This is a genomic window from Pseudomonas sp. B14(2022) (assembly GCF_012030485.1).
Lineage (GTDB): Bacteria > Pseudomonadota > Gammaproteobacteria > Pseudomonadales > Pseudomonadaceae > Aquipseudomonas.
Genome location: NZ_JAAUVM010000022.1, coordinates 57672 through 114332, shown reverse-complemented (window position 1 = coordinate 114332; position 56661 = coordinate 57672). Strand labels below are relative to the sequence as shown.

The 56661-nt window shown below is 61.0% G+C and carries 52 protein-coding genes and 3 pseudogenes (2 of these 55 running past the window's edge); 30 read left to right on the top strand and 25 right to left on the bottom strand.

All coding sequences use genetic code 11. The features are described 5' to 3' along the window. The 6 genes and pseudogenes from HCF10_RS25395 to HCF10_RS25370 all read left to right on the top strand — a co-directional run. On the top strand, positions 1-1374 hold the 3' portion of the coding sequence (locus HCF10_RS25395; protein ID WP_167656652.1) for a GMC family oxidoreductase. The gene continues 273 nt to the left of window position 1, outside the view; the window shows 1374 of its 1647 coding nt (coding positions 274-1647); the start codon falls outside the window, past its left edge; the stop codon is at positions 1372-1374. 65 nt (positions 1375-1439) lie between these two features. Continuing rightward, positions 1440-3062 carry an MFS transporter gene (locus tag HCF10_RS25390; protein WP_131699987.1) on the top strand — a complete coding sequence of 541 codons (1623 nt, stop codon included), beginning with the start codon at positions 1440-1442 and terminating at the stop codon, positions 3060-3062. A gap of 229 nt (positions 3063-3291) precedes the next feature. Beyond that, positions 3292-5242 (top strand): annotated as a pseudogene (locus HCF10_RS25385) (DNA topoisomerase III). A 132-nt stretch (positions 5243-5374) separates the two neighbouring features. Next, complete coding sequence (locus tag HCF10_RS25380; RefSeq protein ID WP_131699988.1) at positions 5375-5815, top strand: CBS domain-containing protein; 441 nt, start codon at positions 5375-5377, stop codon at positions 5813-5815. A gap of 8 nt (positions 5816-5823) precedes the next feature. Then, a complete protein-coding gene (locus HCF10_RS25375; protein ID WP_167656650.1) occupies positions 5824-6687 on the top strand; it encodes an NAD-dependent protein deacetylase in 864 nt (287 codons plus the stop codon). Positions 6688-7151: 464 nt separating this feature from the next. Then, positions 7152-7481, top strand: a complete 330-nt coding sequence (locus HCF10_RS25370; RefSeq protein ID WP_025854475.1) for a hypothetical protein — start codon at positions 7152-7154, stop codon at positions 7479-7481. A gap of 62 nt (positions 7482-7543) precedes the next feature. On the opposite strand, the gene HCF10_RS25365 is transcribed toward HCF10_RS25370, so the two are convergent. Further along, positions 7544-8449, bottom strand: a complete 906-nt coding sequence (locus HCF10_RS25365) for a LysR family transcriptional regulator (RefSeq protein WP_065942135.1) — start codon at positions 8447-8449, stop codon at positions 7544-7546. A gap of 133 nt (positions 8450-8582) precedes the next feature. On the opposite strand from HCF10_RS25365, the gene HCF10_RS25360 reads away from it, so the two are divergent. The 3 genes from HCF10_RS25360 to HCF10_RS25350 are packed head-to-tail and all read left to right on the top strand — an operon-like array spanning position 8583 to position 11168. Next, positions 8583-9281, top strand: coding sequence for a CoA transferase subunit A (locus HCF10_RS25360; protein WP_131699992.1), 699 nt, complete (start codon positions 8583-8585; stop codon positions 9279-9281). A gap of 34 nt (positions 9282-9315) precedes the next feature. After that, positions 9316-9975 (top strand): CoA transferase subunit B, encoded by a 660-nt coding sequence (locus tag HCF10_RS25355; protein WP_027603173.1) that lies wholly within the window; start codon positions 9316-9318, stop codon positions 9973-9975. A gap of 11 nt (positions 9976-9986) precedes the next feature. Continuing rightward, on the top strand, positions 9987-11168 hold the full coding sequence (locus HCF10_RS25350; RefSeq protein WP_145337094.1) for an acetyl-CoA C-acetyltransferase: 1182 nt from the start codon (positions 9987-9989) through the stop codon (positions 11166-11168). Between the two features lie 102 nt (positions 11169-11270). On the opposite strand, the gene HCF10_RS25345 is transcribed toward HCF10_RS25350, so the two are convergent. Then, positions 11271-11690: a PaaI family thioesterase gene (locus tag HCF10_RS25345; RefSeq protein ID WP_167656649.1), complete on the bottom strand. Its 420-nt coding sequence runs from the start codon at positions 11688-11690 to the stop codon at positions 11271-11273. A gap of 157 nt (positions 11691-11847) precedes the next feature. Here HCF10_RS25345 and HCF10_RS25340 point away from each other — a divergent pair, with 157 nt between their 5' ends. Beyond that, on the top strand, positions 11848-12642 hold the full coding sequence (locus HCF10_RS25340) for a DUF4349 domain-containing protein (RefSeq protein WP_145337092.1): 795 nt from the start codon (positions 11848-11850) through the stop codon (positions 12640-12642). Here the strand turns inward: HCF10_RS25340 and HCF10_RS25335 are convergent, their stop codons facing one another. Then, complete coding sequence (locus HCF10_RS25335) at positions 12643-13728, bottom strand: DUF1615 domain-containing protein (RefSeq protein ID WP_131699996.1); 1086 nt, start codon at positions 13726-13728, stop codon at positions 12643-12645. 144 nt (positions 13729-13872) lie between these two features. Here HCF10_RS25335 and HCF10_RS25330 point away from each other — a divergent pair, with 144 nt between their 5' ends. The 3 genes from HCF10_RS25330 to HCF10_RS25320 all read left to right on the top strand — a co-directional run bounded on the left by HCF10_RS25330 (position 13873) and on the right by HCF10_RS25320 (position 19733). After that, on the top strand, positions 13873-14487 hold the full coding sequence (locus HCF10_RS25330) for a LysE family translocator (protein ID WP_131699997.1): 615 nt from the start codon (positions 13873-13875) through the stop codon (positions 14485-14487). Positions 14488-14686: 199 nt separating this feature from the next. Further along, positions 14687-19348, top strand: coding sequence for an RHS repeat-associated core domain-containing protein (locus HCF10_RS25325; protein ID WP_237683181.1), 4662 nt, complete (start codon positions 14687-14689; stop codon positions 19346-19348). Between the two features lies 1 nt (position 19349). After that, positions 19350-19733, top strand: a complete 384-nt coding sequence (locus HCF10_RS25320) for a hypothetical protein (protein ID WP_131699998.1) — start codon at positions 19350-19352, stop codon at positions 19731-19733. A 401-nt stretch (positions 19734-20134) separates the two neighbouring features. On the opposite strand, the gene hemB is transcribed toward HCF10_RS25320, so the two are convergent. From hemB to HCF10_RS25305, 3 genes are all read right to left on the bottom strand, one after another. Continuing rightward, entirely contained in the window at positions 20135-21109 is a 975-nt protein-coding gene (hemB, locus tag HCF10_RS25315) for a porphobilinogen synthase (protein WP_131699999.1), read from the bottom strand. A gap of 118 nt (positions 21110-21227) precedes the next feature. Continuing rightward, positions 21228-22070, bottom strand: a complete 843-nt coding sequence (locus HCF10_RS25310) for a PhzF family phenazine biosynthesis protein (RefSeq protein WP_131700000.1) — start codon at positions 22068-22070, stop codon at positions 21228-21230. A 3-nt stretch (positions 22071-22073) separates the two neighbouring features. After that, positions 22074-22772, bottom strand: a complete 699-nt coding sequence (locus HCF10_RS25305; RefSeq protein WP_167656648.1) for a glutathione S-transferase N-terminal domain-containing protein — start codon at positions 22770-22772, stop codon at positions 22074-22076. A 255-nt stretch (positions 22773-23027) separates the two neighbouring features. On the opposite strand from HCF10_RS25305, the gene HCF10_RS25300 reads away from it, so the two are divergent. Beyond that, entirely contained in the window at positions 23028-23729 is a 702-nt protein-coding gene (locus tag HCF10_RS25300) for a histidine phosphatase family protein (RefSeq protein ID WP_131700002.1), read from the top strand. Positions 23730-23774: 45 nt separating this feature from the next. Then, positions 23775-24830 (top strand): permease, encoded by a 1056-nt coding sequence (locus HCF10_RS25295; protein ID WP_092489737.1) that lies wholly within the window; start codon positions 23775-23777, stop codon positions 24828-24830. On the opposite strand, the gene mnmH is transcribed toward HCF10_RS25295, so the two are convergent. From mnmH to HCF10_RS25275, 4 genes are all read right to left on the bottom strand, one after another. Next, complete coding sequence (gene mnmH / locus HCF10_RS25290; RefSeq protein WP_145337088.1) at positions 24820-25920, bottom strand: tRNA 2-selenouridine(34) synthase MnmH; 1101 nt, start codon at positions 25918-25920, stop codon at positions 24820-24822. The two genes, HCF10_RS25295 and mnmH, sit on opposite strands and share 11 nt — an antisense overlap. Beyond that, entirely contained in the window at positions 25920-26954 is a 1035-nt protein-coding gene (selD, locus tag HCF10_RS25285; RefSeq protein ID WP_131700005.1) for a selenide, water dikinase SelD, read from the bottom strand. Before selD ends, mnmH begins: the two co-directional genes overlap by 1 nt. A gap of 94 nt (positions 26955-27048) precedes the next feature. Further along, complete coding sequence (locus HCF10_RS25280) at positions 27049-27798, bottom strand: TerC family protein (protein ID WP_065926954.1); 750 nt, start codon at positions 27796-27798, stop codon at positions 27049-27051. A 28-nt stretch (positions 27799-27826) separates the two neighbouring features. Then, complete coding sequence (locus HCF10_RS25275; RefSeq protein WP_131700006.1) at positions 27827-28078, bottom strand: hypothetical protein; 252 nt, start codon at positions 28076-28078, stop codon at positions 27827-27829. Positions 28079-28212: 134 nt separating this feature from the next. On the opposite strand from HCF10_RS25275, the gene nhaR reads away from it, so the two are divergent. After that, complete coding sequence (gene nhaR / locus HCF10_RS25270) at positions 28213-29115, top strand: transcriptional activator NhaR (RefSeq protein WP_131700007.1); 903 nt, start codon at positions 28213-28215, stop codon at positions 29113-29115. A 4-nt stretch (positions 29116-29119) separates the two neighbouring features. On the opposite strand, the gene HCF10_RS25265 is transcribed toward nhaR, so the two are convergent. After that, positions 29120-30277, bottom strand: a complete 1158-nt coding sequence (locus HCF10_RS25265) for an MFS transporter (RefSeq protein WP_145337086.1) — start codon at positions 30275-30277, stop codon at positions 29120-29122. 233 nt (positions 30278-30510) lie between these two features. Here HCF10_RS25265 and sstT point away from each other — a divergent pair, with 233 nt between their 5' ends. Further along, a complete protein-coding gene (gene sstT, locus HCF10_RS25260) occupies positions 30511-31731 on the top strand; it encodes a serine/threonine transporter SstT (protein ID WP_145337085.1) in 1221 nt (406 codons plus the stop codon). Between the two features lie 64 nt (positions 31732-31795). Here the strand turns inward: sstT and HCF10_RS25255 are convergent, their stop codons facing one another. Further along, positions 31796-32305, bottom strand: a complete 510-nt coding sequence (locus HCF10_RS25255; protein WP_071483466.1) for a DUF1993 domain-containing protein — start codon at positions 32303-32305, stop codon at positions 31796-31798. Positions 32306-32421: 116 nt separating this feature from the next. Here HCF10_RS25255 and HCF10_RS25250 point away from each other — a divergent pair, with 116 nt between their 5' ends. Next, complete coding sequence (locus tag HCF10_RS25250) at positions 32422-33072, top strand: YceH family protein (protein WP_065926946.1); 651 nt, start codon at positions 32422-32424, stop codon at positions 33070-33072. Positions 33073-33131: 59 nt separating this feature from the next. On the opposite strand, the gene HCF10_RS25245 is transcribed toward HCF10_RS25250, so the two are convergent. After that, entirely contained in the window at positions 33132-33950 is an 819-nt protein-coding gene (locus HCF10_RS25245) for a shikimate 5-dehydrogenase (RefSeq protein ID WP_167656647.1), read from the bottom strand. 156 nt (positions 33951-34106) lie between these two features. Here HCF10_RS25245 and HCF10_RS25240 point away from each other — a divergent pair, with 156 nt between their 5' ends. The 3 genes from HCF10_RS25240 to HCF10_RS25230 all read left to right on the top strand — a co-directional run bounded on the left by HCF10_RS25240 (position 34107) and on the right by HCF10_RS25230 (position 35162). Next, positions 34107-34460, top strand: coding sequence for a hypothetical protein (locus HCF10_RS25240; RefSeq protein ID WP_027603153.1), 354 nt, complete (start codon positions 34107-34109; stop codon positions 34458-34460). A 233-nt stretch (positions 34461-34693) separates the two neighbouring features. Then, entirely contained in the window at positions 34694-34888 is a 195-nt protein-coding gene (locus tag HCF10_RS25235) for a hypothetical protein (protein WP_003173044.1), read from the top strand. A gap of 91 nt (positions 34889-34979) precedes the next feature. After that, entirely contained in the window at positions 34980-35162 is a 183-nt protein-coding gene (locus HCF10_RS25230) for a hypothetical protein (RefSeq protein ID WP_145337083.1), read from the top strand. Positions 35163-35165: 3 nt separating this feature from the next. Here HCF10_RS25230 and HCF10_RS25225 read toward each other — a convergent pair whose 3' ends face one another. After that, on the bottom strand, positions 35166-36233 hold the full coding sequence (locus HCF10_RS25225) for an AI-2E family transporter (RefSeq protein WP_131700011.1): 1068 nt from the start codon (positions 36231-36233) through the stop codon (positions 35166-35168). Positions 36234-36394: 161 nt separating this feature from the next. On the opposite strand from HCF10_RS25225, the gene trhP reads away from it, so the two are divergent. Further along, positions 36395-37717, top strand: a complete 1323-nt coding sequence (gene trhP / locus HCF10_RS25220; protein WP_131700012.1) for a prephenate-dependent tRNA uridine(34) hydroxylase TrhP — start codon at positions 36395-36397, stop codon at positions 37715-37717. Between the two features lie 4 nt (positions 37718-37721). On the opposite strand, the gene HCF10_RS32170 is transcribed toward trhP, so the two are convergent. From HCF10_RS32170 to HCF10_RS25210, 3 genes and pseudogenes are all read right to left on the bottom strand, one after another. Next, positions 37722-38477 carry a methyl-accepting chemotaxis protein gene (locus HCF10_RS32170; RefSeq protein WP_443200919.1) on the bottom strand — a complete coding sequence of 252 codons (756 nt, stop codon included), beginning with the start codon at positions 38475-38477 and terminating at the stop codon, positions 37722-37724. A 102-nt stretch (positions 38478-38579) separates the two neighbouring features. Then, a pseudogene (locus tag HCF10_RS32165) lies at positions 38580-39401 on the bottom strand (cache domain-containing protein); the annotation flags it as partial. A gap of 61 nt (positions 39402-39462) precedes the next feature. After that, positions 39463-40782: a Na+/H+ antiporter family protein gene (locus HCF10_RS25210; protein ID WP_167656660.1), complete on the bottom strand. Its 1320-nt coding sequence runs from the start codon at positions 40780-40782 to the stop codon at positions 39463-39465. Positions 40783-40994: 212 nt separating this feature from the next. On the opposite strand from HCF10_RS25210, the pseudogene HCF10_RS32160 reads away from it, so the two are divergent. Together HCF10_RS32160 and HCF10_RS32155 are read left to right on the top strand one after the other, a co-directional pair. Continuing rightward, positions 40995-42311: pseudogene (locus HCF10_RS32160) on the top strand (HAMP domain-containing protein); the annotation flags it as partial. Between the two features lie 102 nt (positions 42312-42413). Continuing rightward, positions 42414-43169 (top strand): methyl-accepting chemotaxis protein, encoded by a 756-nt coding sequence (locus HCF10_RS32155; protein WP_371920978.1) that lies wholly within the window; start codon positions 42414-42416, stop codon positions 43167-43169. Between the two features lie 76 nt (positions 43170-43245). On the opposite strand, the gene HCF10_RS25200 is transcribed toward HCF10_RS32155, so the two are convergent. From HCF10_RS25200 to HCF10_RS25185, 4 genes are read right to left on the bottom strand one after another with little or no spacing between them, the layout of a single operon-like run. After that, positions 43246-44565 carry a sensor histidine kinase gene (locus tag HCF10_RS25200; protein WP_131700016.1) on the bottom strand — a complete coding sequence of 440 codons (1320 nt, stop codon included), beginning with the start codon at positions 44563-44565 and terminating at the stop codon, positions 43246-43248. Continuing rightward, the gene (locus HCF10_RS25195) at positions 44562-45230 is read right to left on the bottom strand and encodes a response regulator transcription factor (protein WP_027603141.1); all 669 of its coding nucleotides are present in this window, start codon (positions 45228-45230) and stop codon (positions 44562-44564) included. The genes HCF10_RS25200 and HCF10_RS25195 overlap by 4 nt, the downstream gene beginning before the upstream one ends. Continuing rightward, on the bottom strand, positions 45230-45541 hold the full coding sequence (locus HCF10_RS25190; RefSeq protein WP_131700017.1) for a PepSY domain-containing protein: 312 nt from the start codon (positions 45539-45541) through the stop codon (positions 45230-45232). Before HCF10_RS25190 ends, HCF10_RS25195 begins: the two co-directional genes overlap by 1 nt. Beyond that, complete coding sequence (locus tag HCF10_RS25185) at positions 45541-45843, bottom strand: PepSY domain-containing protein (RefSeq protein WP_131700018.1); 303 nt, start codon at positions 45841-45843, stop codon at positions 45541-45543. The genes HCF10_RS25190 and HCF10_RS25185 overlap by 1 nt, the downstream gene beginning before the upstream one ends. 193 nt (positions 45844-46036) lie before the next feature. On the opposite strand from HCF10_RS25185, the gene HCF10_RS25180 reads away from it, so the two are divergent. The 6 genes from HCF10_RS25180 (at position 46037) to codA (ending at position 52188) form a co-directional block, all read left to right on the top strand. Then, positions 46037-47116 carry a patatin-like phospholipase family protein gene (locus HCF10_RS25180; RefSeq protein ID WP_167656645.1) on the top strand — a complete coding sequence of 360 codons (1080 nt, stop codon included), beginning with the start codon at positions 46037-46039 and terminating at the stop codon, positions 47114-47116. Positions 47117-47193: 77 nt separating this feature from the next. Beyond that, the gene (queD, locus tag HCF10_RS25175; RefSeq protein ID WP_003237990.1) at positions 47194-47550 is read left to right on the top strand and encodes a 6-carboxytetrahydropterin synthase QueD; all 357 of its coding nucleotides are present in this window, start codon (positions 47194-47196) and stop codon (positions 47548-47550) included. A 96-nt stretch (positions 47551-47646) separates the two neighbouring features. Continuing rightward, positions 47647-48270: an NUDIX hydrolase gene (locus tag HCF10_RS25170; protein WP_167656644.1), complete on the top strand. Its 624-nt coding sequence runs from the start codon at positions 47647-47649 to the stop codon at positions 48268-48270. Between the two features lie 190 nt (positions 48271-48460). Then, positions 48461-49723, top strand: coding sequence for a cytosine permease (gene codB / locus HCF10_RS25165; protein WP_131700021.1), 1263 nt, complete (start codon positions 48461-48463; stop codon positions 49721-49723). Further along, on the top strand, positions 49720-50925 hold the full coding sequence (locus tag HCF10_RS25160) for a PucR family transcriptional regulator (protein WP_167656643.1): 1206 nt from the start codon (positions 49720-49722) through the stop codon (positions 50923-50925). Before codB ends, HCF10_RS25160 begins: the two co-directional genes overlap by 4 nt. 27 nt (positions 50926-50952) lie before the next feature. After that, positions 50953-52188 carry a cytosine deaminase gene (gene codA / locus HCF10_RS25155; RefSeq protein WP_131700023.1) on the top strand — a complete coding sequence of 412 codons (1236 nt, stop codon included), beginning with the start codon at positions 50953-50955 and terminating at the stop codon, positions 52186-52188. Between the two features lie 9 nt (positions 52189-52197). Here codA and HCF10_RS25150 read toward each other — a convergent pair whose 3' ends face one another. The 4 genes in view from HCF10_RS25150 to HCF10_RS25135 are tightly spaced (at most 12 nt apart) and all read right to left on the bottom strand, a layout consistent with a single transcriptional unit that may run on beyond the window. Continuing rightward, a complete protein-coding gene (locus HCF10_RS25150; protein ID WP_167656642.1) occupies positions 52198-54348 on the bottom strand; it encodes a lipase family protein in 2151 nt (716 codons plus the stop codon). A 12-nt stretch (positions 54349-54360) separates the two neighbouring features. Continuing rightward, entirely contained in the window at positions 54361-55143 is a 783-nt protein-coding gene (locus tag HCF10_RS25145; RefSeq protein ID WP_167656641.1) for a hypothetical protein, read from the bottom strand. Next, positions 55136-55972 (bottom strand): DUF4123 domain-containing protein, encoded by an 837-nt coding sequence (locus tag HCF10_RS25140; RefSeq protein WP_167656640.1) that lies wholly within the window; start codon positions 55970-55972, stop codon positions 55136-55138. The genes HCF10_RS25145 and HCF10_RS25140 overlap by 8 nt, the downstream gene beginning before the upstream one ends. Beyond that, positions 55972-56661, bottom strand: partial view of a type VI secretion system Vgr family protein gene (locus tag HCF10_RS25135; RefSeq protein ID WP_167656639.1) — the end only. Its footprint extends 1329 nt past the window's final position; the window shows 690 of its 2019 coding nt (coding positions 1330-2019); the start codon falls outside the window, past its right edge; its stop codon occupies positions 55972-55974. The genes HCF10_RS25140 and HCF10_RS25135 overlap by 1 nt, the downstream gene beginning before the upstream one ends.

The following is a 56661-nucleotide window of genomic DNA, read 5'->3' as shown; positions in this document are numbered from 1 at the left end:
TCCTCCATCAACGGCATGATCTACATGCGCGGCCAGGCCCAGGACTACGATGGCTGGGCGGCGGCAGGCAACGATGGCTGGGCCTGGAAAGACGTGCTGCCTCTGTTCAAGCAGAGCGAAAACCACTTTGCCGGCAGCTCGGAATTCCACAGTGACGGCGGCGAATGGCGAGTCGAGCAGCAGCGGCTGCATTGGCCGATCCTGGACGCCTTTCGGGACGCCGCAGCGCAAAGCGGCATTGCCACGATCAGCGACTTCAACCAGGGCGATAACGAAGGCTGCGGCTACTTCCAGGTCAACCAAAAGGCTGGAGTGCGCTGGAATGCAGCCAAGGCGTTTCTCAAACCGATCCGCCAGCGACCCAATCTCACCGTGCTGACCGAAGTCGAGGTGGACCGCGTGGTGCTGGAAAACGGCCGCGCCTCGGCCGTGATCGGGCGTCAAAACGGCCAGCAAGTGCGCTGGAAGGCGCGCAAGGAAATCGTGCTGTGCGCCGGCTCCGTGGGCTCGCCGGGCATCCTGCAACGCTCGGGGATCGGCCCGACCAGCGTGCTCAAGCCGTTGGGCATCGATGTGCTGCATGAACTGCCGGGCGTCGGCGGCAACCTGCAGGATCATCTGCAATTGCGGCTGATCTACAAGCTGGAAAACGCCCGCACCCTGAACCAGATCGCCGGCACCGTATGGGGCAAGATGGGCATGGGCCTGCGCTACCTGTACGACCGCAGCGGCCCGCTGTCGATGGCGCCCAGCCAGCTCGGCGCGTTTGCCCGCTCGGGCCCGGAACAGACCTCGGCCAACCTTGAATATCACGTGCAGCCGCTGTCCCTGGAGCGCTTTGGCGAACCGCTGCACGGGTTCCCGGCGTTTACCGCCTCGGTCTGCGACCTGCGCCCGCAAAGCCGTGGCCGCATCGATATCCGCTCGGCCAACCCGGCGGATGCGCCGCTGATCCGGCCCAATTACCTCAGCCATCCGGAAGACTTGCGGGTGGCCGCCGACGCTATTCGCCTGACCCGACGCATCGTCGCCGCACCGGCCCTGAGCCAGTTCAAACCGGTGGAATACCTGCCCGGCGACGCGCTGCAAACCGAAGAGCAACTGCATGAAGCCGCCGCGCGTATCGGCACGACGATCTTCCATCCGGTCGGCACCTGCCGCATGGGCAGCGATAAAGACGCGGTGGTCGACGCCCAGTTGTGCGTGCATGGCGTGCCCGGCCTGCGTATCGCCGATGCCTCGGTCATGCCGCGCATTACCTCCGGCAATACCTGTTCACCCACGCTGATGATCGCGGAAAAAGCCGCGCAGCTGATCCTTTCGCCGAACACAAGGAGTCTCGCCCCGGAGAAAGAACTGGTTCATGCAATCTGAATAGCGGCGCCAACCCTGGCGCCGACAGTGGAACAACAATAAATAATCACTGTGAGGGCTTCCCGATGTCAGAACATGCTCAACCCCTGGGCTCGGCGACCAACGCGAGCACCGGTAACGAATCAAGAAAAGTCATCTTCGCCTCGTCCCTGGGGACGGTGTTCGAGTGGTATGACTTTTTCCTCTACGGCGCCCTGGCGGCGGTGATCAGCAAACAGTTCTTTGCCGGGGTCAACGACACCACGGCGTTTATCTTTGCCTTGATGGCCTTTGCGGCCGGCTTTGTGGTGCGGCCCTTCGGCGCGCTGGTGTTCGGCCGCCTGGGCGACATGATCGGGCGCAAGTACACCTTTCTGGTGACCATCATTTTGATGGGCGTGGCGACCTTTTGCGTCGGCCTGTTGCCGACCTACGCCAGCATCGGTATCGCGGCACCGATCATCCTGATCGTACTGCGCATGCTGCAAGGCCTGGCCTTGGGTGGTGAATACGGCGGCGCAGCCACTTATGTGGCCGAGCATGCACCGGCCGGCAAACGCGGCCTCAACACCAGCTGGATTCAATCCACCGCGACCCTCGGTTTGCTGCTGTCGTTGCTGGTGGTGCTGGCATGCCGGTACTTTACCGGCGATCAGTTCGAAGTCTGGGGCTGGCGTATTCCGTTTCTGTTTTCCATTGTGCTGCTGGGTATTTCCACCTGGATCCGCATGAGCCTGCACGAGTCGCCGGCATTCCTGAAAATGAAAGAGGAAGGTAAGTCCAGCAAGGCGCCGATCCGTGAGTCCTTCGGTAAATGGGAAAACCTCAAGGTGGTGCTGATCGCGCTGTTCAGCATCAACGGTGGGCAAGCGGTGACGTTCTACGCGTCGCAGTTCTATGTGCTGTTTTTCCTCACGCAGTTCCTGAAGATGGACCCGGCCCTGGCCAATATGCTGCTGATCATCAGCGTGGTGATTGGCGCGCCGTTCTTCGTCTTCTTTGGCTGGCTGTCGGACAAGGTCGGGCGCAAACCGGTGCTGATGCTCGGCCTGCTGCTGGCCACCGCGCTGTACTTCCCGATCTTCAAGGGCCTGGCGCACTACACCAACCCGGCGATGGACCAGGCCAGCCGCCAGGCACCGATCACCGTGCTGGCCGACCCGGCCACCTGTACCTTCCAGTTCGATCCGGTAGGCAAGGCGAAATTTGACAGCCCGTGCGACAAGGTCAAGACCTTCCTGGTCAAGCAAGGCCTGCCGTACAGCAGCGCCGCCGCCCCGGCCGGCAGCCCGGTGCAGGTCAGCGTGGGTGAAGTGCGCATCGACGGCTTCGACGAGGCCGCGCTGCGCGGTGCAGTGACCCTGGCCGGCTACCCGACTTCTGCGGATGTGGCCCAGGTCAACAAGGTCATGGTGGTAGTGCTGATCGTGGTGCTGATCCTGATCGCCGCCATGTGCTACGGCCCGCTGGCGGCACTGATGGTGGAACTGTTTCCGACGCGTATTCGCTACACCTCGATGTCCCTGCCCTACCACATCGGTAACGGCTGGTTTGGCGGGTTCCTGCCGACCGTGTCGTTTGCGCTGGTGGTGTACACCGGGGATATCTTCTATGGCTTGTGGTACCCGGTGGTGGTGACGGGGGTGAGCCTGATTGTCGGATTGTTCTGCCTTAAAGAAACGCGGCATGTGGATCTCGACAACAATTAAACCGATCTCCTGAACACAGGAGATCCCTTGTGGGAGGGGGCTTGCTCCCGATAGCGGTGGTTCAGTCACAGCTGCGTTGACTGATATGGCGCTATCGGGAGCAATCCCCTTCCCACATTTATTCCGGCAACGCTTACACGAATTGCTGTACATCCATACAGATAACAGTTGCTCAAATCCCTCTGACTGAGCATCCTGCAAAGCATCAACCCGATCTGATGTGATGACCATGCGGCTGTACCTCTGTGAAAAACCCTCCCAGGCCAAGGACATTGCGGCCGTGCTCGGCGCCAGTCGCCGCGGCGACGGTTGCTGGTTGGGCAATGGGGTCACCGTCACCTGGTGCATCGGCCACCTGCTGGAAACCGCCCCGCCCGACGCCTACGACGCCAAATACAAACGCTGGGTACTGGCCGACCTGCCGATCGTCCCGGAAAAATGGAAGATGCTGGTCAAGCCCAAGACCGCCAGCCAGTTCAAGGCCGTCAAGCGCCTGCTGGGGGAAGCCCAGGAACTGGTGATTGCCACCGACGCCGACCGTGAGGGCGAGATGATCGCCCGCGAACTGGTCGAGCATTGTCGCTATCGCGGGCCGATCCAGCGGTTATGGCTGTCGGCACTGGACGATGCCTCCATCCGCAAGGCCCTGGCGGCACTCAAGCCAGGCGCCGAAACCTTCAGCCTGTACCACTCGGCCCTGGGCCGCTCCCGCGCCGACTGGCTGATCGGCATGAACATGAGTCGCCTGTTTACCCTGCTGGGGCGTCAGTCGGGGTATCAGGGCGTGCTGCCGGTAGGCCGGGTGCAAACACCGACCTTGCGCCTGGTGGTGGACCGCGACCGCAGCATCGCCGACTTCGTACCCGTGGCTTACTGGGCCATTGATGTGGACCTGCGCCACCCATCCATGACGTTTACCGCACAATGGCGCGCGACCGAGGATGCCTGTGACGACCAGGGCCGCTGCCTTGACCCGCAGTTGGCCCGGGACGCTGCCGACGCCATGACCAACGCCGCCAGCGCGCGGCTGATCAAGCTGCGCACCGAACGCATGCGCGAGGTGGCGCCCCTGCCCTTCGACCTCGGCACCCTGCAGGAAATCTGCTCGAAGAAGCTCGGCCTCGGTGCCCAGGAAACCCTGGATATCGCCCAGTCCCTGTACGAAACCCACAAGGTCATCACCTACCCGCGCAGTGACTGTGGCTACTTGCCGTTGAGCCAGCACAGTGAGGCGCCGAAGATCCTCGCCGCATTGGGCCGTGCGGATGCGGCAGTCAATGAGTTGATGCCGCATATCGATCCCCTGCGCCGCTCACGGGCCTGGAACGATGCCAAGGTCAGCGCGCACCACGGCATCATTCCCACCGGCGCCGGCAAGGACGTTGGCCAACTCACCGGCAAGCACCGTGCGGTCTACACCCTGATTCGCGCGCGCTACCTGGCGCAGTTCCTGCCCAACCATGAATACGATCGCACCCAGGCGGACTTCGACTGTGCGGGCCAGGCGTTGCGCGCGGTGGGCAAAGTGGTGCTCGAGCCGGGCTGGAAACGTGCCTTGCCCGAAGCCCTGGCACCGGCAAAGGGCCGCGAAGCACCGGCACCCCAGGCCTTGCCGACACTGGTGCAAGGCCAGGATTACGCGGTGGCCAAGGTCAACCTCAAGGACCTGTGGACCCAACCGCCCAAGCCCTTTACCGAAGGTGACCTGATCAAGGCGATGAAAAACGTCGCCAAGCTGGTGGAAGACCCGCTGCTCAAGCAAAAGCTCAAGGACACCACCGGCATCGGCACCGAGGCCACCCGCGCCGGGATTATCCAGGGCCTGCTCGACCGCGGTTACCTGGTGAAGAACGGCAAGGCGCTGTCGGCGACCCCGGCAGCCTTCAGCCTGATCGACGCGGTGCCCCGTGCCATCGCCGACCCTGGCACCACCGCGATCTGGGAGCAGGCGCTGGACATGGTGCAAAGCGGCGAGATGAGCCTGGAAGAATTCGTTGCCAAGCAGGCGGCGTGGATGAGCAAGCAAGTGGCGCGTTGCAACGGCATGCGCATGACCATCACCGGGCCGGCCAGCCCGGCGGGTCGAGGTGCTGCGCCGTGGAAAAAGAAACGCAAGGCCGCCCCCCCGCAAGGCAGCCGGCACGACCAAACGCGCCAAAAAGCCGGCGAATGCAGGATGAAAAGTGAAAAAATCCTGTGAATGACGTTTTTCGACGGGTTTAACGCCGCTTTGGTCCTTGCAGCGCCGCAGCCCGTCTAGGATTCTGTAGGGAACTTGCTGACTTCCTAACAACAACACCGGAGTGGCCGCCATGAAGACCGTTGCACAATTGCTCAAAGCCAAGGACCAGAAAAACCAGGACGTTCACACCATCCAATGGGACCACACTGTGTTTGAAGCGCTGGTCCGGATGTCGGAGAAAAACGTCGGGGCCTTGCCGGTGGTCAAGGAAGGCGCGGTCGTGGGGATCATCAGCGAACGCGATTACGCACGCAAAATCATGCTCAAGGGGCTGTCGTCGGTCACCACAAAGGTCCACGAGGTGATGAGTTCCCCTGTTATCACCGTCGATACCCACAAAAGTGTCGAAGAGTGCATGAACATCATGACCGACAGCCACCTGCGCCACCTGCCCGTGGTCGAAGACGGCAAGCTGCTTGGCCTGCTGTCCATCGGTGACCTGGTCAAGGAAGCCATTGCCGAACAGGCTGACCTGATCAGGCAGTTGGAGCAGTACATCCGCGGCGAATAGGAGACACCATGCTCGACACGCTGGAACATCAGGAAGATCACCTCGATACCCTGCACCGCGCCATGGCCGAACGGCGCTTCCTGGTGTTGACCGGTGCAGGCATCAGCACGTCGTCGGGGATCCCCGACTACCGCGACAGCGAAGGCGTGCGCCGGGGCAAGGCGCCGATGATGTATCAGGAATTCCTCGCCACCGCGCAGGCGCGGCGCCGCTATTGGGCACGGGCGATGCTGGGCTGGCCGAGGGTACGTATCGCGCAGCCGAACAATGCTCACCGGGCATTGGCGACCCTGCAACAGCGCCAGCACATCACCGGCCTGATCACGCAGAACGTCGACACCCTGCATGACCAGGCCGGCAGCCACGATGTGATCGAACTACACGGCAGCCTGCACCGGGTACTGTGCCTGGATTGCCAGCTGCACAGCACGCGCGATGTGATCCAGCGGCAGATGGAAGTCGATAACCCGTACCTGGCGCAAGTCCATGCGGTACAGGCACCTGATGGTGACACCTTGCTCGACCCCGCGTTTGAAGAGCGCTTCCAGGTCCCCCACTGCCCCCATTGCGAGGGTGAACGACTGAAGCCGGACGTGGTGTTTTTTGGCGAGAACGTCGCGCCAGCGACGGCGGCCAGGGCGATGGCGGCGGTAGCGCATGCCGATGGGTTGCTGGTGGTGGGTTCGTCGCTGATGGCTTACTCCGCATTTCGCCTGTGCAAGGAGATGGTCGAACAGGGCAAGCCGGTGATCGCCATCAACTTGGGCAAGACCCGGGGTGATGAGTTGTTGCAGGTAAAGATCGAAACCTCGTGCGAGCAGCTTCTGCCCTTGCTGGCAGAGCGCCTGCAGTCAACTCCTCCTCAGCCATAGCGACCGTCCAGCGCAAAAAATGACGCTCAAGTCACGCACCTGCCGTATCTCCCCATACCCACGGCGAATTATGTAGTGATCAAAAATAATCACTACATAACCGTTGACGTAACCTTTTTGTCCTTGCATGATCTAGACGTCTCCCGGATCGGGAGCGTTGGTAACAAGCGTTTTGAACAAGCTCGTCTGACCGCCGAGCTGTTTTTTCCGGATGTGCACTGCCCACAAGGCAGATTGATGAAGCTGACCGGCCCGCAAGGATCGGTACAAGGCGCTCAAACGCGACTTGTCTTCGTTATGAAACCATTGCGTAGCAGTTCATCAGCAAGACTACATGCATCAGGTTCAAGACCCTGCCCGTATTCGGCAGACCGTCACTGACGCCCGGTTTTCCAAGCCGGAGACAACTAAGCAGTTTTAACGGAATCAACTGATAGATCGCCAACTGGTCAAGGGGCTTACACATGAATCTGAACAACCAACCAACTATCGATGAATTGGCTGAGATGTTCGCAGCGCAGAAAGACACACTCGACGACCATATCCTGTGGATTGGCAAATCGGGCGAAGTGCAAATTGACTGCCTGGCGCCCCATACCGAAGAAGCCGAGTTCGACCGCAATAACCGTGAACTGGCGGCGCGCCTGAAGATGTACCGCCGTGGCCAGGGTTATGTCGGTAAGAAAGCCGCGGCCGATCGCAACTTTATCGAGCAAGTGTTCCACACACTTAATACCGAATGGCAGAACCTCAAAGGCCAATCGCAAGTTAAAGTGATTGATAGATACTGCTGATAACAGTGCACCTTTAAATTTAAGCCCGTTCGTTTATTCGAGCGGGCTTTTTAATACCTGTTTTATAACACCGCCGGGAACCTGCCCTTCCCCGCCTCATCCCGAAAAATATCAAACAACACCTGCGCCGCCGCCGACAGTTCATGCCCGGGCTTGGTCAACACGCCAATCGGCCGCTCGATCACCGGATCGGTCAAGGTGATGCAGTGCGCCCCCGCCTCCTGCATCTGCTGCGCACACAAGGCCGGTACGGCGCTGACACCCAGGCCGCTGGCGACCATCTTGCCCACGGTTGCCAATTGATGGCTTTCCAACGCCACCGGCAACTTCATCTTCAAGGCCCCCAGATGCTCTTCCAGCATCACCCGCACCGTGGAAGGCCGCTGTAACGTGATGAACGGGTGCTCCAGCAAGGTTTTCCAGTCGACCTCGGCACACTGCGCCAGCCGTGAATCACCGGGCACCACCGCAATGAAACGGTCCAGGTACAACGGCGTAAAGGCCAGCGACGAACCCTCCGAGGGTTCAAACGCCACGCCCAGTTCCACATGGCGGTCGCGAACCATCTCCAGCACTTGCTCATTGATCAAGTCATGCACCGTCACGTTCACCTGGGGGTAACGCGCGCGGAATATCTTCAGGATCGGCGGCAGCAGGTTGCCGGCAAACGACGGCATCGCCGCCACGGTGACCCGCCCGCGTTGCAGGGTGAACAGCTGACGCAGTTCGTCCTCGGCATTGTCCCAATCGGCCATCAGCCGACGGGCCAGCGGCAGCAGGGATTCGCCCTCGGGCGTGAGGGCCACATTGCGCGTATTACGGCTGAACAAGCGCCCGCCCAGCCCTTCTTCCAAGCCCTTGATGGTCAGGCTCAGCGCCGATTGAGAAAGGTGCAGACGCTCACAGGCAGCGGCAAAACTCAGGCTTTGGGCCACGGCAAGAAAGGCACGCATCTGTTTAACGGTCATGGCGCTACTCCGGGCGGCGGGTCGACTATGCTGTTTTCTAAATCAATCAACCTTAAAAAACAACTTAACAAATCAATCCGTCGGCGCAACACTCGATTCATTGGCTGGCCCACTAACAATAAAAGAGGTGCATATGGCAGGTTTTGATAAACGCGTGGCGTCCTACGAAGAAGCACTGGCAGGCCTGGAAGACGGCATGACCGTGCTCGCCGGTGGTTTCGGCCTGTGCGGAATTCCGGAAAACCTCATCGCCGAGATCAAGCGCAAAGGCACCCGTGACCTCACCGTGGTTTCCAATAACTGCGGCGTCGATGGTTTTGGCCTCGGCGTGCTGCTGGAAGAAAAGCAGATCAGCAAGGTGATCGCCTCCTACGTCGGTGAAAACGCCCTGTTCGAGAAGCAATTGCTCAGCGGCGAAATCGAAGTGGTGCTGACCCCCCAAGGCACCCTGGCGGAAAAAATGCGCGCAGGCGGCGCCGGTATCCCGGCCTTCTTCACCGCCACCGGCGTCGGCACCCCGGTCGCCGAAGGCAAGGAAACTCGCGAATTCAACGGTCGTCCGTACCTGATGGAAGAATCCATTACCGGCGACTTCGCCATCGTCAAAGGCTGGAAAGCCGACCACTTCGGCAACGTCATCTATCGCCACACCGCCCAGAACTTCAACCCGCTGGCCGCCACCGCCGGCAAGATCACCGTGGTCGAAGTCGAGGAAATCGTCGAACCGGGCGAGCTGGACCCGGCGCAGATCCACACCCCTGGCATCTACGTCGACCGGATCATCTGCGGCACGTTCGAGAAGCGCATCGAACAGCGCACCGTGCGCAAATAATCCGCCCCCAGCCCGAACAATAAGGACTCCTAAAATGGCTCTTACCCGCGAACAAATGGCTCAACGCGTCGCCCGCGAAATGCAGGATGGTTTCTACGTCAACCTGGGCATCGGCATTCCGACCCTGGTGGCCAACTACATTCCCGAAGGCATGGAAGTGATGCTGCAATCGGAAAACGGCCTGCTGGGCATGGGCCCGTTTCCTACCGAAGACACCATCGATGCCGACATGATCAACGCCGGCAAGCAAACCGTGACGGCGCGCATCGGCGCCTCGATCTTCTCCTCCGCCGAATCCTTCGCGATGATTCGCGGCGGCCACGTCGACCTCACCGTACTCGGTGCCTTTGAAGTGGACGTACACGGCAACATCGCCTCGTGGATGATCCCCGGCAAACTGGTCAAGGGCATGGGCGGCGCCATGGACCTGGTGGCCGGTGCGGAAAACATCATCGTGATCATGACCCACGCCTCCAAGGACGGTGAGTCCAAGTTGCTCAGCCAATGCAGCCTGCCGCTGACCGGAGCCAACTGCATCAAGCGTGTGCTGACGGACCTGGCGTATCTGGAAATCGAAAATGGCGCTTTTGTCCTCAAGGAACGCGCACCTGGCGTCAGCGTTGAAGAGATTGTGAGCAAGACCGCCGGTAAACTGATCGTCCCGGACCACGTTCCAGAAATGCACTTCCAGTGAGGACAGATTCCATGCAAGACGTCGTGATTGTTGCTGCCACCCGCACCGCCGTGGGCAGCTTTCAAGGTTCGCTGGCAAGCATTCCGGCACCGGAGCTGGGCGCCGCCGTGATCCGTCGCCTGCTGGAGCAAACCGGTCTGGACCCGGCCGAAGTGGATGAAGTCATCCTCGGCCAGGTACTCACCGCGGGTTCCGGCCAGAACCCTGCACGCCAGGCCTCGATCCTCGCCGGCCTGCCCCACGCCGTGCCGAGCCTGACCCTCAACAAGGTCTGCGGCTCAGGCCTGAAAGCCCTGCACTTGGGCGCCCAGGCCATCCGTTGCGGTGACGCCGAGGTCATCATCGCCGGCGGCATGGAGAACATGAGCCTGGCACCCTACGTACTGCCTGCTGCGCGCACGGGCTTGCGCATGGGCCATGCCAAGATGATCGACAGCATGATCACCGACGGCCTCTGGGATGCATTCAACGACTACCACATGGGCATCACCGCCGAGAACCTCGTGGACAAATACGGCATCAGCCGTGAAGCCCAGGATGCTTTCGCCGCCGCCTCCCAGCAAAAAGCCACCGCCGCTATCGAAGCGGGCAGGTTTGTCGACGAGATCACACCCATCCTGATTCCCCAGCGCAAGGGCGACCCGATTGCCTTCGCCGTGGATGAGCAGCCTCGCGCCGGCACCACCGCCGAATCCCTGGCCAAGCTCAAGCCTGCGTTCAAGAAAGACGGCAGCGTCACCGCCGGCAACGCCTCCAGCCTGAATGACGGCGCCGCTGCGGTGCTGCTGATGAGTGCCGACAAGGCCAAGGCCCTGGGCTTGCCGGTATTGGCGCGTATCGCCAGCTACGCCAACGCGGGCGTCGATCCGGCGATCATGGGCATCGGCCCGGTCTCGGCCACCCGCCGCTGCCTGGACAAAGCCGGTTGGAGCCTGGGCGACCTGGACCTGATCGAAGCCAACGAAGCCTTTGCCGCGCAATCCCTGGCGGTAGGTAAAGAGCTGGAGTGGGATGCGGACAAGGTCAACGTCAACGGCGGCGCCATCGCCATCGGCCACCCCATCGGCGCCTCAGGCTGCCGCGTGCTGGTCACCCTGCTGCACGAAATGATCAAGCGCGATGCCAGGAAAGGCCTGGCGACCCTGTGCATCGGTGGCGGCCAAGGCGTAGCCCTGGCACTCGAACGCCACTGATAAAAGAGCAACACGGAAAAGGCCCGGCTCCACGAAAAGCCAGGCCTTTTCTTTATGCGGTTTCCCTGAAGAACCACAGCCCCCTCCCACATCAGATCTTCATTACCTGTCAGCTTGAGGCACGGCAAACACCGCATTCGCCCGCGCCACCACCTTCTCCGCCACCTGCAGGCTCACCGTGGCAAACGCCATCTGTCGCCCTCGCTTGTGATGTTCCAAGCGCACCGTAATCCACTCCCCCACCTGCACCGTCCCCAGGTAATCCACGGTCATGCTCGCCGTAATCAACGGCAACGGCGGCTCACTGGAAAACGCCATGGCATAGCCCATGCCGACATCCGCCAGGGTCGCCAACACCCCGCCGTGCACAGTCCCACGCCCATTGGCATGGCGATTGTCGGCGCGCAGGCCGATCTCCAGTTGCAGGCCGTCACCTCGGCAATACGCCGGGCCAAGCAAATCCAGCAACGGGCTGCTGCGCGGCAGCGGGACAAAACCTTCGGGCACGGCGTGAGCAATCATGGCGAGTCTTCCTTGGGGGGCGGATTTGAGATGTACGCCACACGCCCAACGGCAGCCATCACCATCAGCCCTGCAAATCTTGCACGATACTTTGCGTTAATTCGCCGGACCCGCTTTAATCGCCGCCAATATCCCCCGCACACCTCAAGGAACTGCAATGCGCCATCCGGACGGCAACCTTCAATCGCTTCGCGCGCCCCTGTTGATCCTGCTGGCCGGTCTGGCCCTCGTCGGCTGCTCACCCAAGGACCACTCCCGCGCCACGGTGATCAATGGCGAACAAGGCCGGGCCGGCGCGCAACTGGCCTATGAGCACGAACTGACCCTGGCCCTGCCCGGCGCCCTGCTCGCGCCGCGCATGCAGGCGACCCGCGAGGCTTGTGAATCGGCGCGGTTTGGCGCGTGCAATATCCTTGGCATCACCGAGGACAGCAACGGCGGCGAGATCATCCTGCGGATCGCGCCCACCGGCGTCGAACCAATGGTCGCCATGGCCGCTGAAGGCGGCAAACTCGGCCAGCGCATCACCACCGCCGAAGACCTGGCCGACGCGGTCGCCGATGTACGCCGCCGCCAGGATCGCCTGCAAGCCCAGCAACAGCGCCTCGATGAACTGGCCAAGCGCAAGGACATCAGCGTCAGCGACCTGATCGCCTTGAGCAAGGAGCAGGCGGGCATTGAAAACGAACTGCAGGAGCTCGCCCAGGTTGCCGCCGGCCAGCAGCGTCGCCTGGATACCAACCGCGTCACCCTCAACTTCCGCTCTTCCGACGGCGCCAACCAACCGTCACGCTTCAGCCGGATGTTCAGCAACCTGGGCACTAACCTGGTGGACGGCACCGCAGACGCCCTGGAGCGCGCAAGCTATGTGCTGCCGTTCGTGATCCTGGCGTTTCCGGTGGTGTGGTTGTGGGTGTGGCTGTGGCGCAAATTTGTCAGGCGCCGCAGCTGATCAGCGCTTCATGCAGCGCTGGTACCGCTCATCTACGCGCTTGGCAAACCACGCCGTGGTCAGGTTGCGGGTGATCTTCGGGCTTTTGAGCACGATGCCCGGCAGGATCGCACGGGGCAGCGGCTTGCCGGCGGCCTTATCGGCCAGCGCAAACACGCGTTTGTAGAGGGTGGTGTCTTCAAAATCCAGCTGCTCGCCCTGTTCCAGCTGGCTGCGAATGCTGGGGTTGCGCATGTCCAGCTTCGCACCCAATGAGCGCACCGCCAGTTCGGTGGTACCGGGCAGCAATGAGCCGTAGCGAATCAGATCCCCATCCAGCGCCAACTCAGTGCCCGACGCGCGGCTGACCGCCGCCTGGAACGCCGCATTACGGCTGGCGTACCACCCCGCATTGAAGTCGGCAAAACGGTACAGCGGCTGTTCATAGCTCACCGGGTAACCAAGCAAATGGGCGATACCGAAGTACATGCCGCCGCGCCGGGTGAAGACTTCCCGACGAATCGTGCCATCCACCGTGTAGGGATAACCCCGCGCCTGTTTCTGCGCGAAGTCGATACTGACCTGCATGGGGCCGGCGGTGTGCACCGGGTTGAAGCCGCCAAACAGGGTGTTGCCCAGGGGCACCATGCTGATGAAGTCATCGAAGATGCCGCTCAGGTCCTTCTCCGTGCGCGCGGCATTCAAGCGGTCGGCGTAGGACTTGCCGGTGGGCGAGCGCAGTTGCAGGGCGCTGCGCACCACAAACGCCGGTACATGCACCTTGGCGGCACGGCGCAGGATTTCATCCTGGGCGATCTTGCCCATGTTGGGTACGGGCGGGTCGACCTGAAAGGTGGATTCCTGCTCGGTTACCGCCAATACGGCACAGATATTCTCGGTACTGGGGTAGATCTTTTGAGTATCAAAGGCGGTGTAGATGTCCTGGGCCCAGCCGTTGCGGTCTGGAACCTTAGCCGGGAGCAGGCGCACGATCTCGGCCTTCACCTCGGCTTCGCTGCGCTCTGGTTGCTGCGGGCCGCGTGACGTGGAACAGCCGGCCAGCACCAGCAAGGAGGCAAGGCAGAGGATCAGGCAGCGTGGGGACATGGGGCTTCCTTGAGGACGATGGGCCAGGCGTTGCGGATATGGACCGGTAAGTCTAACGCGGGTTCGCCAACTCGCCTTCTCGCCAACCCAGGCCGAACGTGACAGGATCTGTCATCCCTCATTCGTACACGGAGTTTGAATGCCATGCTCAGCCTGAACTTCCTCGTCACCTGCCTGATTGTCGTACTGATCCCCGGTACCGGCGTGATCTTTACCGTGTCCACGGGCCTCACCGCCGGCAAGCGCGCCAGTGTGTTCGCCGCGCTGGGTTGTACGGCCGGTATCCTCCCGCATCTGCTGGCATCCGTGCTCGGCCTTTCCGCACTGCTGCATACCAGCGCGCTGGCCTTCGAAGTCCTGAAATACGCTGGCGTCGCCTATCTGTTGTATCTGGCGTATGCCACCTGGCGTGATCGCTCGGCCTTCGCCATGAATGACGCACCGACAGTCGCCACCGCGCGCAGTTTGATGCTGCGCGGCTTCCTGCTGAATATTCTCAACCCCAAGCTGACCATTTTCTTCCTGGCTTTCCTGCCCCAGTTCGTGGCGCCAGGCAGCACGGCACCTGCCGTGCAAATGCTGGTGCTGAGCGCGGTGTTCATGGCGATGACGTTCGCGGTGTTTGTGATCTACGGCCTGCTGGCCAACGGGTTTCGCCGCGCGGTGATCGAGTCGCCACGGGTGCAGAACTGGCTGCGCCGCAGTTTTGCGGCGGCGTTTGCGGGGCTGGGGTTGAACCTGGCGTTTGCACAGCGCTGAAGGCTTTTGATAGGACGATAGCCGCTGAAAGATCCCACGTAACGGCAAGATAAGCTCTACAGCCCCAGCCTGAAAACCTCTGCAAAGTCCCTCGCCTGAATACACAGTGCGAGGGATTGCAGATGGTTGTTTTCGTTAAAGCCCTGGTTCATGGGGCTGCGTCTTGAACCCGGCCATTGGCAGGCTGGCCCTGACCCCGATGGATGTGAAGACGGTCGACGTTGAAAGCGTCTTCCGTGACTTTCGCGAATGCCTGAATACGTTCGATGACTGGGCGCAAAGCTTCTGGAGCTTCTCGGCACTGGAGGTCGAGCAGGTCTTCAAGGTCGGCGATGAGGTGGCGCTGGTCGCGCCGATCAATCGCTCAATCACCCCCAGCAGCACCGTCGCCACGTGCTCCGCCAATGGCACCCTGACCCTGGTGCATATGTTCCAGAGCACGCGGTCCGTGCCCATCGGCAACACGCCGGTGATGCTGCAACGCGTCGATCCCAATGGCGGCCCGTTGGGCGAGCCGATCCACAAGACCATCGGCCCCAGCGGTATCCTCGAAATCACCGAGTGTGATCGCAACCAGCAGTACCGAATCAGTTTCTACCCCAACGTTTCCAAGGATCACGTCAAGGCGCTGTATGGGTCTTATCAGTCGGTGATCCTGGGGTTGGAGGCTCGCCTGCGTGAAGAGTGGGCCGGCACTTTCCAGGATCAGTGGAAAGACTATGCCGAAGCCAAGCCGCTCGATCGGCGCCGAATGCTGGAAGCAGCGTTTTTCAGCGGCCTTGGAAAAGCCCTCTTCAATGTGTGGGACAACGTTACGCAGCTGTATGACCTGTTGGCGGATCTCAAGCCCGACAGCGAAAAGCTGTTGGCCTACATCTCCCAGGCCGAACTCGATGAACTGTTGAAGCTCGGCAAAGACACCATTGCCAACGGTTTGCTGGTGCTCAGCGATGAGCCGCTGCTGTTTATCTACGTGTCGGCGATGGTCAGTTGGATACGCCTGCTACCTCCGCCCGAGATGTATGAAGTGCTGGGCGAGATCACCGGCGAGGTGTTGATCAATCTATTTCTGATCTGGGCGAGCCGTGGCATGGGCGTGCAGATTCGCCTGGGCGCTCAGGTGCTGGGGCATATCAAATCCGGGCGAGCGCGCCAGTGGCTGGAGAGGCTGGCTGATCAGTTGGTGGGGCCGAAGTTGGACGCACATGCCGAGGCGGTGAAGCCTTTGCTGCTCGGTGGCCCGGCGACAGCGATCAAGACCGTACCGGTTGCGCCGTTGAAGGCTGGGGATCAGTTGGTTTCCAACCCGGTGCCGGCGGTTCGTAACAAGACACAGAAGACCGTGTTGGTCAGGCAGGAGCCTGTCGATGATGTGCCTGTTGTATCGACGAATCCGAAGGGCGATGCGGCGGCTTCTTCGGATAAGACCGTCACCAACGGCTGCCCTGTGTCGATGGTTACCGGGGAGGAACTGCTGACCCTGACCGATGGCACGTTGGACGGGATTTTGCCGTTTGAGTGGACGCGGTTGTATCGCACCAGTGCGGTGGAAGTGGATTGCGGGTTGGGGTTTGGCTGGAGTCATTCGCTGGCGCATCGGCTTGTGGTGTCGGGCGATTCGGTGGTGTGGACGGACCATGAAAATCGCATGACTTCGTTTCCATTGCCGACCGTTGCTCGCCCGGCGATCACCAATAGTTTGGCCGAAGCGGCGATCTATTTGGGCGCTTCGCCGGATGAGTTGGTGTTGTCCCAGGTGTCGCGGTTTTATCACTTTCGCGACGGTGTGTTGGTCTCCATCAGCGATGCGTACGACAACCGGCTGCGGATTTCTCGGGATTATTTGGGGCGTATTGAGCGGCTGGATAACGGCGTCGGACGCTCGCTGTTCCTGCGCTATGCGTTCGGCCACATCGTGGCGGTGGACTATCAGGTTCAGCGCGCCAAGGGGTATGAACCCTTCGAGTGGGTGACCGAGCAGAACGTTGTTTCCTACGCATACGACGACGCTGGCCGGTTGGTTTCGGCGACCAATGCGGTAGGTGAAAGCGAGGTTTATCGCTACGACGATCAGCACGTGATTCTTGAACGTGGACTGGCCGGTGGGGCGAGTTTCTTCTGGGAATGGGAACGGGCTGGCAAGGCTGCGCGATGTGTCCGGCATTGGGCCAGTTTTTCCCAGATGGATACGCGGTATGCCTGGGGGGATGACGGCCGTGTCACGGTGCATAACGCCGATGGCAGCCAGGAAGTGTACGTCCATGACGACCGGGCGCGGCTGGTGCAGCGGATTGATCCGGACGGTGCTTCGCATTTCAAATCCTACGATGACAAGGGTCGCCTGACGGTTGAGCAGGACCCGCTGGGGGCGGTGACGGCGTATCAGTACGACGATGCCGGACGCTTGGTGGCGTTGTTTCCTGGGGATGATGAGCCGACAACCTACGAGCATGACAATGGCTTCGTACGGGTTATGCGCCGTGGTGAGGCGGTCTGGAAGTACGAGCGCAATGACCAGGGCGATGTCATTCGTAAGATCGATCCCGATGGTCATATCACCGACTACAGCTACAACCAATACGGGCAACTGGTTGGGGTTTGGTACCCGGATCACAGTTGCCATCGGCTGGTGTGGAATGAGCGCGGTCAGCTCACTGAGGAGCAACTTCCGAACGGCGGCATCCGTCGCTATCGCTACGATGATTTAGGCCGCCAGATTGCCCGCGAGGATGAGCATGGCGCGCTGACCCAGTATCAGTGGGACAGCGTGGGTCGGTTGGTTCGCGTGGTGCTGCCGGGTGGAGCGTGTCGGGAATACAGCTACAACCCCTACGGAAAAATCACCGCCGAACGCGACGAACTGGGGCACGTCACTCGCTACGAATACGCCGATGGGTTGCACCTGATCAGCCGCCGCATCAACGCCGATGGCACTCAGGTCAACTACCGCTACGACAACGTGCGGTTACTGCTGACCGAGATCGAGAACGAGGTCGGTGAGTCCTACCGACTTGCCTACCATCCCAATGGCCTGATCCAACAGGAAGTCGGCTTTGACGGGCAGCGTACGGCTTATGCCTACGACCTCAACGGCAACCTGCTGGAAAAGACCGAACACGGTGACGACGGCAGTCAGCTCGTTACTCGCTACGAACGCGATCACGCCGGCCGCCTCGTACGAAAAACCCTGCCCGACGGCAACAAGGTCGATTACGCCTACGACCGCCAAGGCAACCTCCTCAGCGTCGACGACGGCCATTGGGCGCTGGCCTACGAATACGATAGCCAAAACCGCCTCACCGCCGAACACCAGGGCTGGGGCACCTTGCGCTATGGCTACGACACCTGCGGCCAGCTTCAACACCTGCGCCTGCCCGATAACAACCGGCTGGTTTTTAGTCATGCGAAAGGCGGCCACCTCGCCACCGTCGAATTAAATGGCGCGCTGCTGACCTCTCATCTGTTCAAAGCCGGCCAGGAACACCAACGCCAACAAGGCCAACTCCTCAGCCACTACCACTACGACGACCAACACCGCCTGCACGCCCACGCAATCACCCAGCAACAAGACCACCTCTACCAACGCCAATACGACTATGACAAAACCGGCAACCTCACCCGCCTGCTCGACACCCGCAAAGGCGAACACCACTACCATTACGACCCACTAGGCCGCCTCACCCGCGCCGACCACTCCCAAGACCTGCAGGAACGCTTCGGCCACACCCCGGCCGGCAACCTGCTCATGCAAGACCGCCCCGGCCCCGACATCGTCGCCGGCAACCGCCTGATGATCCAGGGCGACCGCCACTACGACTATGACGCCTTCGGCAACCTGATCCGTGAACGACGGGGCAAAGGCCATCAACTCGTCACCGAGCACCGCTACGACTGCCAGCACCGGCTGATTGGAATCACCCAACCCAATGGCCAAACCGCGAGCTATCGCTACGATCCCTTTGGGCGGCGCATCAGCAAAACCGTGGACGGCATAACCACGGAGTTTTTCTGGCAAGGCGACAAGCTGATTGCCGAACACCACGCGGATCGCCATCGCAGCTATCTCTATGAACCGAACAGTTTCAGGCCGCTGGTCCTGTTGGAAGGTTTCGGCCCAAAAGACACCAAGCCCTACCACTACCAACTCGACCACCTCGGCACGCCGCAGGAACTGACCCACCCCGACGGCGAAATCGTCTGGTCCGTGCACTACCGCGCCTACGGCCAGATCAGCCGTCTCGACAAAGGAAAAATCGACAACCCGCTGCGTTTTCAGGGCCAGTACTTTGATCAGGAAAGCGGACTGCACTACAACCGTCATCGCTACTACAATCCGGATGTTGGTCGCTATCTGACGCCTGATCCGGTGAAGTTGGCGGGTGGGATTAACGCGTACCAGTACGTGCCGAACCCTATGGGGTGGGTGGATCCGTTAGGTCTGAGTACTTGTCCAGGCGGGGATAAATGCAAGCCGAACACCAGTGCTGAAGATCCAGCGGGAAAAGCACACGTTAATGAAGGCAGCCCACTCAGTCCCACAAGCTCCAACTCTCCACCTACACTGGGCTACCATAAGGAGACCTTTGCCAATAAACCTGTAAAGCCGGAAGAAACCATTCAGAAATGGGATGAATTTCTAGGACCTGGCCCTCACACAAACACGAACCCACGAACTGGGAAGCCCGACCGCGACAGAATTGTTTCCAGCGACGCCAAAAGAAGTATTCGTTACGGGGCTCATGAAATGAACAGCAAGCCAAGCAAGCATCACTATCATGAGGAGACATGGACGTTCGAGATAAAAACCAACACCATGAACGTTGACAATACTGTTGTACGCGTTCCCCTGACGAAGAAGTGAAATGAAGATACAAGTAACTGATATTTTTTCTGACAAAGACACTGTGAGAGTAAAATTCAACTCACCTTTTGGAAGCGCCACAGCTTTATGGAGCGGGACCAAGTTAAAAACCGGTGAAATTCTGGATGTAGAGTTAGAACTCGATGAAATATTTTCATGGGGACAAAACATCATGTCCTCATCCGTAAAAACACCAGAGATAACTTCTGCAAACGGGGCTCATAAAATTATCGGCGAGCTTATCCAAGATGCAGACCAAAGTTGCTCAATACTAAAAATCGGCGACTCAGTAATTTTGATTGAAATTGACAAGCCAATCACCGGCGAGCTCAGTTTTGTTGAAGTGATAGCAACTGACATCCTTCTTCACCCAACAAATGCTTGAGCATAAATTCACTTACTCTACAGCCGTTCATTACATATACAAAAAAACTCAACCAGCGAAAATCAATCGGAGAGGGCTATAAAAAAGACACATTTGAATATGGAACACAAAGAAAAGCAACAGCAATACTAGATATAGACGGAAACCCAATCACCGCCTGCACGGACTACTCAAATAAAACTTCAACCTAAACTTTCAATCCACCGCAGCCTTCTATTCAAAAGCCAGGAAAAATATATAAAATTCAGACCAGCGATTGCCCCCCTTCATCCAATCACACAATTCAAACTTCACAGAATGCAGTTAGTCAGGGAGATGAAGTATTTAAGGTCGATCGTGGGCGTGGGGCTGCTACGCAGCCCCACGCGAGCAAGTCGCTCACCACAGGGTTTGCACTGCCCTTAGATCCCAGCCAACGCCAAGTCCATCGCGAAGTAGGTGAAGATCAAATCCGCCCCCGCACGCTTGATCGACCCCAACGTCTCACGCACGACCCGATCCTCATCAATCGCCCCCGCCTGGGCGCCGAACTTGATCATCGCGTATTCGCCGCTGACCTGGTACGCCGCCACTGGCAGGCGCGAGGCTTCGCGGATGTCGCGGATGATGTCGAGGTAGGCACCGGCCGGCTTGACCATCAGTGCGTCCGCGCCTTCCTGTTCGTCCAGCAGCGATTCGCGCACGGCTTCGCGGCGGTTCATCGGGTTCATCTGGTAGCTTTTGCGGTCGCCCTTGAGCGCGCTGCCGCCGGCTTCGCGGAATGGGCCGTAGAGGGCCGAGGCGAATTTGGTCGAGTAGGCCATGATCGGGATATGGGTGAAGCCGGCTTCATCCAACGCGCGGCGGATGGCTTGGACCTGGCCGTCCATGGCAGCCGAAGGGGCGATCACGTCGGCTCCGGCGCGGGCGGCGGCAACGGCTTGCTTGCCGAGGTTGACCAGGGTCGCGTCGTTGTCGACGTGGGCACCGTGCATCACCCCGCAATGGCCGTGGTCGGTGTATTCGCAGAAGCAGGTGTCGGACATCACGACCATTTCCGGCACCGCGTTCTTGATGATCGAGGACATCCGCGAGACCAGGCCGTGTTCTTTCCAGGTGTCGCTGCCGCTGGCGTCCAAGTGGTGGGACACGCCGAAGGTCATCACCGACTTGATACCGGCACGGGCATAGCGCTCGATCTCAGCAGCCAGCTTCTTTTCCGGGATGCGTTGCACGCCGGGCATGCTGGTGATCGGCACGAAGTCATCGATTTCTTCTTCGACGAAAATCGGCAGCACCAAGTCATTGAGGGTGAACTCGGTTTCCTGGAACAAGCCACGCAGCTCCGGGGAGCGGCGCAGGCGACGGGGGCGGGCTTGGGGGAACTGGCTGGTCATGGCTGTCCTGAAAAAGTGGCTGAAAATCTTTGGGGCGAAAGCTTATGCCCCAAGGCCCCGGCAGTACAAACGCCAAGGGGCCAACAGTGTATTGCGGGGGCCGTAATAATGTATTGATCTAGAGCTGTAGACGCCCTTCGATGCACACCGCGACGGCGCCGCCGACCCAGATTTCATCGCCCTGGCGCTCGACGCGAATACGCCCCGCACGCCCCATGGCCGTGCCCTGGCTGGCCACGTAGCAATCAGGCGCGAGTCCTTCGCTGAGCAGCCATTGCGCGACGCCAGCATTCAGGCTGCCGGTGGCCGGGTCTTCCTGGGCCCCGTCGCCCGCGACAAAGGCACGCACCTCAAACTGCGCGTCCACATCGTCGCGAGCAGGGTTGCAAGGTGCAATCACGCCGACGGCCAGTCCCAGCAGTTGCGAATAGTCCGGCTGCAAAGCCAGGACTTGATCACGCTCAGCCAGCATCAACGCGAGCCACCCCGCGCCATTGTCGACCCACTGGCTGCGCACGATAGCCCCCGGCGCCAGGCCCAGTCCGAGGCGAACACGCTCCAACAACGCGGAGTCCACAGCGCCGGAGCGCATCAACGGCGGCGCAATAAACGCCAGCTCATGGCCTTGACGACGAATACGCACCAGGCCGATTTCACATTCCTGGATAATCTCCTCGCCTTTCGGCAGGCCTCCAGCCTTGAGCCACGCATGGCAACTGCCCAGCGTCGGGTGCCCGGCAAACGGCAACTCGTGCAAGGTCGTAAAGATCCTCACCCGGTAGTCTGCCCGAGGATCGCGCGGTGTCAGCAAAAACGTGGTTTCACTGAGGTTTGTCCACTTGGCAAAGTCGGCCATCTGCTGGTCGCTGAGGCTGTCAGCACCCAGGACGACGGCCAGCGGGTTGCCCTTGAGCGACACGCTGCTGAAGACATCCAGTTGTTTGAAATCGAAAGTCGGCATACGTCAGTTCGGAATACTCAGGCCACGGATAACCGCCGGCCGGGCGACGAAGCCGTCCAGCGCGCGCAGTACGTTAGGGAAGTCGGCAATGCCGACCAAATCGCCCGATTCATAGAAACCGATCAGGTTGCGAATCCAGGGGAAGGTGGCGATGTCGGCGATGCTGTAGTCATCACCCATGATCCAGGTGCGGCCGAGCAGGCGCTTTTCCAGCACCTCCAGCAAGCGCCGGGATTCGGCGGCATAACGGTCGCGGGGGCGTTTGTCTTCGTAGGCCTTGCCGGCAAATTTGTTGAAGAACCCCAGCTGGCCGAACATGGGGCCGATGCCGCCCATCTGGAACATCAGCCATTGAATCGTTTCATAACGTGTCGCCGGATCTTCGGAGAGCAACTGGCTGGTTTTTTCTGCCAGGTAGATCAGGATCGCGCCGGACTCGAACAGTGCCAGCGGCCGGCCGGCCGGGCCGTCGGGGTCGATGATCGCGGGGATTTTGTTGTTGGGATTCAGGGACAGGAACTCGGGGGAAAACTGGTCCTGGGTCTCGAAACTGACCTTGTGCGCCTCATAAGGCAGGCCCAGTTCTTCGAGCATGATCGAGACTTTTACCCCGTTGGGCGTGGGCAGCGAGTACAGTTGCAGGCGCTCCGGATGCTCGGCGGGCCATTTACTGTTGATCGGGAAGGCGGCGATTGAGTTCATCGAGATGATCCCTGAGGCAGAAAGCCCCCATGATAGTCATCTGAGCGGTGTCCTGCATGGGTCATCAATGCGCAACATCCCCCGGCTATTATCCCGCATGGGCGAACCAATACGCCCGAGTGCACTCTTAAGTGCGCCCAAACGGTGAATGGAGGCACCTCGCTATATCGACACGGAACACCGCAGGACGCCCCCAGGCGTCACTGGGGCCAGGCTTGTCCGCCTTAACGTGACGCACGAAGACTCGAACCTATAATGAAGATCAAGCCTCCGCGCCTTGTGCAACGACTCAAACAGTATTCTTACATCATGTTGCCACTTTTGCTGGTGAGCGGCGCCATGGTCGCCGCCCTCGACGCCCGCGAAAGCCGCGCCCAACCGGTGGACGGCGTACAAACCCTGGTGTTCCTGCGCCACGCCGAAAAACCTGCCGGCGGCCTGGGCCAACTCAATTGCCAGGGTTTGAACCGAGCAATGAACCTGGCCACCTTGCTGCCGGAAAAATTCGGCAAGGCCAACTTCGTGTTTGCCGCCAACCCGACCCGCAACGTCGAGGAAGGTGAGCTGGACAATTCCTACAGCTATATTCGCCCGTTGATGACCATCAGCCCCAGCGCCATCAAGTTGGGCCTGCCGGTGAACATCAAATTCTCGGCCAACGACACCGGCGACCTGGCCGACGAGCTGGTGGAAGACAAATACCACAATGCCACCATCTACACCGCGTGGTCCCACGGCTACCTGCCGGAACTGATCAACAAGGTGGCAAGTGAGGCCTCCGGCGAAAAACACACGATTACCGACGACTGGTCCGGCAGCGACTACGACACGCTGTATGTACTGACGCTGACCTGGCACAACGGCAAAGCCTCGCTGCTCAGCCGCAACTACAAGCAGGGCTTGAACGACGGTGACGAAACCTGCCCGCAGCCAACACAGGTGAGTGCCGATAGCTGAGGGCGTATGATGCACCGCTATTGACTCATCTGCGGACCCTCCCCCATGCCCAACCTCGCCTCCACCCAGCCCGTCCGGGGCTGGTCGTTCTGGTGGAAACCTGCCCTCTTCCTATTGGTGGCCTGCGTCGGCCTCTACTACGTGAAGTGGTCGCCCTACTACTTCAAGGCGTTTGTTGCCGCTGACAACCACAGCATCGGCGCCTCGATCCTCAACGATCAGCAAAGCTCGCCCCTGGCAGCGGCGCTGGCCTATGCCCAGGTGTATTTCCTCGCGATCTGGAAAGCCGCCGTACTGGCGGTGATTCTCGGCTCGTTGCTGCAAGTGCTGATCCCCCGAGACTGGTTGCTGCGCCTGTTTGGCCGTGCCGGGCTGGGCTCGACCCTGCGCGGCGGGCTGTTCGCCTTGCCGGGGATGATGTGCAGTTGCTGCGCGGCCCCCGTCGCGGCGGGCATGCGCCGCCAGCAAGTGTCGGTGGGTGCGGCACTGGCCTTCTGGATTGCCAACCCGGTGCTGAACCCGGCGACGCTGGTGTTCATGGGCTTTGTACTGGGCTGGGGCTTTACCGCCTTGCGGCTGGTGGCGGGCATTGTGCTGGTGGTGGGTGTGTCGCTGGTGGCGCAGCGCATCGCGCGGCCGGATCAGGTGCCGGAAGTCGCACTGGACGCCGTGGCCGAGGCCAGCCAGGTCGAAGCGCAACCGTTCTTCAGTCGGTGGCTGCGTACCCTGTGGCAGCTGTTCTGGAGCACCATACCGATCTATATCCTGGCGGTGCTGGTACTCGGCGCCGCGCGGGTCTGGCTGTTCCCCCATGTGGACGGCGCCATGACCAATAGCCTGGTATGGCTGGTGCCCCTGGCGATTGTCGGCACGCTGTTCGTAATTCCTACAGCGGCAGAGATCCCCATCGTACAAACCATGATGACCCTGGGCATGGGCACAGGTCCCGCCGTGGCCCTGCTGATGACCCTGCCCAGCGTGAGCCTGCCGTCGCTGTTGATGCTGCGCAAGGATTTCGATGCGCGGGTCCTGGTGACGGTGGCCGGGCTGACCATGCTGGTAGGCGTGGTGTGCGGGTTGATCGGCGCGTTTATCCTCTAAAGGCGCGCTCGCGCAGATAGGCCGTGACGGCGCCCTGCTCTCCCGCAAACTCGATCCGTGCGCCTTTGCTTTCACGCTGGAAGGCGTACATCGGGTCGTAATACTCGCGCAACAGCCCTTCAATCCAGGCGCGATGCAGGTCCACGGCGCCGCTGCGCAACTGTTCCGCCAGGGCATCCTGCATGATCGCCTGCAACCGCTGGAAGCGCTCGCCGCCCAGGCGCTTGTGGATATTGGCCAGGCTCTGGGTCAGGCGCTCGGCAAACAACGCCTGGCCCTGCTCACCAAATACCGCGATGAACTCCGCGCACAGGTCAACGACGTAGTCGCGCAGGATGCGCTCGACGCGGCCTTCGACGCTGTCTTCCAGCCACACCATCGGAAAGGTCTGCATGCCCTTGTGCAACGGCAACGGCAGCGCGCAGCTGCCGATCATGCGGCTTTCATCCTCGACCACAAACTGCTCGATACCGCCCGCGCGTTTTTTCAGCAGGTCCACCGCCAGGCGGTTTTCGAAGTCGATGTTGGAAGGTTGCACGGTGGCGCGCTTGCCGAAGCTGGAACCGCGATGGTTGGCATGGCCTTCCAGGTCCAGGGCGTTGCGCAACTGGCCCAGCACTTCGGTCTTGCCGGTGCCGGTCATGCCACCCAGCAGCACGAAATCACATTGGGCTGCCGCCTGGTCAAGGGTCTCCAGCAGGAAGGTCCGCATGGCCTTGTAGCCACCGCCGACCCGTGGGTACTCGATACCGGCTTCGGTCTTCAACCATTGCTGCACGATCTGCGAACGCAGCCCGCCACGGAAGCAGTACAAGAAACCATCGGGATTGGCCTGGGCAAACCGCGCCCATTGTTCGATACGTTCAGCCTTGATCGCCCCCGACACCAGCTCATGCCCCAGCACAATGGCGGCTTGCTGGCCCTGCTGCTTGTAGCAGGTGCCGACGCGTTGACGCTCGTCATCGGTCATCAACGGCAGGTTGATCACGCCTGGGAACGCGCCCTTGGCGAATTCGACCGGTGCACGGGTGTCCATCATCGGCCGGTCGTTGAGGAAAATGTCGCGGTAATCGGTGATGTCAGTTGCCATCAAAACACCTCTACCGCGTGGGTCTGTCGCTCAACCAGTTCGCCGATGGGCTCAAGGTCCAGGCCCAGCTCGGCGGCGACCGCGTGGAATTCTGCGTCGCCTTCCGGGGTCACGGCGATCAGCAGGCCACCGCTGGTCTGCGGGTCGCACAGCACGCGTTTGTGCAATTCCTGCAGGCGCCCGAGTTTGCTCGAGTAGCTGTCGAAGTTGCGCAACGTACCGCCCGGCATGCAGCCCTGGTCCAGGTAGTCCTCGATTCCGGGCAGACGTGGCACTTTGTCGTATTCGATGCGTGCGGTCACAGCGCTGCCGTCCGCCATCTCCACCAGGTGGCCCAACAGGCCGAAACCGGTGACATCCGTCATTGCCGTCACACCGGCCAACTTGCCGAAACGGCTGCCGGGTTTGTTGAGGGTGCACATCCAGTCACGGGCCAGGCCGATATCCGCCTCACGCAACTTGCCCTTCTTTTCGGCGGTGGTGAGGATGCCGATTCCCAACGGTTTGGTCAGGTACAGGCGGCAACCCACGGTGGCGGTGTCGTTGCGCTTCATATGGCGTTTTTGCACGATGCCGGTGACGGCCAGGCCGAAAATCGGCTCGGGAGCGTCAATGGAGTGCCCGCCCGCCAGGGGAATGCCAGCTTCGTCGCACACCGAGCGGCCGCCACGGATCACTTCACGGGCGATCTCCGGCGCCAGCACGTTCACCGGCCAGCCGAGAATGGCGATGGCCATCAACGGGTCGCCGCCCATGGCGTAGATGTCACTGATGGCGTTGGTGGCGGCGATGCGGCCGAAGTCGAAGGGGTCATCGACAATCGGCATGAAAAAGTCAGTGGTGGAGACCACGCCGCGCTCGTCGTCGATGGCGTACACCGCCGCGTCATCGCGAGAGGCGTTGCCCACCCACAGGTTGGGGTCGAGGTTCTGCGCGCCGCTGCCAGCCAGGATCACTTCCAGCACCTGGGGCGAAATCTTGCAGCCACAACCCGCGCCATGGCTGTACTGGGTAAGGCGAATCGGCTCGTTCATGGTGGACCTCAAGCTATCAAGTGGGCGGATTCTAACAGACAGCAAAAAGCCGGCTGGGCTCTTGTGAGCACAGCCGGCCTTTTGGGTTGCAGCGTTACTGCCGGGCAGCGAGCAGACGCTTGTGGCGATTGCGCCGGGCGATGTTCAGGCACTCAATGGCCGCCGAGAACGCCATGGCCGCGTACACGTAGCCTTTAGGCACATGGGCACCGAAACCTTCGGCGATCAGCGTCATGCCGATCATGATCAGGAAGCCCAGGGCCAGCATCACCACGGTCGGGTTGTCGTTGATGAACTTGGCCAACGGCTCAGCCGCCACCAGCATCACGATCACCGAGGTCACCACGGCGATGATCATGATCGGCAAGTGCTCGGTCATGCCCACGGCGGTAATGATGCTGTCGATGGAGAACACCAGGTCAAGCAAGAGGATCTGCCCGATGGCCGCAGCAAAGCCAATGGCCACGACATTGCCGGTGCTGGTCTTCTCTTCAGGCTCCGGGTCCATGCTGTGATGGATCTCGGTGGTGGCCTTCCAGACCAGGAACAGGCCACCGGCGATCAGGATCATGTCCTTCCACGAGAACGCCTGGCCGAGTACTTCGAACACCGGCGTAGTCAATTGCACGATAAACGCAATGGTGCTCAACAGGCCCAGGCGCAACACCAACGCCATGCTGATACCGATGCGTCGCGCCTTGGCCCGATGCTTCTCGGGCAATTTGTTGGTGAGGATCGAGATAAAGATCAGGTTATCGATGCCCAGCACGATTTCCATCACGATCAAGGTGGCCAGGGCGATCCAGGCGGTGGGGCTGGCGGCCAGTTGTAAAAGGTAATCCATAGGTCAGTCCTGACGTTGTGCGGGGAGATTAGGTTTCTTTGGTGTTCGATTCAGACTCGTTTTGTTCCTGATCATCCTTTTTTTGTGGATTGATCAGGCCGTTTGTCGCTTCGCTCAATGCCTGCTCGGCAGCTTTCTGGGTGTCATCGATGGCTTGCTTGGCCGACTCGGTGGCCTTGCCCATGACTTGTTGCGCGCTTTTTTCGACCTGATCGCAACCACTGATCATCACCAATGAAAGCGCAAGTAACGATGCCGCGCCCAGGGAACTGAGTTTCATGATGTCTTCCTCATTAGAACCATTGGGTCCAAATAGTGGCCCCGCGATAGCGAGGCATTCTATGCAGGCGAACAGTTCAGGAAAATTCGTATTTTTCTCGCGTATACTTCGATTTTTACGAAGTGACGATCATCATGCTCAATTACCGACAGTTGCATTACTTCTGGGTAGTGGCCAAGACCGGCAGCATCGTGCGCGCCTGCGAGCAACTGAACCTCACGCCCCAGACCATCAGCGGGCAGATCAGCCTGCTGGAGCAAACCTACGGGATTGCGTTGTTTCAACGGGTAGGCCGCCAGCTTGAACTCACCGAAGCCGGGCGCCAGGCCCTGCCCTATGCCGAACAGATGTTCCAGACCGGCAATGAACTGGAGGCGATGCTGCGCGCGCAGCCCAATGAGCAACAGATCCTGTTTCGGGTCGGAGTGGCGGATGTGGTGCCCAAGTCCATCGTGTACCGGCTGATCGCGCCAACCATGGAACTGAGCGAGCCCCTGCGCATTACCTGTCGTGAAGACAAATTGGAGCGTTTATTGGCCGACCTCGCGATCCAGCGCCTGGACCTGGTGATCTCCGACAGCCCCATGCCCTCGCACCTGGATATCAAGGGCTACAGCCAGAAACTGGGGGAATGTGGCATCAGTTTTTTCGCCACCCAGGCATTGGCTGACAGGTACGCCGGAGATTTCCCAAAGTGCCTGCACGGCGCGCCCTTGTTGATCCCCGGCGCGGAAACCGTGGTGCGCAGCCGCCTGCAGCGTTGGTTTGCCGAGCAGCAGATCCAGCCCAGGATCATCGGCGAGTTCGATGACAGCGCCTTGATGCAGGCCTTCGGCCAATCCGGCAGCGGGATCTTTATCGCGCCCAGCGTGATCGCCGATGAGGTGGTGCGCCAGTACGGCGTGGCGTTGATTGGCCAGACCGATGCCGTCACCGAGTCGTTCTACGCGATCTCGGTGGAGCGCAAGGTCAAGCACCCCGGCATCGTGGCAATTACCGAAGGTGCACGGCGAGAGTTGTTTACCGCCCTGCCCTGAGCGTTCAGGCGTTGGACGCGACCGCTTGCCTGGCGGTCATCAGCCACAGCGCCAGCAGGATCGACACCAGGATAAACCCGGAAGCGGCAAAGCCCAGGCTGCCCAGGCCGAGGGTGTCGATCACATGCCCGCCGACCATAGCCCCCAGGCCGATCCCCAGGTTGGCCCCGGCGATATTCAACGACGCCGCGAACGCCGGCGCATGGGGTGCGGCCTTCATCAGCCGTACATGGCTGACCAGGAACATCGCCGCCTGGGTCACGCCCCACACCGCCATCGCCGCCGCCAGGCCGACCGTGGAGTGAATCGCCGGCACCAGCGCGACCATGCCGGCGATCATGAAACCGCAGAACACCATGGAAGCGATCAGCGGGTGACGGTCCACCGCACGCCCGCCCAGGGAGTTGCCGATCAGCCCGACCGCGCCGAAGCCCATCAGGCACCAACCCACCAGCGTGCCGTCGAAACCGGCCAGGCGCTCAAGGATGTCCGCCAGGTAGGTATAAGCCGTAAACATGCCGCTGAACACCAGGATCGACAGCAGGATATGGCCCTGCATCAGCGGGTTGCGCAGGATCTTGAACTGCGAGCGCAACGACACCTGGTCGTTCTTCGGCTGGGTCACGGGCAAGTAGATAAACAGCAGCAAGGCCTTGGCCAACGCGACCACGGCGAGGATGGCAAACGCGGAGCGCCAGCCGGACATATCGGAAATCAGCGTGCCCACCGGAATCCCGAACACCGTGGCGCAGACGATGCCGAAGCCGATCTTCTCGATGGCGCGCCCGGCGTATTCGGGGCCGACGATATCCACCGCCGTTTCACTGGCCAGAGCCCAAAACACCGGCAGGCCCAGGGCCGGGATCAAGCGCGCCAACGCCATCACCCAAATGTTCGGCGCCAATGCGGCCACGGTATTGGCCACGCCGAACAGGATCAGGATGCTGATAAACAGACGCTTGCGTGGGAAACGGGCGCAGTACGCGGTCAGAAACGGGCCAAAGGCCGCGACGGTAAACGCGAACAAGGTGACCAGCAGGCCAGCCTGGGACACGCTGACGTTGAGGTCCCGGGCAATGGAGGGCAACAGGCCGACGATAACGAACTCTGTGGTCAGCACGGTAAAGCCGGCGGCCGACAGCAGCAGGATGGGAAACAGCATGAAAACTCCAGAAACGACGACATCAACGGCAGCCCGAAGGGCCCGCTGACAGAAAGGAAAGGTGAGAGAGACCAATCTTAACAGAGTATGTCCGGCTTTTGCGAAGCCCCGGCGACCCAATGCCGCAGCGGCCGGGCCAGGTCCAGCGGCATGCTAGACTTCGCGACCTGCTTCCTACAGCCCTTTCCGCCTGCATTGCTGCGCCCTTTAAAAAAACTAGAGACAACCTTCATATGACTGCTGCCCCTTCTCTTTTCCAACGCCTGGCCCGCCTCAGCCTGGTCACGCAAATCGTCATCGGCTTGATCGCCGGCATCCTGCTGGCCCTGCTATTGCCCGAGGCGGCCAAGGCCTCCGGGTTTATCGGCAAGGTATTTGTTACCGCGCTCAAGGCCGTGGCGCCGATCCTGGTATTTGTGCTGGTGATGGCGTCGATCGCCAACCATAAACACGGCCAGGAAACCCATATCAAGCCGATTCTGTTCCTGTACCTGCTGGGCACTTTTGCCGCCGCCGTGGTGGCGGTGATTGCCAGCATGTGGTTTCCCTCATCGCTGGTGCTCGCCTCCCATGACGCCACCGTGAGCGCCCCCGGCGGCATCGGCGAGGTCTTGCAAAGCCTGCTGTTGAGCGTGGTGGACAACCCCGTCAGCGCGCTGATGAACGCCAACTTCATCGGCATCCTGGCCTGGGCCATCGGCATGGGCATTGCCATACGTCATGCCGGAGCAACCACCCGCACGGTGCTCGACGACCTGTCCAACGGTGTAACCCTGATCGTGCGCGTGGTGATCCGCTTCGCCCCGCTGGGTATCTTCGGCCTGGTGGCTTCGACACTCGCCACCTCGGGCTTCGGCGCCCTGCTCGGCTACGCCCACCTGCTGGTGGTGCTGATCGGCTGCATGCTGTTCGTAGCACTGGTGGTCAACCCGGCCATCGTGTTCTGGAAACTGCGTCGCAACCCCTACCCGCTGGTGTTGATGTGCCTGCGCGAAAGCGGCATCACCGCGTTTTTCACCCGCAGTTCGGCGGCGAATATCCCGGTGAACCTGGCCTTGAGCAAACGCCTGGGCCTGCATGAAGACACCTACTCGGTGTCGATTCCGCTGGGGGCCACGATCAATATGGCCGGTGCCGCGATCACCATCACCGTGTTGACCCTGGCGGCCGTGCACACCCTCGGCATTGCCGTGGACCTGCCAACCGCCGTGCTGCTCAGCGTGGTCGCGGCCATCTGCGCCTGTGGCGCGTCGGGTGTGGCCGGCGGCTCACTGCTGCTGATTCCGCTGGCGTGCAGCCTGTTCGGCATTCCCAGCGAGATCGCCATGCAGGTGGTGGCCGTAGGCTTCATCATCGGCGTGCTGCAGGATTCGGCGGAAACCGCGCTCAATTCGTCCACCGATGTGCTATTTACGGCGGCCGCGTGCCTGGGCAAGGAAGAACAGACGGCTTAAACGCCAGGCGTAAAAAAGCCCGGGGCGGTTCATTCCTGAACCACCCCGGGCTTTTTTTGGCTGCTTAGAAAGCGCCCATGTAGTCACGCTTGCCCACTTCCACGCCGTTGTGACGCAGCAAGGCGTACGCGGTGGTGACGTGGAAGAAGAACTGCGGCAGGCCGTAGGTCAGCAGGTAGGACTGGCCGCTGAAGCGCTTCTCTTTCGGCGTGCCTGGGCGGGTGATGATCTCGATGCCTTCCTTGCCGTCGACTTGCTCGGGCTTGATGGTGTCGACAAACGCCAGCACCTTGGCGATCAGCGCTTGCAGGTCGGCGAAGGTGACTTCGGTATCTTCGTATTTCGGTACTTCGATCTCAGCCAGGCGTGCGGAAACGCCCTTGGCGAAGTCGACGGCGATCTGCACCTGGCGCACCAGTTGGAACATGTCCGGGAACAGCCGCGCTTGCAGCAAGGCGTTGGGTTCGATGTTTTTGGCGGTGGCGTGGGCTTCGGCTTTGTTCAGCACATCGCTCAGGGCGGTGAGCATTTGCTTGAAGACGGGGATGGAGGCGGCGTACAGGGAAATAGTCATGGCAGTCTCATGGGTAATGGCAGGGTTGGAACCAGCGGCGATTATAGACACGCCAGGCGCTTGTCTTTTATTTTTTCCGGCTTACGCTAGTGCGTTCACAGCATAGGGAAAGCGCGATGACCGCCGAGCACGACACCGACACCCCTGAGCCGCGCCTGAACAGCACGGAAATTCGCGTCCTGGGTTGCCTGATCGAAAAACAGGCGACCAACCCGGAAACCTACCCCCTGACCCTCAACGCCCTGGTGCTGGCCTGCAACCAGAAGACCAGCCGTGAACCGGTGATGAACCTGAGCCAGGGCCAGGTTGGCCAGAGTCTGCGTGCACTGGAAGGCCAAGGCTTCACGCGCCTGGTAATGGGCAGCCGCGCCGACCGCTGGGAGCATCGCGTGGACAAGGCACTGGAACTGGTGCCGGCCCAGGTGATCCTGACCGGGCTGCTGTTCTTGCGTGGGCCACAGACGGTCAACGAGCTGCTGACCCGCAGCGGGCGCATGCATGACTTCGAAGATGCCGAACAGGTGGTGCACCAGTTGGAGCGCCTGATTGCCCGCGGGCTGGCGCTGCTGGTGCCGCGCCAGGCGGGGCAGCGGGAAGATCGCTATACCCATGCGCTGGGCGATCCGGCGGACATCGAGGTGATTATCGCCGCGCGGGGAAGCCCGGTGGAACGCTCTGCCGGCGCAGTCTCGCTGGATCGTATCGAAGAGCTTGAAGCGCGAATTGCAGCTCTGGAAGAACGATTGGCGCAGCTGGAACAGGCCTGACACGGTCAAACATGTGGGAGGGGGCTTGCTCCCTCCCACATTTAGAGCTGCAGTGGCCTTCAGTTGCGGGCGAAGGCTACTGCCTTCTGGAACTGTTCATCCGTAGGCCGCACGCCGGTATAAAGCACAAACTGCTCCAACGCCTGGATCGCAATCACCTCCAGCCCGGTGATCACCCGCTTGCCTTTGGCCCGACCGCGCACGATCAGTGGTGTTTCGGCGGGGATCGCTACCACATCGAAGACGGTGTCAGCTGCATCCACGGCATCCGCCTCAAATGCCAGGGCATCCGCCTCGGCCCCGCCGGTCATGCCGATGGGCGTCACGTTGATCAGCATCTGCGGGCGCAAATCGCCCAGTTCCGCCTGCCATGCGTACCCAAGATTCTGCGCCAACGCCCGGCCGGCCAGTTCGTTGCGCGCCACGATCACGCCATTTCCATAACCACCGTCGCGCAAGGCGCTGGCCACGGCCTTGGCCATGCCGCCGCTGCCACGCAGGGCAAAAGTCGAGTCCTGCGGAACGGCGTGCTTTTTCAGCAGTTGTTCAATGGCGATGTAGTCGGTGTTGTAGGCCTTGAGGTGCCCGTCAGTGTTCACGATGGTGTTCAGGGAGTCGATGGCTTGAACCGAATCGTCGAGCTCGTCCACTAAGGCAATGGCAGCCTCCTTGAAGGGCATGGACACCCCGCAACCACGCACGCCCAATGCGCGGATACCACCTATCGCGCCGGGTAAATCCTGGCTGCTGAAGGCTTTATAGTAGAAGTTCAGCCCTAACTGTTCGTACAGATGGTTATGAAAACGCAGGCCAAAATTCCCGGGACGCGCCGACAGTGAAATGCACAGTTGGGTGTCCTTGTTGGGGTGCATCTGCATGGATAACTCCTTTGAGTAAGCAAATCGGTACAGACCTTACACAACCTTTACCTTGCGGCCGTGCTGTTTTTCAGAAATACGTTGTCTTAAAAGTATCCCCGCGACATTACTTGAGTCTATTGATTGCAGACCACAAGCGCAGGGGCTAACCGAGGAATGACCATGATTCGTACAATCCCCAAGATCGCCTTGCTGGTAGGTGCACTCGCTATGGCAGGCCAAGCCTCCGCCCATGGTGGTGGATGGGGTGGCCCAGCCGTCTTGGGTGCCCTGGTCGGCGCCGCCGTAGTGGGCTCCGTGGTTGCCAGCCAACCCCGTGAGGTCTATGTGCAGCAGCCGGTCTACGTGCAACCGCAGCCGGTGTATGCCGCGCCGCCGCCGGTCTACTACGCACCACCGCCACCGGTGTACGTGCAACAGGAGGTTTATTACCGCCCGGCGCCGGTCTATTACGGTCCACCGCGCGGCTACTATGGCCCTCCCCACGGTTACTACCGCCGCGGCTGGTAAGTCTCAACCGTCACACATGAAACAGGCCTCGCCCACTCGCGAGGCCTTTTTTTGTGGGTAACGTCCGGATTTATCCTGCCAAGGTCGCTCTGAGGACAATGACCAGGCTGCAATCCCACACTATTAAGGTCGAAAGTCTACTTGCCCGAAACAGGCTCACGCTGTCATGTTTGTGTCACGACACACTCCCACTATCAATCCTGTCCACTCAATAACAACAAGGACGACTGACCATGCCCACACAAAACCCGCATCGCACCGCCGGCCTCTGTACGTCCAGCAAGGTCTACAGCGCCCTCACGGAGCTCAAGCACCTGGAAGGCCACCGCAGCGCCAAGTTCCTCGCGCTGCTGGCGGAAAACCTGGTGCGCAAAGGCCTGCTTAATGAGCAGGAAGTGGTGAGCATGCTCGATCAAGTGGTCGACTGACGCCTTTTGTTAATGTCGACTATCGAGCCAGATGATTTTTCCTGAACGCCAGCGCCCCGTAAGGTGACCTCCATAGCGATTGGAGGTTCTTATGCCCACTGTTCAAATCATGTCCGTCATTGGCAGCGCCGTCCCCGCCCCGCTTCGGGAGCTGGGCCTGCTCGCCTGCTGGTACCTGGTACGCGACGGCGAAGCCATCAGCGGCCCGCTCACGTCGTTGTCCGCCGCCGAAAAACAACTGCAAAAGGCCTCGAATTTCAGGCTGCACGCCTGAGACTCAAGGCAACGGCAGCTTGACCCGCGGCTTGCTTTCGACAAACAACGCCCAACTGGACATGAACAACGCCGCCACCAGCGGCCCGATCACAAACCCGTTGAGGCCGAATACCGACAGGCCGCCCAGGGTCGAGATCAGGATCAGGTAGTCGGGCATCTTGGTGTCCTTGCCCACCAGGATCGGGCGCAGCACGTTGTCCACCAGGCCGATCACAAACACGCCGAACAGGGCCAACACCACGCCCTGCCAGATCGAACCGCTCAACAGGAAGTAGGCGGCCACCGGCCCCCACACAATGCCCGCTCCCACGGCCGGCAGCAGTGACAGAAACGCCATCAACACCGCCCAGAGCAACGCACTGGGAATGTCCAGGAACCAGAAAATCAAACCACCCAACGCCCCCTGGGTCACGGCCACCAGCACGTTGCCCTTGACCGTCGCCCGTACCACCCGATTGAACTTGAGCTGCAACCGGCGCTTCTGCGGCTCGGCCAACGGCACCGCCGTGCGTACCTTGCGCACCAGTTCCGGGCCGTCGCGCAGCAGGAAGAACAGCAGGTACAACATGATGAAAAAACTCACCAGGAAATCAAACGTACCCTGGCCGAAGCTGAACGCCTGGGTCGCAAAGAACTGACTGCCCTGCATCGCGCTCTTGACGATCTTCTCGCGCAGCCCTTCCAGGTTGCCCATGCCGAAACGGTCCAGCAGGTGCTGGAAATAGGGCGGCAGGAAGTTCTTGAACTGCTCGATATAGCCGGCCACATCCAGCTTGCCGCTCTCGACGTTTTTGTAGAGCGTGGCGCCCTCTTGCACCAGCAACGCGCTGGTAATGATCACCGGCAGAATCGCGATCACCAGGCACACCATCAAGGTGGTCAGGGACGTCAGGTTGCGGTTCCAGCCGAAGCGCTGCTGCAGGCGGCGCTGCATCGGCGCAAAGATGATGCCGAGGATCACCGCCCAGAACACCGCACCGTAGAACGGCAGCAATATCCAGATAAAGGCGACGGTCACCAGGGCCAGCAGTAACAGCAGGGTCTTGAATTGCAGGTTGGTTTGATTCATGTCCGATCCATGTCAAAAAAGCAGGCCGCGCGTTTGCGTCCAGCTGCTTAGTCCACCACAAATCCCGGGAGTGCCATCTTTGTTGCGGTAAGCGTAGACCCAGATCAATAAAGCCCGGCACACGTTGGGCTACGCTCGCGGCCTTTTGCGACCCGATCCCCATGCCTCTCGTCCTTGCCCCCGAACTGCTCGCCCCCGCCGGCACCTTGAAAAACATGCGCTACGCCTTCGCCTACGGCGCCGACGCGGTCTACGCCGGCCAGCCGCGCTACAGCCTGCGGGTGCGCAACAACGAGTTCGACCACGCCAACCTGGCGCTCGGCATCCAGGAAGCCCACGCGTTGGGCAAGCGGTTCTACGTGGTGGTGAACATCGCGCCACACAATGCCAAGCTCAAGACGTTCCTCAAGGACCTCGCCCCGGTGATCGCCATGGGCCCGGATGCGCTGATCATGTCCGACCCGGGGCTGATCATGCTGGTGCGCCGGCACTTCCCGATGATGCCGATTCATCTCTCAGTGCAGGCCAATACGGTGAACTGGGCCAGCGTGGAGTTCTGGCAGCAGCAAGGGATTTGCCGGGTGATCCTGTCGCGGGAACTGTCCCTGGAAGAAATCGGCGAGATTCGCCAGCAGGTGCCGGCCATGGAGCTGGAAGTGTTTGTGCACGGTGCCTTGTGCATGGCCTATTCCGGGCGCTGCCTGCTCTCGGGCTACATGAACAAGCGTGACGCCAACCAGGGCACCTGTACCAATGCCTGTCGCTGGAAATACCAGGCCACCCCGGCGGTGGAAAACGCCACGGGCGATATAGTCCAGGTGTATCAACCGGAACCCACACTGGGGATCGGCGCGCCCACCGACCAGGTGTTCCTGCTGCAGGAAGCCAATCGCCCCGATGAGCACATGCCTGCCTTCGAGGACGAGCACGGCACCTACATCATGAATGCCAAGGACCTGCGTGCCGTGCAGCATGTGGAGCGCCTGACCCACATGGGCGTGCATTCGCTGAAGATCGAAGGCCGCACCAAATCGCATTTCTATTGCGCACGCACGACCCAGGTGTATCGCCAGGCAATCGATGATGCCGTGGCCGGCCGTGCGTTTGACCGCAACTTGATGACCAACCTGGAATCCTTGGCCCAGCGCGGCTACACCGAAGGTTTCCTGCGCCGCCATGTGCACGACGAATACCAGAACTACCAGAACGGCAGCTCAGTGTCCGAGCGCCAGCAGTTTGTCGGCGAGTTGACCGGCGAGCGCCGCGGCGAGCTAGCCGAGGTCAAGGTGAAGAACCGCTTTGCCGTGGGTAATCACCTGGAACTGATGACCCCCGCCGGCAACTTTCACTTTGACCTGGCCAGCCTGCACAACACCAAGGGCGAAGCCATTGACGTGGCGCCGGGGGATGGGCACACGGTGTATGTGCCCCTGCCGGCCGAGATGGACCTGCGCTTTGGCCTGTTGATGCGCGACATCGTGTAGCGGTTCAGATCCTGAACTGACCGACCAATTGCCCCAACCGTTGGCCCAGGTCCGCCAAACTGCGCGAGGTCTGGGCGCCCAACTGGGTTTCATCGGCCACGCTGTCCACCGCCACGGCAATCTGATGCACGCTGCGGTTGATCTCTTCGGCCACGGCAGTCTGTTCTTCGGCGGCGCTGGCAATCTGCGCGTTCATCGAGTTGATGGTGCCGATCAACTCGGCCATGGTGTCCAGGGACGCCCCGGCTTCGTTGGCCTTGGCCGAGGTGCCATCGCCGGCATCGCTGGAGCGGCGCATGGCATCCACGGCAGCCTCGGTGCCTTTTTGCAGGCGGTCGATCATGCCCTGGATTTCCTGGGTGCTGGTTTGCGTGCGGCTGGCCAGGGCGCGCACCTCGTCGGCGACCACGGCAAAACCACGCCCGGCCTCCCCTGCCCGCGCCGCTTCGATCGCCGCGTTGAGCGCCAGCAGGTTGGTTTGTTCGGCAATCGAGCGGATCACGCCGAGCACGCTGACAATCGACGACACGTCCTGCTTCAGGCTGTCGAGGGAGACACCGCTGCTGCGGATGTCATTCACCAGCGCATGGATCTGCGCAATGCTGCCGTCCACCACGCGCTTGGCAGCCTGGCCTTCTGCGTCGGTCTGTTGCGCGGCCACCGAGGCGCCTTGGGCACTGCGCGCCACTTCTTGCGCTGCGGAGGACATCTGGTTGATGGCGGTGGCCACTTGGTCGGTCTCGTGACGCTGGCGTTCCATGGCCTGCTCCGAGCGCTGGGCCTGGTCGGACACCTGGCTGACCAGGCCGGTGAGTTGGGTGGTCATTTCGGTGATCTGGCGCACCAGGCCATGGATCTTGTCGACAAAACGGTTGAATGCGCCAGCCAGGTCGCCGAGTTCATCCTGGCTGGTGATGGCCAGGCGGCGAGTCAAATCGCCTTCGCCGGCAGCAATGTCGTCGAGGTTGGCTTTCATAAGATGCAGCGGGCGCAGGATGGTGTTGGCCAGCAGCATGCCGGCAGCGGCAATCACCAGCAACACCACCACGGCCACGCCGAGGATGCTCAGCAGCACGCCTTCCATGCGCTTTTCTACCTTGGCCTCGACCACCGCTACCTGGGCCTCGATGCCATCCAGGTTCACCGATGTACCGATAACCATGTCCCACTTGGGCAGGTATTCGGTGTAGCCCATCTTGGGCACCAACTCGGTCTGGCCAGGCTGGGTCGAGCTGTATTGCAGGTAGTGGCTACCGTCCTTGCCGACCTTGACCAAGTCCCGGTTGACGTAGACACCGTTGGGGTCACGGTTGTCCTTGAAGCTCTTGCCCACGCCGTCGGGGCTGTTGCCCTTGAACAGACGGATGGTCTCGGAGTCGTAGCCGAAGAAGTAACCGTCCTTGCCGTAGCTGGTGTTGGACAGCAGCTTGACCACCTCCGCCCGCGCCGCCGTATCCCCGGGCGCGGCCGCGTCGTAGAGCGGCTTGATGGTGGTCATGGCCACTTCCACATAACTTTGCAGGGTGGTCTTGGCGTTGTTGAGCAGGCGCTGGCGGGTTTCATCCACCTCGTTGCGCGCTTGCCCCTGGAGGATCCACACGGTGGTCAGGCTGATGACCACGGCGAACAGCAACACCGGTACAACGGCGAGGGACAGGACTTTGGCCTTCAGACTCAGACGCATGGCTTTTCTCTCTTATTAAGCGACTTGAGAGGTTATCGGCCAGCGCCGGTGAATCTGTAGATCAGAGTGTCATCGCCGCCAACCAGCCAAACGCCAGCAATGGGAGGTTGTAGTGCAGGAATGTTGGCACCACGGTGTCCCAGATATGGTGATGCTGGCCGTCGATATTCAGGCCGGAGGTCGGGCCGAGGGTGGAGTCCGAGGCGGGCGAGCCGGCATCACCCAGCGCCCCGGCGGTGCCGACGATGCACACGATGGCCAGCGGGCTGAAGCCCAGTTGCACACACAACGGCACGAAAATCGCCGCCAGGATCGGCACCGTGGAAAACGACGAGCCGATGCCCATGGTCACCAGCAGCCCCACCAGCAACATCAACAACGCCCCCACACCACGGCTATGGCCGATGAACGCCGCCGAGGCCTCCACCAGCGAGCGCACGTCGCCGGTAGCCTTGAGCACTTCGGCAAAGCCTGACGAGGCGATCATGATGAAGCCGATCATCGCCATCATCTTCATGCCTTCGGTAAACAGGTCGTCGGTGTCGCGCCAGCGCACGATGCCCGAGACCGAGAAAATCAGGAACCCGGCCAGGGCACCGATGATCATCGAGTCCAGCCACAACTGGATGATGAACGCCGAGGCAATCGCCAGGCCGGCCACCAGCAGGGTCAGCGGGTTGTACTGCACCGCCACTTGCTCGACCCGCTCGATGTTCTCCAGGTCATACACACGCTTCTTGCGGTAGCTGATAAACACCGCCACCAGCAGCCCGACCACCATGCCCAGCGCCGGTAGGCCCATGGCGTGCGTGACGTTGACCTGACTGATGTCCACGCCGCTCTTGGCCACGTTGGCCAGCAGAATCTGGTTGAGGAAGATATTGCCGAAGCCCACCGGCAGGAACATGTACGGCGTGATCAAGCCAAAGGTCATCACGCAGGCGATCAAGCGCCGGTCCAACTGCAACTTGGTCAGCACATACAGCAGGGGCGGCACCAGCAACGGGATAAACGCGATATGGATCGGCAGGATGTTCTGCGACGCGATCGCGACCACCCACAACAAGCCGATCAGCAGCCATTTGACGTGGTTGCCGCCCGTGGCCTCCTGACGGTCGACCAGCAGCAAGGCCTTGTCCGCCAGGGCGTGGGCCAGGCCGGACTTGGCAATCGCCACGGCGAAAGCGCCAAGCAAGGCGTAGGACAAGGCCACAGTCGCACCACCCCCCAAGCCACCATTGAAGGCCTTGAGGGTGGCTTCGATACCCAGGCCACCGGTCAGGCCGCCCACCAGGGCGCCGACGATAATGGCGATGACCACATGCACGCGGGACAGGCTGAGCACCAGCATGGTGCCGACCGCGGCGATGACTGCGTTAATCATGGTTACCTCAAGCAGAAACATAAAAAACAGGCATGCCCACGCCCAGGCGACCATCGGGTGGCAGCCAGCGTGCAGGCTTGAAGGAGGTCTTATTAGAGGGCGCGCACTTTGCAGCAGGCGGGGCGCCATGTCAAAAAACGGCGCCGTTTTGAGGTTTAAATTGATCGTTTGAATAAAGAAAATCCCAGATCGGCCGATAACCGTGCTCTATGTGTTTTTCAGGTAAGGATGTACCGATGGCCCTCAGACAGCTCTCCATTCAATGGAAAATCACCCTGCTCGCCGGCCTGTGCCTGCTGGGGATCGTGACCCTGCTGGTGGGTTTGTCGCTGTACCGCATGGCGCAGAGTTCCGAGCAGGTCAAAGCCTCCAGCATGCAGATGCTCAATGAAGCGGCCCAGGCACGCATCGAGGCCCAAGGTGAGGTGCAGGCACTGGGCATCCGCCGACAGTTCATGGACGCCTATCAATACGGGCATGGGTTTTCCCGCCAGGTCCTGTTCCTGCGCGAGCAAGCGGAAAAACGCTTCCTCGACGCCTTCGACACCCGCGAAGACCTGACCCGCCAGGTCAAGGCCGCGCTGCAGGCCAACCCGGAACTGCTGGGCCTGTCCCTGGTCTTCGAAGCCAATGCGCTGGATGGCAAGGATGAGTTGTTCGCTGGCCAGGCGGAGCTGGGCAGTAATGACAAGGGCCGCTTCGCCCTGTACTGGTCGCAGCCGACACCTGGCAAGTTGACCTCGATGGCACTGCCGGAAAGCGACATGTCCGACACCAGCATCGGCCCCAGCGGTGAACCGGCCAACGCCTGGTTCACCTGCCCGCGCAGCACGCTCAAACCGTGCGTGATCGAGCCGTACTTTTATGTGATCGACGGGCAAAACGTGCTGATGACCAGCATCGTGTTTCCGTTGACGGTCAATGGCAAGGTGATCGCCTCGCTGTCGGTGGACATCAACCTCAACAGCCTGCAGGCCGTGAGCCAGCAGGCCAGCCACAAGCTGTATGACGGCCAGACCCAGGTCAGCATCCTCAGCCCAACCGGTTTGCTCGCCGGCTATAGCGCGGACGCCAGCCAGTTGAGCAAACGCCTGGACCAGGTCGATACGCAAAGCGGCGCGCAATTGATCAGCGCATTGGCCAGCGGGACACAAATCCGCAGCCTGCGCACCGACCATCAGCTCAAGGTGCTGGCGCCGTTCGCGCCGATTCCAGACGGCAAGCCATGGGGCGTGTTGCTGGATGTGCCGGAAAAAGTCCTGGTCGGGCCGGCTGAAGCACTCAAGACCCAGATGGACGCCGATAATACGCGCGGCACCCTGCTGGAGTTGAGTTTGGGCCTACTGGCAGCAGTGATCGGCCTGATCCTGGTATGGCTGATGGCCCGCAGCGTGACCCGACCGATCCTCGGCGTGGCCCATATGCTTGAAGACATTGCCAGCGGCGAAGGCGACCTGACCCGCCGCCTGGCCTATGACAAACAGGACGAACTGGGCCAACTCGCAGGCTGGTTCAACCGTTTCCTCGACAAGCTGCAACCGATCATTGCCGAAGTCAAACGCTCGGTGCAGGACGCCCGGGGCACCGCCGACCAGTCCGCCGCGATTGCCACGCAAACCAGCGCCGGCATGGAGCAGCAGTACCGTCAGGTCGACCAGGTGGCCACCGCCTCCCATGAAATGAGCGCCACCGCCCAGGACGTGGCCCGCAGCGCCGCCCAGGCAGCCCAGGCCGCGCGTGATGCCGACCAGGCCACCCGCGACGGCCTGACGGTGATCGACCGCACCACCAGCAACATCGGCGAGTTGGCGGCGGACATGAGCACCGCCATGGCCCAGGTCGAAGGCCTGGCCGCCAACAGCGAGAAGATCGGTTCAGTGCTGGAAGTGATTCGCGGCATCGCCGAGCAAACCAACCTGCTGGCGCTCAACGCGGCGATCGAAGCCGCCCGCGCCGGTGAGGCCGGCCGTGGGTTTGCCGTGGTCGCCGACGAGGTACGCAACCTGGCACGGCGTACTCAGGAGTCGGTGGAGGAAACCCGCCTGGTGATCGAGCAATTGCAGAGCGGCACCGAAGAGGTCGTGGGTTCCATGGGCAACAGCTACCGCCAGGCCCAGGGCAGTGTCGAACAGGTCGGCGAGGCCGTCACCGCCCTGCGCCAGATCGGCGATGCGGTCACGGTGATCAGCGACATGAACCTGCAAATCGCCAGCGCCGCCGAAGAGCAAAGCGCGGTGGCCGAAGAGATCAACCACAATGTGGCGACCATTCGCGATGTGACCGAATCGCTGTCGGAACAGGCCAATGAGTCGGCGCGGGTGAGCCAGGCGTTGAACAGCCTGGCGAATCAGCAGCAGGGGTTAATGGACCAGTTCCGCGTCTGAGGGTCGAAGGCAGTCCAATGTGGGGGGCCCACTACCTCTGTGGCGAACCCCCTCCCACATTTTGATCTACGGTGTGTCAGCCATGGCGTTTGGGTAATTCGATCAATGCCTTCAAACCGCCCAGCTCGCTCTCCTGCAACTGCAACACCCCGCCCCACACCTCGGCAATGTCCCGCACGATCCCCAGCCCCAGGCCATGGCCGTCGATCTGTTCGTCCAGGCGTGCGCCCCGACTGAAGACCTGGTCCCGTTGGGCCTCGGGAATGCCGGGGCCGTCATCTTCCACCGCCAGCAGATAACTGTGCGGCGTCTCGCTGATGCTTAAGCGCACCTCGGCATCCGCCCATTTGCAGGCGTTGTCCAACAGGTTGCCGAGCAGCTCCAGCAAATCCTCGCGGTCCCAGGGTAATTGCAGGCCCGACGCGACGTGGTAGCTGAGGTCCAGGTGTTCGCCATGGATCATGTTCAAGGTGGCGAGCAGGCCGGGCAGTTCTTTTTCACAGTCGAACAAAGCACCCGGCAGGGTTTCGCCGGCCAGCCGTGCGCGATTGAGTTCACGGTTGAGGCGTTGTTGTACCTGCTCCAATTGCTCGCGCAACAGTTTGCTCAGTTCGGGGTGATCCTTGAGCGCCTCGCTCGACGCAGCGCTCAACAGCACCGCAAGCGGGGTTTTCAGCGCATGCCCAAGGTTGCCGAGGGCGTTGCGCGAGCGCTTGAGGCTGTCTTCGGTGTGGGCCAGCAGGTGGTTGATCTGGGCGACCAGTGGTTCCAGTTCCAGCGGCACCTGGGTGTCGAGTTGCGAGCGCTGGCCCTGTTGCAACTGGGCGATCTGATTGCGCGCGGTTTCCAGCGGGCGCAAGGCGCGACGTACGGTGACTCGCTGCAAAAACAACACCAGCAGCAGTGCCGCCAGCCCCAGCACCAGGCCAATCCGACGCATCAGGCGAAAGCTTTCCCGCACAGGGGTGTAGTCCTGCGCCACGCTGATGGAAATCGATTGGCCGAAGCGCTTGTAGTCCGAACGCAGCACCAGCAATTGCTGGCCTTCCGGCCCCAGTTGCAGGTTGCCCTTGAGCCCGGCCTCCGGCAGTCGGGGTAATTCCTGGTCCCACAGCGAACGGGAACGCCAGTGAGTGTCGGCAAAATCGATACGGAAATAATGCCCGGAAAACGGCCGCTGGTAGGCCGGCGACAGGCGCTGTTCATCCAGCTGTACACCGTTGGGCCCGCGTACCAGGGCGACCAGCAGGTTCTCGGCATCGTTGCGCAGCCCGGCTTCCAGGTAGCGTTGCAAACCGGCCTCGAACAACCACAGGCTGGTTTGCGCCAACACCACGCCGACGATCACCATCACGCTGATCAGGCCCAGGCTCAGGCGGCGCTGAATCGACTTCATGCAGGGCTGGCGCCAAACCGGTAGCCCTGGCCGCGCCGGGTTTCGATCACGCTGCGGCCGAGCTTGCGACGCAGGTGGTTGACGTGCACTTCCAGCACGTTGGAGTCGCGCTCGGTCTCGCCGTCGTACAGGTGCTCGGCCAAATGACTTTTCGAGAGAATTTGTTCAGGGTGCAACATGAAGTAGCGCAACAGGCGGAATTCGGCGGCGGTCAATTGGATCTCGTCGCCGTCGCGCAGTACGCATTGGCGCCCTTCGTCCAGGTGCAGGCCAGCAGCTTGCAAGGTGGGTTGGTTGGCCTGCCCGTGGGAGCGGCGCAACAGCGCCTGGATGCGCAGGTGCAGCTCTTCGGGGTGAAAAGGTTTGCTCAGGTAATCGTCGGCACCGGCCTTGAGCCCTTCGATGCGCTCGGCCCAGGAATCGCGGGCAGTGAGGATCAGCACCGGGGTGGCCAGCGCGGCGGCGCGCCATTGCGCCAACACCTCAAGGCCGGGCAAACCGGGCAGGCCGAGGTCGAGGATGATCAGGTCGTAGGGTTCGCTGCGGCCCTGGTACGCGGCGTCGCGGCCGTCGGCCAGCCAGTCGACGGCATAACCCTGGCGCTGCAGGCCGGCCAGCAGTTCATCGGCCAGGGGTACGTTGTCTTCCACCAGGAGCAGGCGCATCAGTCTTCCTCGTCTTTGATCAGTACACCGTTGGTGGCGTCGAGTTTGATCTCTCGAACCACGCCGTCGGTGGTCACCAGTTCCACTTCGTAGGCATATTGGCCGTGCTTCTTCTCAAGCTCGGCTTCCAGCAAGCGCGAGCCGGGATACCGCGCCATGGCCTGCTGCAACAACTGCTCCAGAGGCAGGATCACTCCCTGTTGGCGCAGCGCCAAGGCTTCATCCTGGTTGAGGTCGCGGGCCTGCAAGCCTGAGCAGAACACCACCAGCACCAACGCCATTCGACTGCCAGCGCGTAAATTTACCTTCATTACGTATCCTGATGATTCTTGAGAACCTGCCCGGTGAGCGCGTCCAATTCGACCTCCCATTCAATGCCGTCGGCATCTTGCAGTTCGACTTCATAGACATACTTGCCGTAAGCCTCGTCCAGGTCGGTGTCCAACAGCGTTGAGCCGGGATGCAAGGCCTGGGCTGTGGCTTCGAGCTGGTCGAACGCGACAATTGTAACAGTGGCAGGCACGGTCAGTGGTTTGTCGGGGTACACGGCTCCGGCCTGAGTCGCCGTGGAGGCGATGATAGCGGCGGCGACCAGAGCAGTGAGGCGTTTCATGATGAGTCTCCGTTACACGATGTTTTTCCTACACCGGCCACGGTAGCTGCTGCAACTTAACTGAAACTGAATTGCCACCATGGCAATTTCCAGCAGGCGCGACGGGCTACGATGTTTATTCAGGATTCACGCGGTATCGTTAACGTTTTCGCGAGCACGCTTGCTCCTACACCCCGCTTCAACAGAGACCGGTATGACAGCCATCCACATCAAGTTCCCCGCCCTGACCCTCAAGGCCGGCAAACGCGCCTTTGCGCGCATTCGCGAACAGGGCCTCAAGCCTGCGGATGTCGGCATACTCCCCGGAGCGGCCGGCGGCCCCAAGGCGCTGGGGATCCAGGGCCTGGACCTGGCGCTGTTCGGCGACTGGCTGCCGCGTGCGCCACGGGAGCGTGCGCTGATCGGAGCATCGATCGGTTCCTGGCGGTTTGCCAGCGCCTGCCTGCCCGACCCGGTGCAAGGCCTGCTGGACCTCGGCCGCCTGTACAACGAACAACGCTTTGCCAAAGGCGTGACCATGGCCGAAGTCAGCCGCAGCTGCCAGCGCATGCTCGACGACCTGCTGGCCGGCCGCGACGCACGGGTACTGGACAACCCCGATTACCGACTGAACATCATGGTGGTCAAGAGCCACGGCCTGCTCGCCGACGACCACCGCGGGCGCCTGGGGTTGGGCCTGTCATCGGTGATTGCCGACAACCTGCGCGGCCGAGCGCGGCTGGCGCGGCATTTCGAGCGGCTGATCATCCACGACCCGCGCCAGGCACCGCCGGTGCACCCGCTGAAGGATTTCCCCTCACGCTTCCTTGAATTGGACATGGGCAACCTGCGCCAGGCGCTGCTGGCATCCGGTTCGATCCCCATGGTGATGCAAGGCGTGCGCGACCTGCCCGGAGCCGGCACCGGCACCTACCGCGACGGCGGCCTGCTGGACTACCACCTCGACCTGCCCTACCACGGCGACGACATCGTGCTGTACCCGCACTTCACCGACCGGGTCATCCCCGGCTGGTTCGACAAGGGCCTGCCATGGCGGCGCAGCAACCAGCAAGGCTTGCAGGATGTGTTGCTGCTGGCGCCGTCCAAGGACTACCTGGCCCGCCTGCCCCACGGCAAACTGCCAGACCGCAGCGACTTCAAGCGCTTCATGGGCGACGACCCGAGTCGCAACAAGTACTGGCAAACCGCGATGAGCGAGAGCCGGCGGCTGGGGGATGAGTTTCTGCAACTGGCCGATAACGGTGGCCTGGGCGAGCGCTTGCAGGCGCTTTGACCCAGCGGTATGCGCGGCATGGGATCAAGCTGTTAAACTCGCCGCCTGCCAGATACCTGACCGAGCTGAAAAATACTGTGGAAATCTTCAAAGAGTTTACCTTCGAGTCCGCCCACCGCCTGCCCCACGTACCGGAAGGCCACAAGTGCGGGCGCCTGCATGGGCATTCGTTCAAGGTGGCGATCCACCTGAGCGGCGACCTGGATCCCCATACCGGCTGGATTCGCGACTTCTCGGAGATCAAGGCGATTTTCAAGCCGCTCTACGAACGCCTCGACCACAACTACCTCAATGACATCCCAGGCCTGGAAAACCCCACCAGCGAAGTGCTGGCCAAGTGGATCTGGACTGAACTCAAACCGCTGTTGCCGGAACTCAGTGCGATCCGCATCCACGAGACCTGCACCAGTGGCTGCATCTATCGCGGCGAGTAGGCCTGCGATGTTAAAAAACCACCCTTGCGGTGGTTTTTTTGTGCCTCCCGTAGCACCCTTCCACCCTTCCCTTTCTTCGCCACCGAGGAGATGTCCATGGAAACTACCTGGCTGGCCCAAGCCAAACGCTTGCAAGCATTGGCTTCCACGGGGCTGCACTTTTGCACCGATGATTTCGAGCGCGAACGCCTGGAAGAAATCGCCGAGATTGCCCACAGCATGCTGGCGCAGCTGGGCAACGTGCCGCTGGAGCGCATCACCGGGCTGGTTTCGGATTTCGCCCAGCGCTATTCGACGCCGATGATCGACGTGCGTGGCGCGGTGATCGAGGGTGAGCGCATTCTGCTGGTGCGCGAGGCCACCGACGGCTGCTGGGCGCTGCCCGGTGGTTATGCCGATATCGGTTTGTCGGCGGCGGAAAACATTATCAAGGAAATTCGCGAGGAAGCCGGGCTGAGCGTTACTGCGCGGGCACTGTACAGCGTCACCCACAAGGCCAAGGGGTTGTATCGGCCGGATGTGCGGGATTTCTACAAGTTGTATTTCCTGTGTGAACGGGTGGATCAACTGGCGCCGGTGGCCGGGTTCGAGACCACCGAGGTGGGCTTTTTTACCTTGGACGACCTGCCGCCGCTGTCCCGTGGGCGCACCATCGAAAGTGATCTGGAGGCGGCGTTTGCCTTTCATCGCGGCGAGACCACGCAGACGCTGTTCGACTGATCCAATTTGTACCACTGCTGCACCGCTTTCGTGCCCGATTGGGCACAGCGAACACGCCTACCTGCGTTTCCCCCCTATTTGGCTATAAATACTGTGCACAGTGCACAGCGTCGACCGTGCGCCTGTCACTGCCGCTGATTTGGCACGCCCGGTGCAATAGGCCTGCGTCACTCATTCAGGGAGCACGGACATGACGCAGCAAGAACCGGGCAACGATTACCCCTTAAGCGAAGTCCCCATGCATGCGCGCAAGGGCCTGGCGTCGACCGCCATGGTGCTGTTGGGCTTTACCTTTTTTACCGCGACCATGTTTGCCGGCGGCAAGCTCGGGGTGGCGTTCAGTTTCACCGAGATGCTCGGCGTGGTGGCCTTGGGTAACCTGCTGCTGGGTATCTACGCCGCAGGCCTGGGTTACATCGCGTTCAAGAGCGGGCTGAACTCGGTGTTGATGGGCCGCTTCTGCTTTGGCGAGGTGGGCAGCAAGCTCAGTGACTTGATCCTCGGTTTCACCCAGATCGGCTGGTACGCCTGGGGCACCGCCACGGCCGCCGTAGTGCTCGGCAAGTATTTCGAGCTGAGCCAGGGCAGCGTGCTGGCGTTGATGGTGCTGTTCGGCCTGGTATTTTGCGCCACGGCCTACGTGGGCTATCGCGGGCTGGAGATTCTTTCCTACATCGCAGTGCCAGCCATGGGCCTGTTGCTGTTGCTGTCAATGTGGGTCGCCACGGTGAAAGTCGGCGGGCTGGATGGGCTGCTGGCGGTGGTGCCGACCGGCGAGCTGGATGTGTCCACGGCGATCACCCTGGTGTTCGGCACGTTTGTCAGCGGCGCCACCCAGGCCACCAACTGGACGCGGTTTTCCCGCTCGGCCAAGGTCGCGGTGCTGGCCAGCCTGATCGGGTTCTTTATCGGCAATGGTTTGATGGTGCTGATCGGCGCCTATGGCGCCATCGTCTACCAACAGCCCGATGTGGTCGAAGTGTTGCTGCTGCAAGGCTTCGCCATGGCGGCAATGGCCATGTTGCTGCTCAATATCTGGAGCACCCAGGACAACACCATCTACAACTTCGCCGTGGCCGGTTGCAACCTGCTGCGCACCAAACGCCGCAAAACCGTGACGTTGGCGGGGGCTGTGATCGGCACCTTGCTGGCGTTGCTGGGCATGTACGACATGCTGGTGCCGTACCTGATCCTGCTGGGCACGGTGATTCCGCCGATTGGCGGGGTGATCATGGCGGACTTCTTCTACCGCTGGCGCGGCCACTACCCGCGCCTGGCGGATGCACGCCTGCCGGCCTTCAACTGGGCCGGGCTGGTGGCGTACGCGGTGGGGACCGTGCTGGCGTTCAACTCGCCGTGGGTCGCGCCATTGGTGGGTATCGCTGCCGCGTCGCTGACCTACGTCGTACTCACCGCCGTGCTGCGTGTACCCTTGGCTGATGCCCGGGCATGAGCCTGACGATTGCGGATGTACTGGCGTTGCCGGGCCTGGAATCCATGTGCCTGCGCGCCGGCGCTGCCGCCCTGGATAACGTCGTGCGTTGGCCTTATGTGGCGGAAAACAGTGGGATCGCCGAGTGGGTGCTGGGTGGTGAATTGGTGTTCGTCACCGGCATCAATCACCCTCGGGATGAGGCCAACCTCCTGCAACTGCTGGACGAAGCCTGCCAGCGCCAAGTGGCGGGGCTGGTGATCCTGACGGGAGCGGCGTATATCCAGGCGATTCCCCAGCGCTTGCTCGACGCCGCCGAAGCCGCCGGCATGCCGCTGATCGAGCAGCCCTACTCGCTGAAAATGGTGCTGGTGACCCAGGCGATTGGTTCGGCGCTGATCCAGTCCGAACAACTGGGGCGCTCGCGGCACGACGTGCTGGAGCGCTTGCTGACCGGGGATTATCAATCCCTGGATTTGCTGCTGCATCGGGCCGTGCAATTGAACATGTCACTGGCCGGGCATTGGCAGGTCGCCCAACTGCAAGTGGAAGGCAGTGAGCTGCTGTTTGCCCAAGGCGACGCGGCACAGGTGGAGGCGCAGCTGGCGCGGCAACACGACGCTATCAGTCGACGCTTGCGTCAGTTATCGGCGGTGCTGCCGGTACTGGGTCGCGCCGGGCAATGGACCCTGCTGCTGCCGGCACCGGATGCCGTCACGGCGTTGGCCAATCGCCAACAATTGGCCAGTTGGCTGAACCCGCTCAACCTGCGCCTGGCACCGCTGAAATTGTTTATCGGCCTGAGTGCCGCTTCACACCCACCCGCGCACCTGGCCCAGGCGCAGGACGAAGCACGCCAGGCATTGGCGGCGGCACGACGGTTCAGCGAACGTGCCGGGCTGTGCGTGTATGACGAACTGGGCGTGCTCAAGCTGCTCAGCGGCGTGCGTGATCGCGCCCTGCTCGACCAATTCCTCAATGAACGCCTGGGCCCGCTGCTGCGTCACGACCTGCACCACGGGCCCAGCCTGATGCCGACCCTGGAAGCCTGGTTTCACGAGAATGGTAACCTTGTGGCTGCCGCCCAGCGCCTGGCCGTACACCGCAATACCCTGACACACCGTGTCCAGCGCATCGAAGCCCTGTGTGGGCTGACGCTGGATAACGCTTATGACCGCCTGGACATCGGCATCGCCCTGATGATCTGGCGGCTGTCTGCCTGATTGTTTTTAGCCAAGAGGAACTTGCCCATGCACATCATCAACGCCCGCCTGCGCAACCGTGAAGGCCTGCATGATCTGCACCTGGAACACGGCCGGATCGCCAGCATCACCCCACAAACAACAGCACCGTTAATGGCGGCCGATGACCTGGATGCGGCCGGCAACCTGGTGATACCGCCCTTCGTCGAACCGCATATTCACCTCGATGCCACCCTCACCGCCGGCGAACCGCGCTGGAACATGAGCGGCACCCTGTTCGAAGGCATCGAGTGCTGGGGCGAACGCAAGGCCACCATCACCGAGGAAGACACCAGGACCCGCGCCAAAAAAACCATCCAGGCCCTCGCCGCTCACGGCATCCAGCATGTACGCACCCATGTCGATGTCACCGACCCCGACCTCACGGCGCTCAAGGCCATGCTGCAAGTGCGCGAAGAAAGCACGCACCTGATCGACCTGCAAATCGTCGCCTTTCCCCAGGAAGGCATCGAGTCGTACCGCAACGGCCGCGAGCTGATGGAAGAAGCCATTCGCCTCGGCGCTGATGTGATCGGCGGCATCCCTCACTTTGAATACACCCGCGACCAAGGCGTGAGTTCAGTCAAGTTCCTGATGGACCTGGCCGAGCGCACCGGCTGCCTGGTGGATGTGCACTGCGACGAAACCGACGACCCGCATTCACGCTTCCTCGAAGTACTCGCCGAAGAAGCCCGCAGCCGCGACATGGGCGCCCGCGTCACCGCCAGCCACACCACGGCCATGGGCTCCTACGACAATGCCTACTGCGCCAAACTCTTCCGCCTGCTGGGGCACTCCGGGATCAGCTTCGTCTCTTGCCCCACCGAAAGCATCCACCTGCAGGGCCGCTTCGACAGCTTCCCGAAACGCCGCGGCGTCACCCGGGTCAACGAGCTGCTGGAGGCCGGCATGAACGTATGCTTTGGCCAGGACTCCATCGTCGATCCCTGGTACCCGCTGGGCAACGGCAACATCCTGCGCGTGCTGGAAGCCGGTTTGCACATCTGCCATATGCTCGGCTACCGCAACCTGCAAAGCGCCCTCGACCTGGTGACCGACAACAGCGCCAAGGCCATGGCCCTGGGTGACCGTTACGGTCTTGAGGCCGGGCGCCCGGCCAACCTGTTGATCCTCTCAGCCGACAGCGACTACGAGGTGATTCGCAGCCAAGGGCTACCGCTGTACTCGATTCGCCACGGCAAGGTGCTGATGAAACGCCAGCCGGCGCAGGTGGAGTTTGTATAAGCACGCCGATCACACGATTGAGTCGAGATCCAGCGGTTGTGCCCTCCCCAGCTCACTCTGCGCAGCGGGAGGGATGCTGGCGACCTGAGGCAACTCCTGGTTTTCACGATGGCGAAGCCAGCGCTTGAGACTGGGTTGCAGGTTGGAGGAGTGGCTATGGCTACCATACACATCACGCGCTTCAAGACGACGCCAGCGCAGGGTTTGCAGGCGCTCGCGACTGGTGTGCAGGCGGTCGATCTCGGCGTTCAGCGGCTCATGGTATTCATAGGCACGGTCGTTGGCCGGGCGCTGTCGAGTCAGTTCACGCCGCTTGTCTTGCAGTTGTTTGCGCATGGTCGCAAGGGCATGGTCGAGCAGTTCAAACTCCCTTTGGGTCACCAGAGGACCGTTGCTATCCACAGCTTGTTGCCAGCGACGCAATGTCGCCCAGGCGGCCGGGATGTAGCTGGCAGTCATGAAATGCTGTTTGTATTGCACCAACTGCTTGATCAGGCCATCGCGATCGGGCATGTCACCGCGCGTTTGCCATGCTCGGTTGCGGCCGGCTTCTTCAATGGACTCGCAGCCCGGCTTCCACAGCACGGACGAATGCGTACCGTCCGGGAGCACGATCGGCAGGAAGTGCTGTTGATCGCCGTGGTGTTGGTAGGGGTTACCGCCAATACGCACCAGGCCGGCGGCGAACAACAGGCCCCCGGCCGTGGGGGCGCTGAACAGCGTGACGGCACCGGGGATCCAGAGTTTGGCGGTGGTGTTCATCCAAGGGGCCGGGACGCTGGGGACCGGGTCGTTGTGGTTGACGATGCGGTGGTGAACCAACGTGGAGGCGCCGGTGTTGAACTCAGAGTCGGCGGCGCGGGGGGCGCCGTAGGTGTAGAGGAGGATGTTGTAGTGCGCGTCGGAAATTCGGCGCAGCCCCTCAGCCAAGAGCAACGCGATGGCGCCGCCAAGGCTATGACCACATATAACTATTCGTTGCCCGACATGAAACTGGTCGAGGTATCGCAACACGAAGTTACGCACTGCTCGGTACGCCTGATAAAAACCCTCGTGCGCCTTGCCTACGCCATCGATGAAGGGCACTTGATGGGCGTTGGCATCTCGCAATCCATCAGATGGGCTGGCGGTGCCACGCACCGCTATCAGGATGACCTCATCGTGGTGAGTTATGAAAGCCTGGGTATCAGTACCGCCTTTTTCGTCATCGAAGAAGTGCAAACCCGCAGGGTGTTCCTGTTTTTCCTCCAACTCCCGACGATTTTGGGGATACAGCTCAGGATCGAAGGGCAGAATTTCAAAACGCCGTGAGTAAGGGACATCCTCATAAAGCGGATAAAAACGTCGCACTTGCTCCGGATCAACTCGCCAGGCCTGGTGAAACCCAGATAGTTGTTCAGCAAACAAATTTCCAACACTGGGATCCAGTGGAAAGCGCACTTGATCAAATGGTTTGTCTGGGGGCTCCTGGCCAAAATCGCAGTAACTCAACGCGGCAAACAGTGCCAGTTGATACAGATTCAAGGCACAGAAGCGGTCTTCCGTGGAGAGCATTGGACGCAGGGCTCGCAGTGGACGTACTTCGAGAACGGTGTGATTGCTCGGGAACAACACGACCCCTGATAAGGAGGGTTGGGAAGGACCGAACCCCAGATCGGCCATCATTTTTAGTGCGTGGCGTTTGGGGCGGTAAGCAGTGGGTGTCACGGCCGGTAGATGGGAGCCCTGACGAACCAAGTCGCTCACTTCAACCTGATAAAAGTGGTCAGCTTTCTGCCGCGCAGAATTGCTCTCGGTTTGCTCACCGCTGGATGTTGAAAATTTCGTTTGTTCAGCTCTGACCTGAAGGTCGGTGATGGGTAACGGATACTTTTCTCGCCTCTGCAATGTCGAATAGTAGCTCCCCAACTCCTGATACATAGCATCGAAAACCAACACTACAGGACCACGGCAGTGCCCCTCTAATCGTACAAAACCATCTCCATTCAAACGGCCCGCGTATCGCTGCCCTACACTGTCAAAAATTTCATACTTGAGCCCTCCATAAGCTTTCCCGTCACCGTACTCGTCCACTAGACAAAAACTCAACCAGTCTCCACGCACCGTACAGGCGGGCATTTTTTCGTTAAAAAACGGTTTTTTCCATTGCTCCATCGTCATGCTTGAACATCCTTATTCACTGCAACTTGGATATATGTCACATACACGCCCATCGGGCATTTTGAAGGATTTGAAATCTGTAGTGTTCCCCCCACAAAACGCGTACTGGTCCTCAAAACTTTTGCCTCGACAGCGTTTCCATCCTTGAGGAAAACGAACCCAGTTATCGCCCATATAAGGTCGCTCCTCACTCATGAGGCTCAGCTTTATCAATACTTTTTTCCCGCCCAATTCATCTCGCGAAAAAACACCGCGCGAGTGAGCTTTATATTTTTGTCCTGTAGCACCCAGCGAATTACAGTTCAGAACCTTTCTGATCGCATGTATCGGCCCCACAGTCCGAAACAACCACTGACATTGCCAAGACAGTTCCTGAACTCCCGACTCAGGCATTCCTGGCCTATCACCTTCCAGACGATCCCGAATGGAAATCCCCCCCATATCCCCCCCAACATCCGAATCCCGCGTTCCCCACTTCGCGTAAAAATCAAACTCCACACTGCGTAATACCAGCGGACACCCCTCTACCGTTTCACTCAGCGGCAACTCATAACTCGCCCGACTTGCCACCGGCTTGTACTCGGTAAAAAAGACCTTCCGCTCCGGCCTCTTGCCTCTGCGCCTTGGCAAGGTGCAGGTCTCGCCCGTTGCGGGCCCGTAGTTGGCGGCAGTTTTAAGTTCAAATTCCGCCGGTAAATCCACCTCCAACGTAAAGCGATCAACCGGCTTCATCGCACACCCCGAAAGTCCCGCCATTGCCAGCGCAAGCAACACGCCCCATACACGCTTACTCATCCTTGTTCTCCAACATGTGCCACTGCTGCTTAACTCGTTCAAAGTGATCCTGCGGTGTTTCTCCAACCATCGGCTGCCACCGAATCACGCTGCTGCGAGTGGCCTCTTCCAACCGTCGCACGACCAGGAACTCCAGCTGTTCCGGGCTACTCCATTGCCAGGCGCGAGCCTGCTCAAGGACCTGGGTCAGCCAGACTCTTGGATCATGAAATTCAACCAATGCCGCCAGGTCTTCACTGTGCTCAGCCAGCAGGTAACGCAGGATATTGGCGTGCAGGATGGCGCAGGCATTCGGGTTGGGCGTGCTCAACCAAGGGGCTGGCTCGGGCACCGGATAGTCACCGGGAGCAGGGTTGTCGCCACAGTGCCAACTGCCTTCATGCCAGTAGCACACACTGATCAGTGGGCCGAGGAATGCTGGCCATTGCTCAAGACCCAGATGGCTGAGTGCACGCGCCAACGTACGATTGTCGTGAAGGCGGTACAGCGTCCGGTTATTCTCCGGTCCGACCAGCAGCCGGTCGCGCCAATGCCGGGACATGTCCGTCAGGTCCGCGTTTGGCAAACTGCCCAACCACCCCCAATTCATCTCAGGTTCCTGCAGAAGATCGAGCAATGCGGGCTCCCCTACCTGATCCAGCAACAGGATCACGGGGCCGGCCGTGGCCATTTCCGCCAGTGGGGTTTGTGCGTAGAGGCGGCAGTACGCTGGAAAACCACGTGCCGCCAACAGTGGCTGGCAAGCTGCGTTACTACCCTCAAGCATCAGGCACAGCCTGTACCCCGCCTGCTGCTGTTGGTTCATCCATCGGTGTGGAAGGCTTTCCATCAGGCTGCCCTCCCGCCGACAGTGCAGAGGCCTTCGCGGCAGCACTCGCATACAGGGCAGAAGTCCGCATCCAGTTGTCTGGCCAAGTGCATGATGGCGCCCTGTGTGGCAGAGATTTTCGGGTTCTCGGCAACCAGCAGGGAGTTCGCCGACCCGGTCGCGGACGGGGTGCCACCGAGGGTGATGGGCCGACTGCTGAAAATGCCGCCTGCCTGGATCACCAGGTGCTCCCCGCCGGCCTTGAAGCTCAGTTGTACGCCCGCGTCGATCACCAGGCCGGCACCCGCTTTGAGATGCACCTGTTGCCCGGCTTCAATCACCAGGGTCTGCCCGACATAGGTCTGGCTATCGCCTTGCACGTCCAGATGGTCGCTGGCTTTGAGCACAACCTTGCGGTCACCGGTGACGTGACGATGCTCCTCGCTTTCCAGGCGAACCGCGCTTAACCCTCGGATGATTTCATGCCGCTCACCGGCCACTTCCAGGCGACTGTCATGCCCCACCTGTTGCTCCAGGTCCCGCTGAGCCCGAAGGTAGATGAGTTCCTTGCCACGGTGGTCTTCCAGGTGCAATTCGTTGCCGCCGCCTCCGCCCGGGGTGCTGCGACTGCGCAAGATGCTGCGGGTCTTGTGTTGCGGCAAGGAATAGGTCGGCATGTGCAGCGCATTGGGCAGGCAACCGTTGATCAA

Coding starts and splice junctions, on each gene's coding strand:
- HCF10_RS25190 (WP_131700017.1), bottom strand. CDS start 45,541: ATGAAGGTAAATTTACGCGCTGGCAGTCGAATGGCGTTGGTGCTGGTG.
- HCF10_RS25275 (WP_131700006.1), bottom strand. CDS start 28,078: ATGAAACTCAGTTCCCTGGGCGCGGCATCGTTACTTGCGCTTTCATTG.
- HCF10_RS25340 (WP_145337092.1), top strand. CDS start 11,848: ATGCGCCATCCGGACGGCAACCTTCAATCGCTTCGCGCGCCCCTGTTG.
- HCF10_RS25265 (WP_145337086.1), bottom strand. CDS start 30,277: ATGCTGTTTCCCATCCTGCTGCTGTCGGCCGCCGGCTTTACCGTGCTG.
- HCF10_RS25235 (WP_003173044.1), top strand. CDS start 34,694: ATGCCCACACAAAACCCGCATCGCACCGCCGGCCTCTGTACGTCCAGC.
- HCF10_RS25150 (WP_167656642.1), bottom strand. CDS start 54,348: ATGACGATGGAGCAATGGAAAAAACCGTTTTTTAACGAAAAAATGCCC.
- HCF10_RS25380 (WP_131699988.1), top strand. CDS start 5,375: ATGAAGACCGTTGCACAATTGCTCAAAGCCAAGGACCAGAAAAACCAG.
- HCF10_RS25375 (WP_167656650.1), top strand. CDS start 5,824: ATGCTCGACACGCTGGAACATCAGGAAGATCACCTCGATACCCTGCAC.
- codA (WP_131700023.1), top strand. CDS start 50,953: ATGCACATCATCAACGCCCGCCTGCGCAACCGTGAAGGCCTGCATGAT.
- HCF10_RS25390 (WP_131699987.1), top strand. CDS start 1,440: ATGTCAGAACATGCTCAACCCCTGGGCTCGGCGACCAACGCGAGCACC.
- HCF10_RS25200 (WP_131700016.1), bottom strand. CDS start 44,565: ATGAAGTCGATTCAGCGCCGCCTGAGCCTGGGCCTGATCAGCGTGATG.
- HCF10_RS25330 (WP_131699997.1), top strand. CDS start 13,873: ATGCTCAGCCTGAACTTCCTCGTCACCTGCCTGATTGTCGTACTGATC.
- HCF10_RS25225 (WP_131700011.1), bottom strand. CDS start 36,233: ATGAATCAAACCAACCTGCAATTCAAGACCCTGCTGTTACTGCTGGCC.
- HCF10_RS25230 (WP_145337083.1), top strand. CDS start 34,980: ATGCCCACTGTTCAAATCATGTCCGTCATTGGCAGCGCCGTCCCCGCC.
- HCF10_RS25185 (WP_131700018.1), bottom strand. CDS start 45,843: ATGAAACGCCTCACTGCTCTGGTCGCCGCCGCTATCATCGCCTCCACG.
- HCF10_RS25320 (WP_131699998.1), top strand. CDS start 19,350: ATGAAGATACAAGTAACTGATATTTTTTCTGACAAAGACACTGTGAGA.
- trhP (WP_131700012.1), top strand. CDS start 36,395: ATGCCTCTCGTCCTTGCCCCCGAACTGCTCGCCCCCGCCGGCACCTTG.
- HCF10_RS25305 (WP_167656648.1), bottom strand. CDS start 22,772: ATGAACTCAATCGCCGCCTTCCCGATCAACAGTAAATGGCCCGCCGAG.
- HCF10_RS25170 (WP_167656644.1), top strand. CDS start 47,647: ATGGAAACTACCTGGCTGGCCCAAGCCAAACGCTTGCAAGCATTGGCT.
- HCF10_RS25250 (WP_065926946.1), top strand. CDS start 32,422: ATGACCGCCGAGCACGACACCGACACCCCTGAGCCGCGCCTGAACAGC.
- HCF10_RS25180 (WP_167656645.1), top strand. CDS start 46,037: ATGACAGCCATCCACATCAAGTTCCCCGCCCTGACCCTCAAGGCCGGC.
- HCF10_RS25310 (WP_131700000.1), bottom strand. CDS start 22,070: ATGCCGACTTTCGATTTCAAACAACTGGATGTCTTCAGCAGCGTGTCG.
- HCF10_RS25240 (WP_027603153.1), top strand. CDS start 34,107: ATGACCATGATTCGTACAATCCCCAAGATCGCCTTGCTGGTAGGTGCA.
- HCF10_RS25370 (WP_025854475.1), top strand. CDS start 7,152: ATGAATCTGAACAACCAACCAACTATCGATGAATTGGCTGAGATGTTC.
- codB (WP_131700021.1), top strand. CDS start 48,461: ATGACGCAGCAAGAACCGGGCAACGATTACCCCTTAAGCGAAGTCCCC.
- HCF10_RS25160 (WP_167656643.1), top strand. CDS start 49,720: ATGAGCCTGACGATTGCGGATGTACTGGCGTTGCCGGGCCTGGAATCC.
- HCF10_RS32155 (WP_371920978.1), top strand. CDS start 42,414: ATGGAGCAGCAGTACCGTCAGGTCGACCAGGTGGCCACCGCCTCCCAT.
- HCF10_RS32170 (WP_443200919.1), bottom strand. CDS start 38,477: ATGGAACGCCAGCGTCACGAGACCGACCAAGTGGCCACCGCCATCAAC.
- HCF10_RS25300 (WP_131700002.1), top strand. CDS start 23,028: ATGAAGATCAAGCCTCCGCGCCTTGTGCAACGACTCAAACAGTATTCT.
- selD (WP_131700005.1), bottom strand. CDS start 26,954: ATGAACGAGCCGATTCGCCTTACCCAGTACAGCCATGGCGCGGGTTGT.
- HCF10_RS25360 (WP_131699992.1), top strand. CDS start 8,583: ATGGCAGGTTTTGATAAACGCGTGGCGTCCTACGAAGAAGCACTGGCA.
- mnmH (WP_145337088.1), bottom strand. CDS start 25,920: ATGGCAACTGACATCACCGATTACCGCGACATTTTCCTCAACGACCGG.
- HCF10_RS25325 (WP_237683181.1), top strand. CDS start 14,687: ATGGATGTGAAGACGGTCGACGTTGAAAGCGTCTTCCGTGACTTTCGC.
- sstT (WP_145337085.1), top strand. CDS start 30,511: ATGACTGCTGCCCCTTCTCTTTTCCAACGCCTGGCCCGCCTCAGCCTG.
- HCF10_RS25195 (WP_027603141.1), bottom strand. CDS start 45,230: ATGCGCCTGCTCCTGGTGGAAGACAACGTACCCCTGGCCGATGAACTG.
- nhaR (WP_131700007.1), top strand. CDS start 28,213: ATGCTCAATTACCGACAGTTGCATTACTTCTGGGTAGTGGCCAAGACC.
- HCF10_RS25355 (WP_027603173.1), top strand. CDS start 9,316: ATGGCTCTTACCCGCGAACAAATGGCTCAACGCGTCGCCCGCGAAATG.
- HCF10_RS25335 (WP_131699996.1), bottom strand. CDS start 13,728: ATGTCCCCACGCTGCCTGATCCTCTGCCTTGCCTCCTTGCTGGTGCTG.
- HCF10_RS25365 (WP_065942135.1), bottom strand. CDS start 8,449: ATGACCGTTAAACAGATGCGTGCCTTTCTTGCCGTGGCCCAAAGCCTG.
- HCF10_RS25345 (WP_167656649.1), bottom strand. CDS start 11,690: ATGATTGCTCACGCCGTGCCCGAAGGTTTTGTCCCGCTGCCGCGCAGC.
- HCF10_RS25350 (WP_145337094.1), top strand. CDS start 9,987: ATGCAAGACGTCGTGATTGTTGCTGCCACCCGCACCGCCGTGGGCAGC.
- HCF10_RS25255 (WP_071483466.1), bottom strand. CDS start 32,305: ATGACTATTTCCCTGTACGCCGCCTCCATCCCCGTCTTCAAGCAAATG.
- HCF10_RS25140 (WP_167656640.1), bottom strand. CDS start 55,972: ATGGAAAGCCTTCCACACCGATGGATGAACCAACAGCAGCAGGCGGGG.
- HCF10_RS25145 (WP_167656641.1), bottom strand. CDS start 55,143: ATGAGTAAGCGTGTATGGGGCGTGTTGCTTGCGCTGGCAATGGCGGGA.
- HCF10_RS25245 (WP_167656647.1), bottom strand. CDS start 33,950: ATGCAGATGCACCCCAACAAGGACACCCAACTGTGCATTTCACTGTCG.
- hemB (WP_131699999.1), bottom strand. CDS start 21,109: ATGACCAGCCAGTTCCCCCAAGCCCGCCCCCGTCGCCTGCGCCGCTCC.
- HCF10_RS25280 (WP_065926954.1), bottom strand. CDS start 27,798: ATGGATTACCTTTTACAACTGGCCGCCAGCCCCACCGCCTGGATCGCC.
- HCF10_RS25295 (WP_092489737.1), top strand. CDS start 23,775: ATGCCCAACCTCGCCTCCACCCAGCCCGTCCGGGGCTGGTCGTTCTGG.